Source organism: Microcoleus sp. Pol10D4, from assembly GCF_036701555.1.
GTDB lineage: Bacteria > Cyanobacteriota > Cyanobacteriia > Cyanobacteriales > Microcoleaceae > Microcoleus.
In genome coordinates, this window is the sequence record NZ_JAUBRA010000021.1 from 1 (window position 1) to 57,671 (window position 57,671).

The window sequence follows — 57,671 nt, forward strand, 5'->3', positions numbered from 1 at the left end:
ACTAATGACTAATGACTAATGACTAATGACTAATGACTAATGACTAATGACTAATGACTAATGACTAATGACTAATGGCTAATGACTAATGACTAAAACAAAACTAGATTTACTTGTGCGAGCGATCGGCAAAAAGTGGCTTTGGGTACAAGCTGTACTAGCATTTGCCTTTCTTTACTTGCCAATTCTCATCTTAATTATTTACTCCTTTAACGCCTCCAGATTCAATGCCGTTTGGCGTGGCTTTACCCTCGATTGGTATCGCAGTTTGTTTAGCAATGCAGGCGCGACGATTGCTACGAGTAGCAGCGCCGGAATCTGGACAGCCCTTAACAACAGCTTGCTAATTGCAGCTATTTCGACGGTGTTAGCGACAATTTTTGGTACAATGCTCGCCCTAGCACTGGAACGCTTTCATTTTCCGGGGCGCAAAGCAGTAGAAGCTTTACTGTTTTTGCCGATTATTATGCCCGAAATTACGATCGGCATTTCGCTGCTAGTTTTCTTTACGCTAGTATTTCGGATCGTAGAAAATCTTACGGGAATTCGCCTGAATCTCGGCTTACCTACCGTAATTATCGGTCACATTGTCTTTAATATTTCCTTTGTGACTATTACTATCAGGGCGCGTTTGGCGGAACTAGATCCTCAATTAGAACAAGCAGCTTTTGACTTAGGCGCTAACGAATGGCGGACTTTTTGGCGCATCACTCTACCTCTGATTTGGCCCGCTATTTTCAGCGCGGCACTGCTGGCTTTTACTCTGTCGCTAGACGATTTTGTCGTGACATTTTTTACCACCGGCGTCGGTTCCATGACGCTACCATTATTTGTTTATGGCATGATAAAATTCTCAGTGACGCCAGCGATTAATGCCATTTCAACTTTGATGTTGTTGGCTTCCTTGTTGCTGGTTATATCATCGTTAAAAGTTCAGAAAAGTTAAAATAATTGCTTTCTGTGTCATAATTATTTTTGTCTGCAACTAACACAACCTATGAAACGCCTGCTGACTTTCCTACTTTTGTTCGTGATGAGTGCAACAATGGCTTTCGGGTGTAGCCGCACAGGTAGCAACCAACAGCAACTGCTCAGCATTTACAATTATGCAAGTTATATCGCCCCAGAAACGATCGCCCAATTCGAGAAAGAGAACAATGTTAAAATTCAATACGACACTTTCGAGAACAGCGACGCACTTTATGCCAAACTCAAACAGGGAAACCCCGGTTACGACTTAATATTTCCCGCCGATTACATGGTGAAAATCATGATCGCAGAAAATATAATTGAGCCGCTGAATTTAAACAATATTCCCAACCAAAAGAACCTAGAACCTAAGTTTATCAATCAAGGTTTTGATCCGGGAAACAAATATTCCCTGCCCTACCAGTGGGGAACGATGGGAATTGGCTACAACGTGAAAACAATCCAGGGAGAAATTAACAGTTGGGCGGCGATGTTCGATCCAAAATATACCGGAAAAGTCGCGTGGCAAGACGATGCCCGATACACATTTGCAGGAGTTTTAATGTATTTAGGATTTGATCCAAATACAACCAATCCCGAAGAGATTAACAAAGCCCGCGATTTGCTGATTAAAAGTAAAAATATCATTGCAGCTTTTGTCCCCGACACCGGGCAAAATATGCTAGATCAAGGAGAAGTAAATTTGGCAATGGAATGGAGCGGCGATATTTTCCAAGTGATGACAGAAAATCCTAATATCCGTTACGCTATTCCCAAAGAAGGAACAATCATTTTTTCTGACAACATGGCAATTCCCAAAGGTGCGCCCCAGAAAGAGTTAGCGGAGAAATTTATTAACTTTATTTTGCAGCCAGAAGTCGGCGCCCAAATTTCCAATTTTACCCACTTCGGATCGCCCAACAAAACAGCAATCGATCAAGGTTTAATTGACCCGAAAGATTTTAAAAATCCTCAAATTTACCCGCCGGCTGAGGTGTTTGGCAAAATGAAATTATTGCAGGATGTCGGGAAAGCAACTGCATTGTACGATCGAGCTTGGACGGAAGTTAAAGCAGGGGCTGGAAAGTAAGCTATCCCCCATTTAACTTGCATATTGGGGGCGGGCTAGAAGTCCAACCCCTACTCCCCACAAGAGTTAAATTATTTGATAAGCAATTTAAATCCTGATTAGCTGAGATAGAATTCGTAGGGTGCGTCAGCACAGCGTAATTTTCTAGATAAACTATAGGCTAATCACTGACGCACCCTACCAGGATATATAATAATGCACTCTGTCGAAGTTTTAGAAGTTTCCAAAGTATTTAAAAGTGTCCGCAGTCAAGATTTCTTAGCTGTAGATAACATCAACCTGCAAATTTACGATCGAGAATTCTTTTCTTTACTCGGCCCTTCCGGCTGCGGCAAAACTACAACTTTGCGAATGATCGCTGGTTTTGAAATTCCCACAGCGGGCGAAATTTACATTCACGGCCAACCGATGCAAAATCGCCCGCCATTTCACCGCCCAGTAAATACGGTATTTCAAAATTATGCTTTATTTCCGCACATGACAGTAGCACAAAATGTCGCTTTTGGCTTGGAAATGGAGAATTTGCCTCAGAAAACAATTCGCGATCGCGTTGCTGAAACCTTAGCATTAGTACAGTTAACCGATGTAGGAAAACGCTATCCCCGCCAACTGTCAGGGGGACAGCAGCAGCGAGTAGCACTAGCAAGAGCATTAGTCAAGCAGCCGTCTGTTTTGCTGTTAGATGAACCCCTGGGAGCGCTGGATTTAAAATTGCGTAAAGAGATGCAGTTAGAATTAAAAAAAATGCAGCGAAAATTGGGAATTACGTTTATTTATGTAACTCACGATCAAGAAGAAGCACTAACAATGTCGGACAGAATTGCAGTGATGGATGGAGGAAAACTGCAACAAGTTGGGACGCCTGTTGATATTTATGAATATCCTAAAACGCGGTTTGTTGCTGATTTTATTGGCGACAGTAATTTTTTAAGTGGTCGAGTAGTAGAAAAGCAAAACGGTAAAATAATCGTGTTGGTTGACCAGGAGTTGCCCGTGTTAGTTGCAACAGCCGAAGATATCCCCGCTGGGAAAGTTGTCACCCTGGTGTTGCGGCCAGAAAAAGCTGCTATTTATCCGGCTAATTATGAGGATGGAAATAGCTGGCCGGGAATAGTAGAAGAGGCTATTTATATTGGCACTGACACGCGCTATACGGTGCGGTTGACTGCTAAAAGTTCGATCGCCCTTCGCCGACAAAACTTGCACAGAGATGACTTGCAGCGACACCAAGTCGGCGACAGCGTTCGAGTGGCAGTGCCGCCGGAAAGTATTTGCATTTGTTGACACTCAAGCGGGCTGAAGCCACTGAGATTCTTTGGAAGATTGAGGGGCAGACTGAAAATGCGATTCCTTCCCGGTAGAAGATAATCTACTTTTTCCTTCTGCTTCCTCCTTCTTTCTGGCCGTCTTCGCGGTTCAATAATATAGACAGTATTGGTGCTAAATTCGCGTTTGACTTTGCAAAATTTCCTCCAACAGTCGCTCTTGACTTTTCGCAGGTTCCTTGCAAGTCAAACACTCACAAACTAACCCGATAACACCTTCAGGCAAATCAGCCTCAATCTGACAGACAGCAGTAGGATAATACTGCGAAATCAACCCCGAAATCTGGTCTGGTGACGTGCGAATCAGGGTAGAATGCTGATACCAGTCGATCGCCGAAAGTAGACTCGGACAAGCTTGGGGAGCATCTTGCACAATACTGCTGAAAGCTTGCAAACCTTGCTCCGCGCGATCGAGATATTCCAAATTCGGGCCCAACAGCGCGAGGCGAACCAAAGAGGCGATCGCAATTCCATTCGCCGCCGGAGTTGCATTGTCTATATAGCTGCGTTCCCGCACCAACAAATCCCCGCTAGCATCCTTAGCAGTATTGTAATATCCTCCCAATTCCACGCTCCACAAAAACTCATCAAACTCTTCTTGCACCTGCACAGCTTTCTCCAACCAAAACTGAGAATTAGGCAACTGTTTTGCCTCTTCCCCATTGCCTAAAGTCAAACTCGCTTGATGCAAATCCAACAAAGCTTTCACAAACAAAGCATAATCTTCCGACTGCGCGGTAACAGCAGATTGTCCGTCATAATTCAACCGCTGAAACCGCCCATCCGTCCACTGATTGTCTAAAATAAACTTAGCCGCTTTCACAGCTAATTCCAGATATTCCCAATTCCCAAAAACAGCCGCAGCGCGGGCTAAACCCGAAATCATTAAGCTATTCCAAGCAGCAATCATTTTCGTGTCAGTAACGGCGGGAATTCTACCCGGCCAACTGTCGTTTTTAGCTTCTTGATTGTTGCGCGCTGGCGGAAAGGTTTTTACAGTATCAGGATTGCCACCGTAGCGAACAGCAAAGAGTTTAGCCAAAGCCGTTTCTACTGTGTCGCTCAGTTTTCCTGGATGGCGGCGCTGCAATACATTATTGCCTTCAAAATTGCCGCTGCGACTAACAGTAAACTGTGCTTTAATTTCCGCCAATTCCTCAGCAGTTAATAGTTGTTCCAGTTCGGCATAAGTCCAGACATAAAATGCTCCTTCTTCCGGTTCAACTTCTTCAGAAGTGTTAAAGCTGTCAGCATCCTGTGCAGCATAAAAATAACCTGTCGGCGCGGTCATTTCTCGCTTCAACCATTCTACTGTCCCCGCGATCGCACTTTCAAAAGCCGGTTCTTGTATTCCCGCGCTCCACAAATTTGCTAAATACTCAACAATTTGACCGTTGTCGTAGAGCATTTTTTCAAAGTGTGGCACAGTCCAAGTCGCGTCAACCGTGTAGCGGTGAAATCCGCCTCCTACGTGGTCGTAAATGCCGCCCAATGCTAAGTCTAATCCGCGCTGAGTGCAGACTTGTTTGCTGTCGTATTTTGACTCAAAATTAAATCGCGTTCCCCGCAGTGCTAGCTCAGCATAAGGTATCATCGGAAAACTGGGGCCGGGGTTGCTGCCCGCAATAATTGCGGTGTTGATTTCTAACCCTTTTTGGAAGAGTTCGCGATTTAATTCGGCTGTCACTCCTGACAGCGCTGCCGACTGTTGGAGGTTGCCTAAAATCTCTGCTTTGAAGGATTCTACTTTGCCTTTTTCTGTGTCGTAAAAGCGGCGAATTGCTTGCAAAACTTCTAAAAATCCCGGCCGTCCGTAGCGCGGTTCTACGGGGAAATAAGTGCCTCCGTAGAATGGAACTCGCTCGTCTGGAGTGAGAAAAACGTTGAGCGGCCAACCGCCTTGACCGGTCATCATTTGCAAGGTTTGCATATAAATGCTGTCGATATCCGGGCGTTCTTCGCGATCGACTTTTATCGGTATAAAGTGCGAATTCATGTATTGGGCGATCGCGCCATCGGAAAATGCTTCCCCTTCCATCACCGTACACCAGTGGCAGCTAGAGTAGCCAATTGACAGGAAAATCGGTTTATTTTCGCTTCGGGCCGCTTCCAAAGCTTCGTCGCACCAGGGCCACCAGTCGATCGGATTTTCGGCGTGTTTCCGCAGGTAAAGGCTTTGGGATTGAGCAAGACGGTTGACCATAATCAAATATACTTTTACTTGTGCTGGGTAAGCTTGTCAGTCCTCTAGCAGTTTAGCGCGAGATGTTTTAGTTGAGTTGTTGCTGATAATTATGTTTTAATATTAAGGCTGATTATCTCGATCTAATATGAGCTTATCATCTCGGAGAACCTTCAATCAACAGCTAGGACAATTTTTGCTGAGCGCTGCTGTTCCTCCTGCTGTTATCAAACTGAGCCAAACTGAATCCTCGGATCAAGCTTTATTAGAAACTAATCTTAACAATTTCCTGGCTAAAGCAGACCCAGAAATAGAATTATTAGTTCCGACCTTTTTAGGTAACGACAAGCGTCGGTTTTACGGCAGAGGTGTTCCGAAAAGCTTGAAGTTAATCGACAAATTTCAACTAGGCGGCGGCCGGACTTTCCTGGGAAGGCGGTCTGTAGTTTGGAGCGGTGCCGGTTGGACAGGACAGCCGACCATTACCAGAGACGGGGGAAAAACTTATTTAATTATAGGTGCTTATGACCACAATTTGCGAAAAATAGATATTGCTACTAATAAAGAAGTTTGGCGCTATAAATTTGATGATGTAATCAAAGGTTCATCAACGATTTATATCGATCAAAAAGCTAGCGCCGAAAACAGAATTGTAATTTTGCAGGGAAGCCGCAGTGGCGGTGGTGGCAAAAGTGTCGTGCCGAGTTTTAGGGCAATATCTTTTAGAACTGGCAAAGAACTTTGGAAATTGGACATCAGGAAAACACCCAGCTACAGTCGAGATAATGACAGCAGCGCTTTGGATCTCGGCGGTGGAGTTTTGTTCAATGCGGGGGAAAATGCGATCGGCTATTTTCTTGATAGTTCCACAAGCAGTGCAAAAATCAAACAAGGCATCAAGCAGCCAAATATCTTGTCGGAAGTACAGCTTTATGCAGCAGGAGATATTAGGAAGCACGGCGGAAACTTGGTAGCGGAGTCATCGCCATCACGGTTCAAAGATAGAATATTTATAGCTGCTGGTTCCGGTCATATTTACGGTATTAGCATTGAAAGTAAAAAGATAGTTTGGGATTTTTATACGGGTTCAGATTTAGATGGAAGTGCTGTAATCTCTAAATCAGGGAAACTGTTTTGTGCCATTGAAAAACAATACATTCAGGGCAACGGCGGAGTGCTGAAGCTGAATCCCAACAAGGAACCGAATGCCAGCGTCGAATGGTTTTTGCCTACCGGAAATCGCCGACTTTCTAGCTGGGAAGGCGGGATAATTGGCTCGGTGGCGTTGAATGACGAGTACAATTCAGGGGAGTTTCCGGCGCTGTTTGCCACAAATGCGCTCGACGGCAATTTGTACATCGGTTCCCAAGATATGATTACAGGTAAAAAAAATTATGTGCCTTGGCGAAGCCAGTCTTACGATACTCCGGTAATAGTATTTAAAAAAGCGATTGGTTCTTCAATTTCGACTCCGATTTTTACCGATGGCAATAAACTGATCAGTGCGGGATACAACGGTGTTTATTTGTTCAATTTAAATTGGGAACGAGCAAAGTCGGGGGATCAGAATGCGTTGAAAAATGCTAAAGGGGAGTTTTACCGTTTGAAAGTAATAGAATCGGGGAGATTTAAGCCGGGTTTGTCCTTTGAGGCGACGCCTGTAGTTTGGGACGGAATTGTGAGGATTTGCGCGAGGGATGGCTGGATGTATACTTTGGGTTAGTTATTAGTATTTTTTACCTCTATCGGGAACAGGCATCTTGCCTGTTCCATAATAAGTAGACTCTGTTGTCGAACAGGTATCTTGCCTGTTCTTAAAAGGGTGTTGAAATCCGCGGTGGACTTGGGATTGTCGCTGAATGCTGGGAATGTCGATCGAACTGAAGGGGAAGAGTACGAAAAAGCGTTTGGGCGGTGGCCGTTGAAGAAACAGGTGGGACAGTGAAAAGCGCTTTTTATCGGTATAAAGTGCGAATTCATGTATTGGACGATCGCCCGATCGCAAAATGCTTCCCCTTCCATCACCCTAAACCAGTGGCAGCTAGAGTAGCGAATTGACAGAAAAATCGGTTTCTTTTCCCTCCGAGCCCTTTCTCAGGCTTCGTCGCACCAGGCCCACCAGTCGATCGGATTTTCGCCGTGTTTTCCGCTTTTGCTGGCTTGTCATATTATGTCCGGTCGATTACCCCTAATACGGTAGGGGCCCGTGAGCCAACAATACCTGCCAATAATTGACAATCTCAAAAACCCGCCCCTTGTATCTTAAAAGAGTGAGTTAGTCGATCGCCATATCAATCAGGCGATCGCTGATCATTTAGATGTCAAATGAGTCGATCGTCTCGGAGAACCTTCAATCAACGGCTGGGAAAATTTTTGCTGACTGCGACAGTTCCTCCTGCTGTCCTCAAACAGTGCCAAACTGAATCTGGGAATTGACGGAGTGAGAAAGCCGCTGAAACCTTGATATTTAGAGGGTTTAGGCTCTTGAACCTCGCTCAAGAGAGTAGTAATTATCACAAGTTTATTGACCATTTAAATGGTAGCGAACACGAACGATCGTGATTCTACCCTGTAGAAACTCTAAAAATTAGCGATCGCACGCACACATTTTTTTGATAACAAGCTACTCAAACCTTTACTGCGTCAAGTATTTCTACTTGCTTATCACCCGTTAAATCTTGGAATCGAGCTTTTTTGGAAAAATAATATTAACCCATTTTTAGCGAAAACAGACCCAGAAATAGAATTATTAGTCCCAACATTTTTAGATAACGACCACCGCGCCTTCTACGGTAGACGCAGGGCTGTTTCATTCTCTTGTAGGGCCTGCCCCCTGTCGTTGCCCCAATCCCGTGGTTGCCCCAATCCCACCAAATGCCTAACAAATTCTGGATGGATAGGCATTCTTGGCACGACTCGTACAAAAGGCTGATTTTCCGTAGGGCCAATCCCCCCGTGGTTGCCCCGAAACAGCCCTGACTGTAGAGGTGTTCCGCAAACTATGTCCCAGAAAGTCGAGTCGTCCCTTTACTCAGTCAAAGTTCAGGCGTCACAGATAATAACGAGCACCAAAACCATTGGTCTCTAAACAGAGATGTTGCACCCTGATCAACAAGCCTGTTTTGGGTGGCCTCTCCTGCCCACCCCCTACTCGCCACAAGAAAACTCATTCTTTGTGGAACGGGCCCCAGAGTCCGATCTTGATAATGCTGCAACATATAAGTCTAAATGGCGCTGGTTGCTGAATCCGAAAGCGAGAATCGACGCACCGAATATGAGCCCAGATTGTGTCCTGAGTTATAGCCCACATTCCGCAGCTTCAACTTTCTGGATCGGTTTTTACCTGTTTTTACCCACCAATCAACCTATCACTTAAACTTTTCTACCGTACATTCACGGATAAAAAACTTTTTAAGGGCATACTTTAGAGATTAAAAAGAGTTTTATCAGTAATTATGCTGTGTGACAACCCTGTTGAGGGAGGTGAGTTATAGCTTTTTAAAAGAGAGAAAAGTCAGGACTAAAATCCGGATGGCAGCACCCCTATTTTTTGAGGCACGCCATAGGAAATAGCTAGCTAGAAGCCCTCTATTTAGGCGTTTTTCCTAAATCCAATCAGCTTATTCTCAATCTTCATCGAATCTTTATCAAAACTACTTGCATTAACCTGTGCTTTGCTTTAGATTGAATATGTGAACGAAAAAAACCTGCTTCCACTCAACATAAAAATAAAGGTATCAACCATGAAATTCCAATTAAACTTAGTCAAATCTATTTTAGCTGTTGCCGGTATCGCCACTGTTAGTGCAGTCTCAGCAGCACCTGCCTCTGCCTTCAGCTTTGGTAATATCGCTGGTGGCGATACGGTTGGAGATAACTATCTAAGTAGCTTTTCATTTGACGTAATTGACCAAGGTGCATCAGTTCTTTTTAACATCTCCAACTCGGGAAATGTTTCAGCCCCGAGTATGTTTATCGGTAAAGTTCTTTTTGATGATAATGGCTATCTGTCTAATGCCGTAGCTAACGTTGGTAACGTTGGTACCGTATCCTTTAGTGGTGGTGCTAGTAACGATCAGTTGCCTCAAGGTGGTAATGGTTTCACTACAGACTATGCCTTCACCAGGGATAATGGTGGTGGTAATAAATGGGGTGTCCAAGGTGCCGAAACTTTCGGAGTGAGCTTTACAGGAAATTATGCTAACGTAGTTTCCGCTTTGAATACCGGTGCCTTAAAATTAGGTTTGCACGTTCAAGCCTTACCTAATGGTGCAAGCGATTCTTACATCAGCAGCACTAGCAACACTGAAGCTACTCCTGAACCTTTAACAATGCTTGCTGCTGCTGCTGCTGTTGGGTTTGGTGCTAAGTTCAAAAAGCAACGCGCTCAAGCTCAAAAAGCTGAATAGGCGATCGTTTGAACTCGTTTTCGATTCTGGCTTGATGCCACACTGATTATTTTATGTTCGAGCTAAAAACCTGGTTTCTTGGTGAAACCAGGTTTTTTAGTATCTGATAGCGCGCCACCGTGAACACCCCAGACTTTGAAACCGAACTCAGAGCATCTCATATTTGTAAAAACACTTCTTTTGGCTCCTTTTTTCTTCCTTTTTCCTCCTGGCTGCTGCCTCCAATTTCTAGCTTGTCTGCTTTCATTGAGATGCTCCCGTCAAATCGCCCCTAGACCGCACATTTAAGAACTACCATAAGACCGTTTCTGAAGCATTTCCCATATATAGCAACCCTTGCAGGAGTCGTAAGTTTTTTACCCCACCCCAACCCTCCCCGAACCCGCTTGCTCGGAAGTAAGAAATTTACAAATGATGCGAGGATTGCTATAAAGGCACTGAGATTCTTTAAAAGCAGATAATCACCATGGAGCATTGCTCAATGTCTAACTCGCTGAACCTTATTTACTCAAACCTCAGTGTCACACCCTGCGGTGTGCCAATTGCGTCTACTCTCAAAAAACCCAAGCCTCATTAAGGCTACTTATTTTTAATTATTGTTGATTCACTCCCTTGGTAGTTTTTGCTTACACCGACTGAGTAAGCCAGTGCTAGGCACCCAACCAATCATTTCGAGTAGCCATCTTTTCCATAGGTGTCCTAATGCTGAGCTATGGGTTGCATCTGAGTTTCACTACCCATCAAATTCCTGAATGTCTACTAACCTCATCTCAAAGATTTACAGCCCTTAAAATCCTCCGAGTCCTTTCCGTAGGAGGGGTTCAAGCTAATGAGTTGTTTACATCCCCTACTATTTTTATGATATGATCTAACAAACAATAGTCTGAGCTGTTTTTAGTTCCGAGTCTGAAAACCTGGATTTTTCGTTGGTACTTCGACTGCCGCATCGACTGGAAACCTTTATTCTAGGGTTGACAATCACAAACTGTCCGAAGTATTGCTCTCATCAATCAACTAATAACTAATATCTAAAATGTTCAAGAGAAAACTTTTTTGGCTCATCATTATCGCCACAGCTTTAGTAACTCTGAATATGACACTCCTGTGGAAACTCGACGATGTTGCTCATTTTTGGATGAGTATAGTTTTTTGGTGCGCTGTGGGTTCCCTGCTTTGGGACAATCAGGATATTCTCAAACAGAGTGATATAAAAAGTGACCTATGGTCGATAGTCGCTGGGACAATATTAATAGCTTTTATTTTATTTAAAAGTGCTGTGGTTTCCAGTAAATTCGATCCTTTTTTAAGACTGGCACCTTTTTTGTCTGGTTTAGGTTTGAGCCTAATTGCGGTAGGTTTTCAGAACTTAAAACTATATTGGCGTGAATTGGTAATACTATTTTTTCATGGCACCCCCAGTGTCATTACGTTACCTTTAGTGGATTTTGTTGCCTCGCTTACTGCTAAATTTGCTTATTATTCTTTGTGGTATGTCGGTTTTGATGTAACACGTGACGGTAATTATGTTGCTTTACCGACAGGAAGGGTGTTGGTAAATGGGGGTTGTTCGGGTATAGAGGCAATGAATTACTTATTAGGTTTATCTGTAGTTTGTTTGGTGATGTTTCCTACTAAACAAAATAAGGCTTTGGTAATAGGTGTCGCTGTCATTTGTGGTTTTATTATTAATGTTTTTCGAGTGGCGGGAATGGCATTGTTAGTTGCATCTAATCGCCTAGATTTGTTTAAATATTGGCATGAGGGTGAAGGTTCTTTAGTCGTGGGCATGATTGCGGTGATTTTGTTTGGGATATTTTATCAGTTTATGTTGAAACGAGATAGCAAACTTAGTCACAGTTCGGGAAATTAATTAGTTGTAATTTGGGGAAATATATCGGTTCTTCGATTTTCCCTCCCATAGTCAGGAGTCTCGCTCACTCAAATGTCCGGGTGTTGAAATCCGCCAATGTCACTACCTGTCGTTTAACTGCCTCTATATTTATCATAGAAAGGATGTCAGGAATTATCGGAAACCTCTTATGGCGACAAATGAAAGTCAAATAAATCACATTTACGGTTCAGAGGATGCTCAGGGTATTTTACAGCTTGCGATCGCGCGGCGACAAGATGAAGGAGAATTATCCAGAGTACAGCTTTTCGAGATTGCAGCGGAATTGGGCATTTCCGAACAGGATATTGTAGCGGCGGAACAGCAATGGTTAGCAACTAGAGGAGAAGTTCAAGAAAAGCTGGTTTTTAACTCTTACCGTCGTCGCAAATTGCAGAAAAATGTGACCAAGTACGCAATTATCAATACTTTTCTAGTTTTGTTTAATCTAGCAGCATCGCACGAGCTTTCTTGGTCGCTGTTCATTTTACTAACGTGGGGATTGGGATTGTCACTAAATGCTTGGAATGTTTATCAAACTGAAGGCGAAGATTACGAACAAGCGTTTCAGCGGTGGCGGTTGAAGAAACAAGTCGGAGAGTCTATTGGTACTGCGACGAATAAGTTTATGAAGTGGTTGCAGTCGTGACTTGGTATGGTAAAAAACGCTATCGTCCTTTCTTTTACTTCACCTGGTGAAGTAATTCGGATTTTAACTCGTTATATCAATTCCGGTTATACCGGAATGATTGTTGACTGTTGACTGTAGAAGGAGGAGTCGAAAAACTGAATATGTGAGTGTTAACTGTTGACTCGATTTTATGATTCTGATGCAACCGGAAACGATGTTACTGGAAAGAATAATTGTTAAGATTTTTTCTTGAACCTATCCCAAAGCGCGATCGCCCTTTATTGAGTTACACAATGAAGGACACTGCAATGCCGTGTCCCTCCAAATATCCCTCTTTTAATTCCTCCCGCCAGTCGATCGCATTCTCTGGGCCCGAAAAACCTAACTTTCCTGCGACGAATCTTCCCTCGCAGTATCTTCAACCACAGGATGAATTAAAGCAGATCGCAAGCCTTGCCGAATTTCTGAATTCAAATACCTGCGCTGCAAAACCTGCCATTTTTGCCAAGCTGCATAGCGATTTTCGGCTAACAAACCAGCCAACTTGGGCAACTCTTTTTTCAAATCGCGATCGACAAAATCTGTCAGAAACTCGTCTAAAACTTCACTGTCTTGAATATCGCCCAAACATTCCTGAATAGCTTTCACATCTTCGACATAAACTTCGTAAGTCTCGCTGTAAAAATCTCCAAACAGATTCATCAAATAGCGAACCCGCTTAGCTTGCTTCCGCAAATCGTGCAGAATAGTTCCCTCGGCTGCTAACTTCTCTTCGACAGCCTCAGCATTTAAATCATCAACAACTTTAACTTTGCCATCCTCATATTCTGTGCCCAACAGCCAAGCCGGATGCAGGAAAAACTCACTGACTTGAGGTAACAGTAAATCTGGCAAAACCTCAGTAATTGGCAAATGTTCGATCGCCTGAAACTGCGGTTTTTCCAGCCAATCCTCGATCGACTCCTTCAGCGATTCGTAGGTTTTGTGATCTAAAATTGCCCTCACCCCTTTCAAAGCCCGGTGGCGCTGTTTGAGCAAATTCGACAAAGCCTTATCCAAAACTTTCTGTTCCTCAGTCGGCAAATTCTGGTAATAGCGGTTTTGGAGACTTTCGAGCATCACATCCAAATCCCTGAGCGTTCCCAGAATCCGCCCCACCTTACCAATTTTACGTTCCGAAGCCTCTTTTGGCCAATCTAAAACCGGAGCAAAACCAGTCACAGCCGATCGCAAACGTCTCAATCCCACGCGCATTTGATGAAGTTCTTCCGCGTCTTTGTCTTTGATAACTTCAGCCTCGTGCGCTACACTTTTGCGGAAATATTTCTCAATCGCCCCAGATGCAGCGTCTCCGAGAGTTTTAACTTGAGTTTTAACTTTTGCTGATGTTTTTACGTTCATGGCAGGTGTAGATTCCACTTTGCTGATCGACTTTAATCTCGATTTCAAAGCTTTGCTAATAAGGGGTTATATCCTAGCACACACTTTTAATTAGGAAGCGCAACCCGAATAAATCTTAATATAAAGTGCTTGACAATTTCTACTAAATCAGCATTTACGAATCTAAAATCTAAAATCTAAAATCTAAAATCTAAAATCTAAAATCTAAAATAAAATTACCCTCCCTCACCCTTGAACTCATAAAAATTGGATTTCTGGCGCGCTTTCCCAAATAGGTTAAGATCGCTGCAAACTGATATTTATTCGCCAAAGGGTGAGAGAGGGTGCGATCGGGAGGACAAGCTTTAAATTTAATCAAACCCGTCCAGGCTGCCCGACTTCAAAGAGGCAGTTTAGCCTTTCCAGTCTTTCTCAGATTGCGAGAGCACGTAGGTTGCTACATCCTCGATTTGTTCGGGCTTCAAGCGGCCGGCGAAAGCAGGCATAGCATTTTTGCCCTTAGTTACCTGAGTGGTAATAGCTTCCAGAGAATTCATGCCGTACTTCTCAAGAGCGTCCTTTTTCAAGGTTTTCATGGCCATAACCACGTTGCCGCCACCGATGTGACAAGCAGCACAGTTGGAGCTAAAGATTTTAGCTCCGTTAGCAGCATCACCTGCCAAAGCAGGGCGGCCAAAGCCGACGGTAAAAATTGCGATCGCTAACAGGGCGATCGATAAGAGTCTTTTCAACACAGTTCTCCTCTAATGGACACGCAAAGGGTGATTCTTTAGATATTTTACCTGTTAAAACAGGCGCGATCGCACACTCGTATCGCCTTCTTCCGAGTAATTTACCACTTTTTGGCAGTGGCAGTTCAACTCTCAAAATTCTCCACGCCCCAGCCCGGAGCTTTCTGAGCAGCCCGGATCACAAAAGCCGCTAAATTTTCAATCTCAGCCTGTGGCATCCAGCTTTCCGGCACTTGGCGGCACCAAAAAGTCTCCTCAGTACCGTCATAAGTCATCGGTTCTCTCAGATACGCCACCAGACTATTGATGTTGTTGCGGGGAGGCGTTGCCCCCTTGAGGTCAGCCAAAGACAGAGATATCGTCGGATCGGGCAAATTAGCACCTCCGACGTGACAATTCAGGCAACTTTGCTCGAACAACACCTTGCCCGCAGACAAATCCTGAGCCGAAAACAAGCGAGTATGTCCCTCAGAGTCCAACTCCAGAGCCACAGGTTCGCTGGCTTGTAAATACCTATTGACGTAAGAATCGGCAGCAGCCAAAACAGGTTGAGGAGCCAACAGCACGGGCAAAATAATTAACATCCCCAACAGAAAGCAGACAAAAGCACCACGACGCAGCATGAGGGACTACAACCTTTTGCGAGAATCAATGAGCCGGAGGTAAATTTTAGATTTCAGATTTTAGAGCGAAAAACGACCAGCCAGCAATTATTGCCGAACTTCAGCGCTCTCCCAATCCAAAATCCAAAATCTAAAATCTAAAATCTAAAATCGATTAGCGAGCGCCTTTGCCACCAGCCCACTGCTTGGAGACAATTTTTGGCTGCAACAGAATGTGACCGGCAATCGCGTACAAATCGTCATCCGAGAGATTTCTCATCTCAGCGAAAATATCCGCACTCTTCATGCTCGGATGCAGTTCCGAAATTTCCTCAAACCCGTCATAAGTGGTGGGATTTTTCATAAAGTCCACCAGCGACTCAATATTATTCCGGGGCGGGTTGGCCAAAGCCAGAGTTTCCGGGCTCAAATTCACGTTCGGGTCAGTTTTGGTCATGCCCGCAGCGTGACATTGAGCGCAAGCCGAATTGAACAGGCGTTTGCCTTGCTCAACTTGTTTGAGGCTCAGCACCACTGGAGTACCCTTGTCATTCAAAGGCAGAGTGCGAAGTTCAGGACTCAGTTCGATAGCCATCGCACTGCTGACAAATAACTGAAATGTCAAGAATACAGTGGTCAGAGCAATGAAATATCTTTTAAGCATGGTTCTCCTTAAAAAAATCCGGCAAATTATTGAACGCTAAGAGATCATACCTGGCAAACAGATTTGTGTTCAAAATTCCCTCTTTCTGCAACAACTAGCCAAAGTTTGTGCAGCCATACCTTTAAAGGTAGAGGAATTTTGCGATCTAATCTGCAAGAAGTTTTGAGTCGCGCCTTTTTTCGAGAGTGGACATAATTGCCTTAACATCCTCCAAAGCCAAACGGGTTTGAGGGTGCTTGTAGGCAATTTCCAACTCATCGCACAAGCGGATAACTTCTTCAACAGGGACGTTGAAGTCCTCTGCTATTTCTGCGATGGACAGGTCTGCAAAACCCATAATTTTTAGGTCGCTGACAGGTCAAAATTGAGTTGACGGCTATTAACTGAAAGCCGGACAATTTTAGAAAGCGCTGTTAGCTTGTTCTGTTAGTTTGTTCTGAGATTTTGTTTGATCTATCGCAAGCTAACTAACCGCTAACTGCGACTAGGCATTTTTGCCCAGCCTAACTTCAGGGCCAATCAACTTCTGATCAATATCATCCCACTGCTGCGTCGTTATTACCAATAGCACTTGCGCGGGCGGGGTTCAAAACCCGGTGTCTGCGTGAACGTCTCGTTACCAAACTCAATATTTTGGGTAGAAGCCGGGTTTTTCGTAATTCCTCAGAAATTTCCCTCTGTGCCCCAGACTCACCAATAGACAATCATCCGGCGGTGCTGCTTAGGGAGACAGCTTGAAAGCGTGAGTCTGCGGGGGCAGAGCGTGGCCCTCGCTGCCATCAAGGGCGGAGAATTCCGAGCCAGCCAAGAACGGCTGGGGCTGGTGCAGACTGATGAGCTGACCGAGAGTTTTCTTTAATTGAGTCCGAGGTACGATCAAGTCTACAAAACCGTGGGCGAAGGAGTATTCGGAAGTTTGATAATTTTCCGGCAGCTTTTCCCGCAGAGTTTGCTCGATTACCCGGCCGCCCGTAAAGGCCACAGTAGCTTTTGGCTCTGCAATTATAATGTCTCCCAGCATGGCAAAACTGGCGGTGACGCCGCCGGTGGTCGGGTGGGTCAAAATTGGGATGTAAAGCAGTCTCGCTTCCCGGTGGCGTTCCAGAGCGCCGGAAATTTTAGCCATTTGCATCAAGCTGAGCATTCCTTCTTGCATTCTCGCACCGCCAGAAGCGCAGACAATGATCACGGACAAGCGTTCCCGCGTGGCGTGTTCGATGAGGCGAGTTAGCTTTTCTCCGACAACTGAGCCCATGCTGCCGCCGATGAACTGAAATTCCATGACTCCGAGGGCGACGGGCAAATTTTCGAGTTTGCCGATGCCTGTTTCTACGGCGTCTAGGTGGCCTGTTTTTTCTTGAAATTCTCGGAGTCGATCGCTATATTTTTTTCGATCGCGAAATTTCAGGGGATCGGTGGCGTGCAGTCCTTCGTTAATGGGTACCCAGGTATTGGGATCGATCAACTGTTCGATGCGATCGTCACTGTAAACTCTGATATGATGCCCGCATTCCAAGCAAACCATTTGATTTGCTCGCAGGTCTTTGGTATAACTCAGGGCATCGCAAGCTTCGCATTTATTCCAAAGCCCGTCCGCAATTTCTCGTTCCGGCCGTTCTTGGGAGTTCGGTACTGATTTTCGTCGATTTGCAAACCAATCAAATAGAGACATTAAAACTTGGTAATTGTTAACTGTTGACTGTTGACTGTTGACTGTTGGCTGTTGACTGTTGGCTGTTGGCTGTTGGCTGTTTTTATTTGTGAGTTGTTAGCTGCTACCAATAACTAATAACTAATAACCAATAACCCATAACAACAGACAATAAACAACAGACTTGACTACTGACTATTGTCCTCTTCAACTGGACTGATGAGGAGCCATGCTGTTCGCTGGTGTTGTGGAAGAACTTGCAGGGCTGTAGCACTTCCAGCCCCGAAATAAGATGCTATGCCCAAGTCTACAATCCGGGCCGGGATTTCATGAGCAGCTAGGAGCTGCTGCATTAATTCCGCTTCCCAACGAAAGCTAGTAGTTGTAAGTGTAATCCAAGACACGGAACAATTTTACCAATTTTTGAGACAATATTATGTTCGATCGCGCCTGACTACCTGCCGATCAGAAACTAAAATTCGGGAAAAACAACTGGAAGTAACTAGATAAGATCGCTTCGCCCCACAGAGCAGTAATTGCTGCACCGAGAGCCAGAAACGGCCCGAAAGGCATGGGTTGACGCCGATCGAGTAACCCGATAGCGATCGCCCCGCCACCTGCAAAAGCTCCGGCTACACAGGCAATAAATCCCGCTAGCAGCAAGTATTTCCAGCCCAGCCAAGCTCCCATCAAGGCCGCCAATTTGGTATCTCCGGCCCCCATAGCATTCTGCCCCAGTCCGATCGTCCCGGCGAGTCCGATCGCATCAAACAGCCACAACCCGACAACTGCTCCGGCGATCCCATCGAGTACCAGATAGTTTACCGAGTCGATCAAACTAAATGTCGGCCACCAACCTTTCGCCACCTGGAAAACCAATCCGAGCACCAAACCCGATCGAGTTAAAGAATTAGGCAAAGTCATTGTATCGCAATCAATCAAAGACAAAGCTAACAGCCAGCTAAACAAAGCCCAAAAACCAAGAGTTTGCACTGTTACGCCAAACCGCCAGAAGATCAGCAAAAATAGCAAACCCGTAGCTGCTTCCACCAGCGGATAGCGGGCAGAAATGCGACTGTGGCAGTGATTGCAGCGTCCCCGCAGCCACAGCCAACCGAAAACGGGTATATTTTCGTAATTTCTGAGTTGATTTAAACATTTGGGACAGCGAGAAGGAGGGTGGATCACCGACAAACCGGCAGGCAACCGATAGACTACCACATTTAGAAAGCTGCCAATAGCCGCTCCGAAAATAAAGACGATCGCCGTGACAAGGGAATTAAAGATTATTTCCATTAAGTTGTCTTTTGACTGTTGACTGTTGACTGTTGACTGTTGACTGTTGACTGTTGTCTGTTGACTGTTGTCTGCTGACTGTTGTCTGTTGACTGTGGTTATTTATTAATTGTTAGATTGTTCTCCGTCAATTACCAATAAGGTTTGTAGTAGGGACTTTAGTCAAAAGTCAAATTCTGAGGACTAAAGTTCTCACCACAAACCTATTTTTTGACACTCGTTCGAGCAAACATAAATATTAGTTGTCAATGCCCAATGCCCAATGCCCAATGCCCAATGCCCAATGCCCAATGCCCAATGCCCAATTACCAATTAATACATTTGAGATTCAATTTCGTCAAAAGTAACAAAACGTTCACCGGGCAATAAAATTGGCTGCGAAGCAAAAATTACCTGGCCTCGATCGCTTCCTTGACTGACAACTACACCGGCCGGACGCTGCATCTGCTCGGAATGCACTTTCAGATACATACCATAGGCCGATCGAGCAGCTCGGATCAAATCGGGAGCTAGCAAGCTGTGACGAACGGAAGTTTCTCTCGTGGGTTCTGGGTTTGGTTGGTATGGGTTCACTGGAAACTTATCATAATGGTATTAAGTCGAGCTATTGGTGTTGCCTCTAGAGCGATCGAACTTACCTTATTTTTTAAGAATAAACTTAGGTGGAAATTATTAATAGATTAACCTACAATCCTCCCTTGGCTGCGATCGAACTGCGACTGCGATCGCTCCTTTCCGCCCAACTGTACGCTGCTGCGTGGGTAGATCCGTCCCCCGCAACGCTAATGGGGGTTTTCGATCACCTGCGAACTCTGCGCTACATCCTCCACGACTACGTACCCAGGACAGTGTCCGAATCTCCGCCCAGCCCCGGCGAGGTGCGCTACCAGTGGCAAACAGGCACCTTGCTGTTCACCGATTTGGAAGGGTTTACCTCGCTGTTGGAAGCGAACGCGGCCCAGGGGCGCAAGGGAGCTGAAACGCTGCTGGGCGTGATTAACGACTATTTTGCCTCGATGATTGAAATTGTTAGCAAATCGGGCGGGGATTTGCTGGAGTTTACCGGAGATGCGATGCTGGTGCAGTTTCTGTCAGGAATTTACCAAGAGGATACAGCGAGGGCGGTGCGGGCGGGTTTGCGGATGCAGCGGGCGATGGCTCAATTTGCCAATATTGAAACGGCGCGGGGTGTTTTGTCTTTGAGGATGCGGGTGGGTATCCACTGCGGCCGCTATATTAGTGCTGACATCGGTACGCCGCTGCGGATGGCTCACGTACTGCTGGGGCATTCAGTCCAGCAAGCCAAGCAAGCTGAGGGTTCTGGGACTGTGGGGCGGGTGTGTGTGACTGAAACTGCTAGAGAGTCTTTGGGACAACAATTTCGTTTTGAAGTTGGGAAACCGGGTTATTTTTTGGTGGCGGATGATTTCACGGACGATCGACTCGGAGAGTATGATATCACTTTGACTGGGCGGCGGATGCCGAGTTCGGTATTGCTCGATCGCAGCGTTGCGGGCTTGGTAAAAGAAATCGGGGAAGCTGTGAAGCGGCTTGAACCCCTTGCTAGTTATATTCCCAAAACTATCCTGAGACTGCTGGTGGAAAATGCAGACAGGCGGAAAATACCACCGGATTTTCCTGAACCGACGGTGATGTTTGTCAACTTGATTGGTTTACCGGAGTCTGTGGAGAAAGCTTCGCCGGAGGAAGAAGTCAATCTGGTAGTGGGTTTTTCTCGGGTGTTTGCGTCGATCGATGCTGTAGTCTCAGCTAAAGGGGGCGTGTTGCAGAAAGTAACGGCGCACTTAGACGGTTCGGATATGCTGATTTATTTTGGCGTGCCCGACGCTCACACTGATGACGCCAGCCGCGCAGCTAGTGCGGCGATTGCGATCCGAGATATGATTGCAGGTTTGCCTCTGGTAATTATCGCGGGTGAAGAAGTAAAAGTAAGTTGTCAAATTGGGCTATCCCTGGGGCCGGTGTTTGCTGCTGAGGTTGGGGAACCGCGAGGGCGCAGGGAGTTTAATATCCTCGGCGATACGGTGAATACGGCGGCTCGGTTGATGAGCAAGGCGGGGGAAAACCAAATTTTGATTGGTGAAAGGGTGTTTGAGTCGATCGAGCTAAACTTCATTTGCGAGGCTTTGGGAGCTGTTTCTCTGAAGGGGAAATCTGCTCAAACTCCGATTTTTGCTTTGCAAGGTGCAAAAGGGGAGAAGGGAAAAGCGGGCGTTTAAATAACTTTGCTGGACAATAGTTGTACAGTTTTTATGCTTCACAAAGGCAAGTACAGCACAACCGCTTTCCACTGTGACTACTAAATGTTATTTTTATAATTCTTTACGATACATCACAATAAAAACCGCCACTTCGTCAGATCAGTTCCGGTTGCATCGGAATGATTGAACCGCAGAGAACGCAGAGAATGCAGAGGGAGATCAGAGAGAGATGAATAATTCCGATGAAGGGCGGAATTAATATTACTCGCATAGACTAAACTCCGATCGATACTTCACCGTTCCGCTGCAATCCTGCAAGGCTCCACTTTCTAACTCCAACACCATAAACGCTTCATCGGGCACATCATATTCACATTTTAAACTCTTTCTACTAGCAGGAATAAACCCAAAACGCGGATAAAAATCTGGATGACCAAGCACAACTACTGCCTGAACTCCCGATCGCCCGCACTCTTTTAAACCTTCCTGAATCAGCAGCGTTCCTATACCTTGCCGCTGATATTCGGGAAGAACTGCGACTGGGGCCAACCCCTGAATCGACAAATTCCTAGAACATTTTCCTTCGACGACAACCGGACTGAAGAAAATGTGTCCGACAATGCGATCGGATTGTACCGCAACGAAGGAAAATGTAGATGCAATTCCCCGCAATCGATCGACTAGATTTGCCTCATTTTGCCGCCCGAATGCCGCAATATTAATGTTGCGAACAGCTTCTAAATCTTCTAGTTTTTCGATACGGATATCCATAGCTTAGATTAAGTGTTGTGCAGCCGCTCTGGCAGACGAATTACTACAGAAACTGTTTCTATCTTGCAAGCGCCATATTAATCAAATTATAGCGCCCCTGAAGCCTTTTTCGTCTTTTTGAGTTATATATTTTTGGCAAGTAATTATACAACGACTTGCAGATGAATGCAAAATCGTCGCCAAAGTCGATCGCTTCCAATCTTCACGCCCGATGCGGAACCGCTTAACTCTCCTTATTGCGGTACAAGCTGACTTGAAGACAATCGCTTAATGCCCTCCATCGCTGTAGTTTCTCCGGCTTTGTCACCGCCCTCACGGGCAATTTTTAAAGCTCCCTCGTAGGATTCGAGAGCTTCAGCATATTGACCTAGACTTTCATGAATTGCGCCCATATTGTTGAGCAAGCGTCCGATACTTGTCTTGTCGCCGATTGCTTCTAACATCGGTATTGCTTGCTGAAAATAGATCAGCGCTTGAGTATCTTTGCCGAGTTTGCGGGAGGTAAGTGCCATGTTATTGAGGAGGCGGCCGACGCCAGCCCTGTCTCCGATTTCCCGGCGAATTGCTAAAGCTTGGTGGTAAAATTCCATCGCTCTATTAAAGTCGCCGATGTTGTAGTAGACGCCGCCCATGTTATTGAGGGTACGACCTAAATCGCGCTGATCGCCGACAGCCGTGCGAATCGTCCGCGCTTGCTGATAAAATTCGATCGCCTTGGCGTAATCTGCCTGTTCTGCGTACACGGCCGCGATGTTGTGGAGGGATTCTCCAATTTCAATTTGGTCGTCGGTAGTTTTGGCAAGTTCCAAAGCTTCTTGGTGCAGTTTCATCGCTTCGGAAAAATTGTCCCCAGTCCGGTTGACGAAACCTATGAGATTGAGAGTGCGCGCGATACGACGCCCTCCGCTGATTTCTCGGTGAATGACTAAAGCTTGCCGCAAAACTTCCAAAGCTTCGGGTCTCAAACCCATTTCGCCATAAACTTCCCCCATATTATTGAGGGTTTCTCCGATTCCCGCTTGGTCGCCTAGTTGCTTGCGAATTGCCAGAACTTGCTCAAAAGTTTCGATTGCTTCTCGAAACAAACCCTCGCGGTGCTGTTTTACTCCTGTTTCAAAGAGTTCGTCTGCTTGCGTTTTGGGGTCAGTTGCCTGAGCGTGGTCGCTCGTTTGGACGCCCCTCGCATTTATAATTGGGGCATAAGCCCGGGCGTCTGAAATTGCTAGCAAGGTGAGTGCGGGCGATAAGAGAATACTTATAGCTGCGAGATAGCGGAAGTGGTAAGAGCGGCTGTACACCGATCGAGTCCTCCAATAGCCAAGTTATACCTATTAAGATAGAGCTTTTTGGGGTGTTCCTGCCAAATTTTTTCTCAATCTCTAGGTTCTGACTGGGTTTTTGTCTTGCCAGACTGCCATAATCAGCGGCATATTGTTGAGAGCGGATATGAGAGCAAAGTTTTTGCTGGGTGGAAGCGATGCTTGTTCAGAGCTTTGTAAGATGATGTCCTGTTGGTCAAGCGTGATCCAAGCAATTCCTGACAAAACTTGAATTTCTCGATGAGTTTGAGGCAATCTGTATACCTCGTTTTCCATCAGAATAATGCGGTCCTCTTCGAGAGCTCCGCTAACAGGCGCTGCACATTCGCAAGATATTTGAAGCATAGCATCTCCTACTTTGTAATTGGTAATTGCTAATTGGTAATTGCTAATTGAGGACTGTATTTCACTTTTTTTCCACGCAACCCAAACACTACTATTGGCAATAACGCCGATCGAGCCAAGCGCGCATTTCATCATCCGTCGCCACGCAGGTAGAACGACCAGTCGCCCGATCGCAACCGTGCCACCAAGTGTTACCATAGCGATCGCACGTCTGCCAAATTCTCAGTTCGTCCTGACCAGAAATGAGGTAGAGCAAAAACTGCCCAATTTGATTTATAGCTGAAAAGAGAGATTGCCCTTTCTGTTTTTCGGATGGTTTAGCTCGATCGGCTATCCAAAAAAACCTCATTATTCGGGGATTTATCCGACTTTTGTAAGTAGACATAGCCAACACCTTAAAGTGATAACTCCTACACAAACTGCACTAATAAAATTACAAAAAATAGCTTTTAACTGCAATAATTTCATCGCAATTACAGCACAATATGGTTGTCGTGCAATTTCTGTAAAAGTCTATCTGTTACCTGATAAATTAACCTTAACTCTCAGGCAATTGACAATCAAAGCATTACTTGCATAGGTTGTATGAATAAAATCGATATATCGAAGCCCTTGTGACAATTTGGGTACTACTGGCACAAACGCTATGAACGAAATCAATACGCGGCGGATGAAACTCTCTCAGATTCAAGCTTTGATAGCTGTAGCAGACTGTGAAAACTTTAGCGAGGCGGCTTTGCAATTGGAACTGTCCCAATCCGCCATCAGCCACGCCATCGCCTCTTTAGAAACAGAATTGGGAGTGCAATTGTTCCACCGAGGGCGACACGGTGCTCAACTGACGCCGGTGGGGGAAAGGGTAGTGAGTCACGGGCGTCAAATAGCCTGCGCCTTAGAAATGATGGTCAAAGAAGCGGATTTAGAAAAAGGTTTGCAGGGAGGCCAGGTACGGATAGTTACTTTTCGGAGTGTTGCAACTCATATCCTACCGGGTATTATTGCTAAATTTCGCAGTTGCTTTCCCAAAATTACGGTTAGCATTACCGAAGTTTATTATACCCAAGCTGTGGAAGAGGCTTTGCGATCGGGCAAAGCAGACATTGGTTTTGTTTCCCTTCCCATCTCCGATGAATTTGAAACTAGAGAAATTTTGCGGGATAAATATGTTGTATTGCTGCCGCCAACTGCCAAATTGTCAAGTGATAAGATTACCTGGAAAGAATTAGCGGCTTATCCGTTGATTTTGCAGCCGGTCGAAAATTCTTGTTCTGTACCGCTGCGAAAATATTTGACAACTTCGGGGTTTCCCTTAAATATTGCTTACGAACTCAGCGAAGATTCAACTATTGTCAGTATGGTGATGCAAGGTTTGGGTACAGCAATTCTGCCGCGTTTGGCTGCGGAACCGATACCTACTTCGGTGAAAGTTTGCAGTTTACCGGCGGATTTTGAAAGGGTAATTGGGGTGGCTGTTTTGAGGGATGGGTTGTTGATTCCGGCCGTGTTTGCGTTTTTGGATTTAGTTAAAAGTGCGATAGAGGTTGATAGTGAGGGCGAGTTTCCGATTAATCCTTCATGAGAAACCTCAGTCAGTTGTTATTGGTTATTGGTTAGAGTTGGATTTTGTTACCGTAGATGAACACAGATGAACGCGGATGGGATTTTATCTGCGTATATCTGCGTTCACCTGCAGTTAAAAAATCTCGCATAAAATAGTACGATTGCTGATTGCCTATTTCATGCGTTTTGCAACAAGACTAGAACTGTCGCCTTGGTGCAATTTGATTCGACCATCTACCGAGTTTTTATCCTTTAATTTGAGCCAACCGCTACCAGATGCAGGATCGTTCTCATCATTACCGTCCCATGTAAACTCAAATCGCTGATCCTTTCCATCTTTTACGACTTCGCCGTCAATTTCACCTGATACTAAACCGAATTGAAATTCTCCTGAACCTGTTTCATCAATCTCGATATAGGCTTCAACTTCCATGTCCAAATAATCACTATCCCACATTGCCATCTCTGTGATCCGCCATGTACCGCTATATTCCATTGCTTTTATCCTCCACTTGTATTAATATTCGTCATCTCTCTCACCCAGTTGCGGAAATTCACCTCCGCTTCTACTTCATCTACCTGCGCTGCGGCTAAAAATTCGTAGAGCTTGGACTTGGGAAGTATCGCAAAAGTGGGGCTGACCGATACTTCCAAATACTCATCATTCTCTAGCTTATAAATTCGCCATTCTCTACCATTGTAACGCCAAAATTCCGGTACTCCCATACTGGCATAGAGAGCTGGCTTGTTAATATCGGTATGGGTGATATCTATTTCTACGACTAAATCGGGTGGCGGATCTGTTGCTAAATCTACTGTACGACCGGCTACGAGGGGCTGATTTTGGATGTAATAGGCATTATCTGGTTCTGCACCGCGCTCTAAGTCCGATCGATCGAGGGTTGTCGAACCCATTGTTTTGATTTTTAAACCTAACTCTACAGCCAAAATAATAATCAGTCGTTCGATTAAGCGTGCCGAAAATTCGTGTTCTTCTAAAGGCATGGTAATTTCTAAAATCCCTCGGTCGAATATCAATGTAGCCGCTCGTTTATCGCCCAAAATCTGTAGCAGTTGTTGATAACCCTGCCAAGTAATATTTCTAAACACCACTCGCTGTTCGCCTATGGGTAACGGTGGTGCGATCGGCGCAACAGAAATCATATTTTTTACTTCCCGCTATGAGATTTCTAAGATAACATAAGGAACAGGCAAGATGCCTGTTCCACAAATAACAAATTATTGATTGTGGAAGGAACGGGCATCTTGCTCGTTCTTAAAAATAGTCAACAAATTCTATTTACTCTGCTCTGTTCTCTGCCGCAAAATAAATTCCGCTAGTGCTAAATCAACGGGCGTTGTGACTTTCAAATTCGTCTCTTCTCCCTCCACAATTTGCACTGGTAAACCGCATTTTTCAAACAAAGCTGCATCGTCGGTAACTTCCCAACCTTTTTGTCGCCCTTCTTCGTGACACTGCTTTAACAATTTCACTTCAAATCCTTGGGGAGTCTGGGCTGCCCACAAATTGCTTCTGTCTGGGGTGTCTCGCACGATCCGACGCTCATCTACCACCTTAATCGTATCCTTGACCGGGACGGCGACAATCAAGCCCGGACAGCCCAACAGAGCCTCTGCAGATCGATCGAACAATTCAGGAGTTGCCAAACACCTCGCGCCGTCGTGAATCAACACTCGATCGCCCGACGGAGGCAAAGCCTGCAAACCGTTGTAAACTGACTCTTGCCTGGTGGCGCCTCCTTTAATCAGTTCCACGGGCTTGACCAAAGATAAATCGCTCAGAATTGCTTTAAAATCAGGAAAATCGTCTGGCTGGCCCATGATGCCAATCCAGCTAATGTGCTGCGAAGCTTCAGCAGCAGCCAAAGTCCAACTCAGCAAAGGTTTTCCCAGCAAAGTCAGCAGCAGTTTGTTCCGCTGACTCCCCATCCGTCGCCCCGAACCCGCTGCAGGAATTAATAAGTGCATTTACTAACCGTTTTTAACCCAACTAGATATATATAATAAGAGCGTCCTGTACTTTTGAGTCAGTTGTTTAGCTGTCAGCCAGTAGCTTTTAAGGTCTAGAAATACTATAAGCTGATAGTTGAGAGCCGATCTCTGAGAGCTACCTCGATCAATAATAGCCCGATCGTTTATGATGCGAATACTAGCACTTGTCCCTGGCGGGATTGGCGACCAAATTTTATTTTTCCCCACTCTTGATGACCTCAAGCAGTCTTATCCCGACGCGCAAATTGATGTCATCGTGGAACCGAGGGCGAAGGGTGCTTACCGAGTCTGCAAATCCGTCAAAGAAGTCTTGACGTACAATTTCAAAGACCGCAACGCTATGGCAGATTTGGGCAATTTACTGGGCGTAATTCGCGATCGCGAATACGAAGCAGTGATTTCCCTAGGCCAGCGGTGGACTGTAGGGCTGCTGCTGTGGCTGACCGGCATTCCGCAGAGAGTTGGCTATTCGGGAACCAACGGTGCTCGATTTCTCACCGCTGCAGTACCGCTGAAAACTGAACAGTATGCCGCTTCAATGTACCATGATTTGCTGCAAGGATTTAACATTACAAATCCTTGTCCGGCGATCGCAATTAATGTACCAAAACAGGACATTCAGTGGGCGGAAGCCGAACAGCAGCGGTTGGGCGTAAAAGAAAGCGGTTACATTCTAATTCACGGCGGTTCCAGTCAATTAGCTGTGTCTAAAGGTATTGACAAAATTTACCCTACAGACAAGTGGAAGCAAATCATCGAAGACTGTCAGCAGCGGCAGCCGAATTTGCCTGTTGTTGTTGTGAAAGGCCCCGAAGATGCAGACTTCGTGACAAAGTTAGTCGAGTTATGTCCGAATGTAAAAGTTATCTCGCCGGATGATGTCGGCAAGTTGGCTGCCACCATTGCTGCTGCTAATTTGATGATATGTACTGACAGTGCGCCGATGCACTTAGCTGTGGCGGTTCAAACTTATACAATAGCTTTGTTCGGCCCGACTGAACCGGCGAAATTGCTGCCAAAGAGCGATCGATTTTTGGGCATTAAATCTCCTACTGGCAAAATGGCAGACATCTCTCCTCAAGAGGTTTTAAAGAAGGTTTGGGGCGGCTAAAAACTAGGATATCTAAGTCAGGACACGGCAGTGCCGTGTCCCTACAATTTAGGTGGTTCCCAGGCAGAGCCTGGGAACCCATATCTAGAGGCTCTGCCTCGCTTATCGGGGCTTCACAGGAGGCGCAGCCTGGGGACGAGGAATCATTTTCCGTAATTCCTCTTTCGCTCTTCGTTTTTCAACAAGCTCCATCATCTGCTGTAATTCCTTCTTTTTTTGGTTGGCAAACCGAGTGGCGGCAACAGTTGTCACTCCTCCCGCGGCAGTAGTGACAGCACCTTCCTGAACTTTATTAGCATAAACAAGTCCCACACCTGCAAAAGCAAGAATTGCCGATGTACCGATGACGGTAAGGGCGACATTGTAGCTTTGGCGAACTTGTCGCAGCCATTCTTCCAGTATTTCTGCTGTGATGTCGCTATAATCTTCATCAGGTTGCGAGTTGCCGAATAAGTTAAAATTCATTTGACTGACCTCTCTTGTTTATCAATAATTGCTTTTGTGTTCTGATCAAATCATTGCATGACTGTAATTGAGTGAAGTTGACCAGAGGTATAAACTTAGGTCTATTAGAGGTCGGTCTAATCAAAGTATAGTCAAGGTATAATTAAACTATGGATTGGCAAGAATTTCTTAAAGGCGAATCTGGGATACATGAGTTATCTCCCGAACAAACAGAAACATTATTATCAGCACTCTTATCTCCTGAAAAAGCACCGCTAAATCAGGCAAAGCTTCAAGTGAAGTTAAGCACATCAGATGATAATGTAAAAAAACGATTGGGAGAGATTTACAAGAAATTTTCAAATAGTTTTCCTGAACTTGCTAGCCAACAAGGTGCAGGTAAGTTGAGGACTCTGCATACTAAATTAAAACAAAAGTATTATCAACCATCACAACCAGTAGTTGCTACCCAAGCTTCTAACTCCTCTCCCTACCCAGAAGAATTTAGATCGTTAATAGAAGAAAAGATTAAAACCTTTTGCGGTCGCCGATTTGTTTTTGAAACTTTTCAGCAATTTATCACCGAAAATCCTTGCGGTTATTTTACAATCATCGGGGATGCGGGAATGGGCAAAAGTTCGATCGTTGCCAAATACGTCTCTGAACATAAATCTCCCTGCTATTTCAATATTCTCGTCGAACGTCGCAACAGACCAGAATTGTTTTTGAAGAGCATTCGCCGGCAATTAATTGACCGCTATCAATTGCCAAATTCAGAAGATGCCGATTTACCAACTTTACTGACAAAGGTGGCGGGAAAACTCACTTTGGGCGAACGTTTGGTAATTGCAGTTGATGCACTGGATGAAGTCGAACAAGAAGCGGGAGAAAATCTTTTACATTTACCGACCACTCTGCCAGATCGGGTTTATTTCTTGCTGACGAGGCGACCCTATAACCTCTGCAAAAAGCGGCTTTCCGTATCTCCGGGAGTTCTGGTAAAAGAGTTAGATTTAAGAGACAACAAGTATGTTACTTTTAATCAAGATGATATTAAAGAATATATTCGCTTTGCTCTCAATGCCGATTCTGATTATAAATATGGACTGAAAGACTGGATTCAAAACCGCAGCATTTCTGAGATAAATTTTGTCAAGCAAGTGGCAAATAAGAGCGAAAACAATTTTATGTATTTGCGGTATGTTTTGCCAGCAATTGCTAACGGCGATTACAATGACTTGAGTTTAAAACAACTGCCAGACGGGCTGCAAGAGTATTATCGAAACCATTGGGTGCGGATGGGGATGGAAGCTAAGCCAGGGCAATTGATGGAGATGGTCTTGTATATTTTACTAGAGATTGGCACGCCGATTCCCTGCGAGATGATTGCTGGAATTGCTGAAGTGGATGAATGCGAGGTGGCACAGGTTTTAGAAGATGAGTGGGTTGAGTATTTGAAAAAGCAGAATGTAGACGGAGAAATCTGCTACACCATCTATCATGCTAGTTTCCTTGACTTTCTGAAAGCAAAACGGGAGATGGATTCAAAGCGGAAGCTCTTTCGGGAAGTAAATCAACGGATTACTGAGTATTTAGAAAAGAGGATGGCGTGAGATGGGAGAATTTGCTGACAAGTTAGCAGCCGAAAAACTTTACTATCAACGTGCTTATCTGGGCAGCTTACTGCCAAATTATGTCAAGTCTGGAAATTTAGGAAAATATTATGAAAAGCTGACGGATTTTAACTTCCTAATTGCAAAGATTCAGCATCCTGAGTTTGGGGTGCAGGCACTGATTGATGATTTTAATTTAGTTGACGATTACGAAGCATTAAATCACTCAAAGTACAATCCAGAAAAAGTCAAAGTTCTGAACTTGATTCAATCGGTATTTTGGATGTCAGCCGATATTTTGGAGCGAGATAAGACGCAACTCGCAGAGCAATTGTGGGGGCGGTTGGTACACTTGAAGATACCAGAAATTCAAGCCATGCTGGAGGGAGCTAAGCATCAGAAAACAGTCCCTTGGTTGCGTCCTTTGACACCCTGTTTCACTCCCCCCGGCAGCGGAGTTCTGCGCACGCTTAAAGGTCACAGCGAATCGGTAAATGCAGTTGCCATCACTTCTGATGACAAGCGGGCAATTTCGGGTTCATCTGACAAAACCCTTAAAGTCTGGGATTTAACAACTGGAGAGGAACTATTTACTCTTAAAGGTCACCGCGACTCGGTAAATGCAGTAGCCGTCACTGCTGAGGGCAAGCGGGCGATTTCTCGTTCAAGAGACAACACCATTAAAGTTTGGGATTTAACCAATGAAAAGGAACTTTATACCTTCAACAGTTACAGCGACTCGGTAAATGCAGTAACCGTCACTAATGATGGCAAGCGGGCGATTTGTGCTTCAGAAGAAAACACCATTAAAGTTTGGGATTTAACAACTGGAAAGGAACTGTTTACTCTCAGAGGTCACACCAAATTGATAAAATCAGTAGCTGTCACTGCTGATGGCAAGCGGGCAATTTCTGGTTCATCTGACAAAACCATCAAAGTTTGGGATTTAACAACTGGAAATGAACTGTTTACTCTCACAGGTCACAAAAAACTGGTAACTGTAGTAGGCATAAGTGCTGATGGCAAGCGGGCAATTTCTGGTTCATCTGACAAAACCATCAAAGTTTGGGATTTAACAACCGGAAATGAACTGTTTACTCTCAAAGGTCACAAAAAATCGGTAACTGTAGTAGGCATAAGTGCTGATAGTAATCTGGGAATTTCTGGTTCATTGGATAGCACCCTCAAAGTCTGGAATTTAACAACTGGAAATGAACTGTTTACTCTCAAGGGTAACGAAAAATCGGTCAAAGTAATAACCATCACTGCTGATTGCAAGCGGGCAATTTCTGGTTCAGATGACAACACTTTCAAAGTCTGGGATTTAACAACTGGAAATGAACTTTTTACTATCACAAGCCACAGCGAATTGGTAAATGCAATAGCCGTCACTCCTGATGGCAAGCGGGCAATTTCTGGTTCAGATGACAACACTATCAAAGTCTGGAATTTAACAACTGGAAATGAACTGTTTACTCTCACAGGTCACAGCGAATCGGTAAACGCAGTAGCCGTGACTGCTGATGGCAAGCGGGCAATTTCTGGTTCAGATGACAACACTCTCAAAGTCTGGAATTTAACAACTGGAAATGAACTGTTTACTCTCACCAATCACAGCAATTATGTAACTGCTGTTGCGATTACTACTAATGGCGAAAAGGCGGTTTCTTGTTCCTCTGACAAAACCCTCAAAGTTTGGGATTTAACCACTGGAGAGGAACAATTTACTTTCAAAAGCAATTTGATAAAAGCGGTAGCCGTGACTGCTGATGGCAAACAGGTAATTTCTGGTTCGTGGGACAACAACCTCAAAGTCTGGGATTTAACAAATGGAAATGAACTGTTTACTCTCACAGGTCACAGCAACACGGTAAACGCAGTAGCCGTAACTGCTGATGGAAAACGGATAATTTCTGGTTCGTGGGACAAAACCATTAAAGTCTGGGATTTAACTACTGGAGAGCAACTGTTTACTCTCACAGGTCACAGCGGCTCGGTAAATGCAATTGCCGTCACTGCCGATAGTAAGCGGGTGATTTCTGGTTCGTGGGACAACACCCTTAAAGTCTGGGATTTAACAAATGGAAATGAACTGTTTACTCTCACAGGTCATAACAAATCAGTAAATGTAGTCACGGTCAGTGCTGATAGCAAGAGGGCAATTTCTGCTTCATATGATGATACCATCAAAGCTTGGGATTTAACCACTGGAGAGGAAGAGTTTAGTCTCAAAGGTTACAGCAACTCGGTAAATGCAGTCGCAGTCACTGCTGATGGCAAGAGGGTAATTTATGGTTCACATGACAATACCCTCAACGTCTGGGATTTGTTAAATGGAAATGTCATTGCCAGTTTCACAGGTGAAAGCCAGATAATTTGTTGCGCTATTGCACCCGATGGGCTGACAATTGTCGCAGGCGACGCATCCGGCCACGCCTATTTCCTGCGGCTAGAAGGGATGGAGGAACTAACATGAATTCCTCACCTCTGCCAACTCCGATCTCTACCGCTGCTTACCCAAAAGAATTTCAGCAACTCCTGCGAGAAAAAACCGAGAATTTTGCAGGCCGCAAGTTTGTTTTTTCTGCTATTTCCGACTTTCTGAACTCCCACAGCCGCGGTTATTTCACAATAGTCGGCACTCCCGGCTGCGGCAAAAGTTCCATCCTCGCCCAATATGTCAGGGCCCATCCTCGCAGTATCTATTACAACGCTGCAGTTGAGGGCAAAAATCGAGCTGAAGATTTTCTCCCTTCTGTCTGCACTCAACTGATTGACAAATACCTTGCCGCCAATGGGGAAACATCCGAAATCCTCAAGCTAAGATCTCAACTTCAAAATCTCGAATCCGATGATGGGAGTTGGTTTCTGTCTTTGTTGCTTCAGCAAATTAGCGATAAATTAGACGATCGCCAAAAGTTGATAATAGTCATTGATTCTGTAGACGCGATCGCCCGCACCAGTCAGCCTCCGAGCACAAATCTGTTTTATCTGCCGAGATATTTGGGCGATCGTACTTATTTTATCCTTGCCCGCCGCCCGTTTTTGAGAGAGAAATCCGGTTTGTTAATTGAAACCCCCTCTCAAACTCTCGATTTAAGAGATTATCCCGCCCAAAATCGGGAAGATGTCCTTAACTACATTCAGCAATACCTATCAACCGCACCGGATTTAACTCAACCCGAATTCTGCCAACAACTCGCCACTGTCAGCGAAAACAATTTCATGTATCTGAGTCAGATGTTACCTGCCATTAACAAGAATTCACACCTCGATGCTAATCTGGGAGAGTCCTCACTTGTCCCTGAACTTCCTCCCGGTTTAGCAGCGTATTATCAAAACCACTGGCTGCGGATGAGAGGTGAGGGTTTATCGGCGATCGAGTTGTCTGTGCTGAATGTTTTGGTACGAGCGACAGCAGGTTTGTCTGTAAGTGCGATATCCAATATAATTGATGAGGATGAATACGATGTTGAAAAAGTGTTAGACAATTGGATCGAGTTCTTAAATAAACAAGAAAATGGAGGAGAAATTTGCTATAGTTTGTATCATGATAGTTTCCGCGAATGGTTAGGCAAACAATCTATTTTAGAATGACGAGCGTACATAGATTTTCGCTGTGCCAGCCTATAGTCTTCCTTGTCCAGTCTTCCCGATCCCCCCTAACCCCCCTTAATAAGGGGGGGACAAGAGTAGTCAAAGTCCTAAGCGGAAAAAGAGGAGGACTGGAACACTCAAAGTCAACCCCTACTCCCCTTCTTAAGGGGGATTTAGGGGGATCTAGACTCGACTCTAAACGATAGATACAAAGGTTTTTAGGCTTAAGTTAACACCAACTAACACTGCCGCATCCTCACCCTAAACCCTATTTTTAAGCAACAATACAACAATGAAACGAGCAGTATTTCTTGACAGAGATGGCGTTCTCAATATCGAAGCAGGTTACATTCACAAAGTAGAAGATTTGCATTTAATCCCCGGAGTAGCCCAAGCTGTACGCCGTTTAAATGACAAAGAAATATTTTGCTGTTTGGTTTCCAATCAATCGGGTCCAGCGAGGGGTTATTATCCGGTTAGCCACGTTGAAGCTTTGCACAAACGCCTTTGTCAGTTATTAGAAAATGAAGCAGGAGCCAAGTTAGATGCTCTTTATTACTGTCCTTATTTAAGCGCAGCCGAAGGCGGAACCAATCCAGAATTTACGCGGTATACAACGTGGCGAAAACCAAATACAGGGATGTTGGTAGCGGCCGCTTGGGAACAGGATTTAGATTTGCGAAATAGTTTTATGGTGGGGGATAAAGCGACTGATGTTGATATGGCTCACAATGCCGGCTGTACTGGCATTTTGGTGCAGACTGGTTACGGGGAAAGCGTGTTGAGTGGGGAGTATCAGCATCATACTAAACCGGATTTTATTGCAGCAAATTTAGCGGTGGCGGTAGAGTGGATTTTGCAACACTTTGATTAGTGTTTGTAGTGGCATTTAATTTGGGCGTTGCTGAGTTAGAGTATGAATAGGAGGAATAATTTATGCAATGCCCAGAATGTAAATCAACCCATATCCGTAAAAACGGCAAGAAAAAAGGAAAACAGAATCACATTTGTGTCCAATGTGGTCGTCAATTCATCAATGAGTATGAGCCCCAGCGAGGTTATAGCGAGGCCATCAAACGTGATTGCCTAAAAATGTATGTCAATGGTATGGGTTTACGGGCGATAGAACGAGTTAAGGGTGTTCATCATACCACAGTAATAAATTGGGTAAAACAAGTCGGAAAACAGTTGCCAGATGTTTATGATCCTGAAGTCATCCCAGAAGTTGGTGAGCTCGATGAATTACAAACTTATGTAAAAAAAAAACAGACAGGATATGGCTGTGGACAGCGGTTGACCACTTTAAACCAGGAATTTTAGGATGGGTATTAGGGGATCATAGCGCTAAGACATTTGAACCATTATGGGACCAAGTAAGTGCATGGAAATGCTATTTTTATGTAACTGATGGATGGTCTGTATATCCCATGTTTATTCCTGATGGGGATCAGATTATTAGCAAGACTTATATGACCCGAGTAGAAGGGGAAAATACCAGACTAAGACATTATTTGGCCCGGCTACATCGTAAGACTCTTTGTTATTCTAAATGTGAGGAAATGCTCAAGCATTCTATTAAGTTATTAATACATTACTTGAAGTTTGACGATATTCCCATTCCTGGGGTATTCATACCTTGATTCAGCAACGCCTTAATTTGTTTCTCGTTGAGTCTTACAGGAAAGGGCAACGTAAGGAAGCGCGACTGTGAAGGTTGTACCCATGCCCATTTTGCTTTCGCAGGCGATCGCCCCTCCTTGCAATTCCACAGCTTTTTTAACAATTGTTAATCCTAAACCATTACCTTTAATCTTTCCCGTATTCTTGCAGCGGTAAAACATTTCAAATATTTTCCCTACTTCAGTTTCTGGGATGCCGATACCTTCGTCTCGAATACGCAGAATTAGTGAGGGAGAGTTAATATTTGTAAATTGGGAATTGCCAAACAAACACTGAGGAGATAAGCAGAAAATAGCTTCTTTGTCTCCCTCGCCTGGTTGACGGTATTCCAATTCCAAGGTGACTTGCCCGCCGTTAGGGGAATATTTGATGGCGTTGACGATTAAGTTAGAAATAATGCCGTGCAGCAATTGTTGATCTAATATTGCACTGGTAACATCTGAGGAGATTAATGTTAGTTTGTGCTTGGCTTCATTTCCTAACTGCAATTGAGCGAGCAAGTCGTGACAAAATTCGACTAAATTTATCGGTAATGGATTGCATTTGAGTTGGCCTGCTTCTGCCCTGCCCATGAACAGCATATCGTCGATTAGCTGGTTCATCTTTTGGGTAGCTGAGTGCACCAGCCGCAGGGTTCTAACTTGGGATTCGTCACGGCTGCGAGTTCGATCGAGATCCAGAAGTTCCGCAGAAATTAAAATCGCGTTGAGCGGGTTCCGCAATTCGTGAGCGGCCATTGAAATATACTGGTTTTGGCGGTGCGATTTTTCTTCCACCGACTCTCTGACTGCTTCCGCGGCTTTGAGAGATTCTCGCATCTTGGTTTCGATTTCGTGTCTGTGCAGGGCAATCTCGATCGCCACCCGCAAATCATTTTGTTGAAATGGTTTGATAATATAACCGAATGGGTCTGTAAGTTTCGCTCTTTGCAGCGTTTGATCGTCGGCATAAGCTGTTAAAAATACTGTGGGCACATTCCTATTAGTTCGGATTTTTTCGGCCGCTGTTACCCCGTCTATTTCACCTTTAAGCACGATGTCCATCAACACTAAATCGGGCGGGTTTTCTAGAGCTTTTTGAATTGCTTCTTCTCCTGAAGAAACTGTAGCTGTTACTGCATATCCCAGTTTTTTTAATCGGCCTGCTATGTCTTGCGCTACAATAACTTCGTCTTCGACAACCAAAATTTTTATAGGGTTCATTTTTCCTTAAATGCGCTGCCGATAATTTAACTCTTTAAAAATTAGAGTATAGCAGGTTCCACACTGACTGTCAATGGCAATACTCGCCTCTAATTGGCAAGACAACATTCTCACTAATCGCAATCCTAATGTTTCAGCATTTTCTACGTCGAAACCCGCCGGGAATCCGCTACCATTATCTTGAATAATTAATTGGAGTTCCTGAGAACTTAATTCATTAAATTCTATGTTAATTTCACCTGCCAAACTTTGGCTAAAAGCATATTTTAAGGAATTAGAAACTACTTCGTTAATAATTAAACCGCAAGGAATTGCTGTTTCTATGTTTAAATAAATTGGGTCAAGGTTGAGATTGAATTGGATGGCAGTGTTGCCGCAACCAAAAGATTGATACAAATTAGCAACCAAGTTTTCGACGTAGGGGGGAAGGTCGATGTGATCGAGATGTTCGGATTGATACAGTTGCTCGTGAATCAGAGCCATTGAATGGATACGGGTCTGGCTTTCTTCAAATAAAGCTAGCGTCGGTTCGTCTTCAATATATTGAGCTTGAAGTTGCAGCAAGCTGGAAATTACCTGCATATTATTTTTGACTCGGTGGTGAATCTCTTTGATCAATACTTCTTTTTCGCGGAGTGCTGCTTGGATGCGGGCTTCGGTAAATTTGCGATCGCTGATATCTTCGCCAATACCCGCGATGCGGTAAATTTTGCCCGATTCGTCGTAAATGGGAAAAGCTCGATCGCACACCCAGCGAATTGTGCCGTCTGGCAGAAAAATCCGATATTCGGTATTGGTGGACTCGCCCTGCAACACTCGCCCCATTGCCTCTGCCAACAGGAGTTTATCTTCTGGATGCACCCACTCCATCATTTTTAATGGCTCAGCATACAGTTCTTCCCGACAGCGCCCCCAGACTTGTTCGTAAGCTGGACTCAGATACAATAAATCGGTGAATTCCGCAGACATTAGCCAGACGGAATCTTGGATATTTTCTGCTAACTGGCGGAAGCGTTCTTCACTTTCGCGGATGGTTTTTTCGGCCTGTTTGCGTGCGGTAATATCTACTGCAATGCCCACGATGCGGTAAACTTTACCAGATTGATTTCTAATCGGAAAAGCCCGATCGCGAATCCAGCGAATTTTGCCGTCCGGCCTGACAATTCGATATTCTATTTCGTCTTCCAACTCAATTTGTCTAGTTAAATTAGCAATAACGCGCTCGCGATCTTCTGGATGGAGGGAATCTGCAAAAAAGCGCCCGTAAGCATACAAATCAGCGCAGCTTCTGCCCCAAATCTTTTCGTAAGCCGGACTGATATAAATAATTTCCTGGGGTTGAACGTTTACCATCCAAAACACGCTTTCAATGTTTTCTGCTAGCTGTCGGAACCTTTCTTCGCTTTCTTTCAGCGCTGCTTCTGTTTTTTTGCGATGGCTAATATCTTCTGTCACTACTACATTGTAAATTGCCCTGCTCAGCGGTTCTTGGATGAGCGATACTGTAATATTTACCCAAACTACAGTGCCGTCTTTGTGCAGCAAGCGTTTTTCCATTTTAAAACTGTCAATTTCCCCGGCAAATAATTTTTTGTTTTGTTTTAAATCTGCATCTATATCTTCTGGGTAAGTAACATCCATCCAAGTTCGCGACAGCAGTTCGCTCGCAGTATATCCCACTATCTCGCAGAATTTTTGATTAACTCGCAAATAGCGGCCTGTTTCGTCAGGGTGGGTAATGCCGACTGCCGCTTGTTCGACGGTGGCCCGAAAGCGTTCTTCGCTATCTCTGAGGGTTGCTTCTGCTTTTTTGCGATCGCTAATATCGCGCTGCGCGCCAAAATACCCGACGATTCTGCCGTGGAAATCGTAAATGCAAATATAGTCGCCTTCTACCCAAAATGGAACCCCGTCAAACTTGCGATTTTCATTTTCGAGGTGAATTCTGCCAGCCTCAAAAAATTGCCTTATTATCTTTCTGCCGCCAGTCAAGTTGTGCGATAAAAAAGAGTAAAGCGTCCGACCAATAAACTCTTCCCTCGTACCCCCGTATTGACCTATCAAAGCATCATTTGCCTTCGTTACCCGCCCGTTAGCAAATATGTAATCCAAGACTTTTTCTTTGTCAACGCTATCGTCCCATTGCACTGGTTCGTCCAGCATCATAAAGAAAAAGCCATCTAAAGATTGAGAGAAAAACAATTCTAGCTGTTCCTGGCTTTCCCGCAGAGCTTTTTCTGCGCGCCAGCGAGAGAGAATTTCTTCCTGCAATTGCTCGTTGGCTGTTCTCAAGTCTTCAGTGCGCTTTTGATATTTAATTTCGAGCTGATTTGTGATTTCTTCCAGCGCTATTTCTGCCTGTTTTTTTTCAGTAATATCTTGAGTAACGACTATGCCTGCAAAAATTTCTTCCTGGTCGTTTTTGACGGGAGCGATTGTTGTGGAATAAACGCGATTGCCGTATTTATATTCAAAAGTATTCTCTTTTCCTGCCAAAGCAGCGCGATATGTAGTCTCAAAAAGTGGCAAATCTTCAGGTGGGGATACTTCCCACAATGTTTTGCCTTCCAACAGTTCTTTGGACAAACCAACTACTGCCAAACCTTGGCCGTCAACCAGAGTATAGCGCAAATCGCGATCAAACAAAAACACCGAGCCATTCGGATAATGTTTGATGAGAGTTCGGTACATTTCTTGGCTTTTTTCCAGAGAGGCGATTAACGGAATGCGATCGTCCTCGGTGATATCAAATTTAGTTACGGAACCCGAAAAGCCAGCATTCTCGACTGCTTTGAGTTGTGCTTCTAATTTCTGGCACAATTCTCTCTGCTGCTGCAAATCCCCTTCAAGTTGCCGAATTTTTGCTTTTTGCTCTGCTACTAATGCTTCGCAGGTTTCAAGAGGTCGATCGATCTTGGTAGGATCAATACACATAATTGCTCTAGGTTTAGCAGTTGCGGACTTGAGCTTTTTCAAGTTAATACTAACAAAGCTCAAGCCTTTACTGCTAACTTAATTAATCAATCTTTCTTGACTTCTCCCCAAAGCCTTCTACTTTTCCTTTATTTAGGAACTCCCGCCGTCAAGACTTCATGACTTTCCAACGTCACCAAAACATCATCTTCAATTCTGACACCAATACCGCGCCATTTTTCAGGAACCTCCGGCTGTCCTTCAACGGGTTTAATATAAGGAGAAATATAAATCCCCGGTTCCACCGTCAGCACTTGTCCTGCCTGCAAAACTTGCGAATTTTCGCCGTACTGATAAACGCCGACATCGTGCACGTCCAATCCCAGCCAATGACCAGTGCGGTGCATATAAAATGGCTTGTATTTCTCTTCTTTAATTATCTCTTCAATGTCCCCCACTAAAAGTTTTAAATCCATTAAACCTTCCACCAAAACGCGCACTGCCGTTTCATGAATTTTGCTGTAAGGATTTCCCGGATATACTTGACTAATTGCCTGCAATTGTGCTTGCAAAACTAAGTCATAAATTATCTGTTGTTCGGCTGTAAATTTGCCGCTAACAGGAAAGGTGCGAGTAATATCGGCGTTGTAGTAGTCGCAAGCACAACCGGCATCTATTAGCAACAAATCGTTTTCCTGCATTTGGCGGTTGTTTTCGATGTAGTGGAGGACGCAGGAATTGTAACCGGATGCAACAATTGAAGGGTAAGCGGGAGTGCAGCCATTTAAGCCAAAAGTATGTTCTATTTCAGCTTGAATTTCATATTCATATCTGCCCGGTTTGGCGAATTCTTGGGCGCGGTTGTGCGCTGCAACTGAGATATTAGCAGCTTTTCGCATTAATGCTAATTCAGTTTCGCTTTTCACCAGCCGCATCGGGTGTAAAATGATGTTGGAATCTTCGATTGCTGTGGGGCCTGTGCCGCGTTTGGGGTAGGTTGCCATCAAGCGCTGCCAGTGATTGAGGACTGTTTGGTCGAAACTACGATCGCGCCCGAAGTGATAGTATATGCGATCGGCCTTTTCTAAATATTTCGGCAATTTTTCGGCAAGTTCGGCGATGGGGAAAGCTTCATCCGCGCCGTACAATTCCTTAGCGCCTTCTACTCCGGCGCGATAACCGTGCCAAGTTTCTTTTTCCAAGTCTTTTGGCTGCACAAACAACACAAATTTGTGTTCTTCGTGGTGCGGCGCGAGCACTGCTACCGCCGCAGCTTCATTGAAACCGGTTAAGTAGAAAAAATCGCTATCTTGTCGGTAAGCATATTCTACATCGTTGTGCATGACGGCTGCGGGCGCGCTGCGAAATATCGCCGTCCCGCTGCCAATTTTTGCCATTAATTGTTCGCGTCTTTGCCGGTATTCGGTGGGGTTGGTCATCCGATTTTAGATTTTAGATTTTAGATTTTAGATTGAGTGTAATATTAACACTCGGCGGTTTCAAGGGCTGCTGGTCAGACTTGCACCCGCAAGCCCAGGGTTGAAGATATAGGTGATCTGTTTTTTTTCTGGGTCTACTTATTTATTCTCTTGTTCTGCGATCGCCAATTGACAAGTATAGTCAACCAGCCGAGACAAAGATGAGTTGCGATCGACTAAAGTCCATCTCGGATCGAAATTCGACCAATTTTCGCCATCTTCGCTAACTATGACGGTTCTAAACTGTCGCTGCTGGCAGTTAACTTCCATTTGCGCCAACAATTTCTGGTTACTAAACTGTTGAGTTCCTAAAATAGTTCTGACTGGATAAGAAGGAGCACCCGGAATATCGGATTTACTTAATTCAACGCTGCTGGGGTCGATGCAAATATCTACAAAACATCTTAATTTTTCGGCGCGGGCGCTCAAAGTATTGACACAAACAAAAATAAAAGCTGCTATAAAAAAAAATGACAAATTCTTAGTATGTAGGGCAAATGTAGTATTCATCTGCGTTAATTGGTGTTTAGGGGCGGTTTAATATTATTGACAGTTTAATAAAAAAGTAGGGACGTGGCAATAGTGTTGCGTCCCTACTTTTTAAAGACACGGCAATGCCGTGTCCCTACTTTTTAAACAAGTCTTAAAGCTGAGGAACGTATTGTTCTTTTTCAGGAACAAAAGTGTATTCAGAAACGATTAGGCGCAACTCTTCGCCGTCGATGGTTTCTTTTTCGATCAACAAATCGACTAAGCGATCGATCACGGTGCGATTTTCGCGAATAATTCGGCGGGCATCGTCGTAGCAGTGATCGACAATTGATCGAACTTGTCCGTCAATCCGAGAGGCTATTTCTTCGGAATATTCCGATCGCGCTGTGTAGTCGCGGCCAAGGAAAATTTCGCTTTGCTGGGCTTCCAGGGCGATCGGGCCCAAGGTAGACATCCCATAGCGAGTCACCATTTGGCGCGCCATACCGCTGACTTGCTGCAAGTCGTTGCCGGCACCGGTGGTTACTTCGGCATCGCCGAAAACTACTTCTTCGGCTGCGCGGCCACCCAAAGCACCGCTAATCCGGGCTAAAATTTGCGATCGAGAAATCAAACCTTGGTCTTCGCTGGGCATGAACCAAGTCAAGCCGCGGGCCTGTCCGCGAGGTACTAAGGTAACTTTTTGAACTGGATCGTGGGCTTGAATGATTGTACCGACGATCGCGTGGCCGATTTCGTGGTAAGCAATCAAACGCTTGCTCTTGCTGTCCACCAAAGGAGTGCCTTCCATACCTGCTACCACGCGATCGACTGCATCGTCAATTTCGAGCATCGTAATCGCTTCTTTGCGGCGACGGGCGGTTAAAATAGCAGCCTCATTGAGCAAGTTAGCCAAATCAGCACCGGTAAAACCAGGAGTGCGGCGGGCGATGGCGTCCAGAGAAATCTCTGTAGACAGCTTCTTGTTGCGCGCGTGAACTTCCAAAATTTCCAAGCGGCCTTTGATATCCGGCGTATCTACGCTAACTTGGCGGTCAAAACGTCCCGGACGCAGCAGCGCTGAGTCGAGCACGTCGGGGCGGTTCGTGGCAGCAATGATGATAATGCCAGTATTGCCCTCAAAACCGTCCATTTCGGTCAGCAACTGGTTCAGGGTTTGTTCCCGTTCGTCGTTACCGCCACCGATACCGGCGCCGCGCTGGCGGCCCACTGCATCGATTTCATCGATAAAGATGATGCAAGGAGCATTTTCTTTAGCTTTCTTGAACAAGTCGCGGACGCGGGAAGCGCCGACACCGACGAACATTTCCACAAATTCTGAACCGGAGATGCTGAAGAAAGGCACGCCGGCTTCCCCTGCGATCGCTTTTGCCAGCAAGGTTTTACCGGTTCCGGGAGGGCCCACTAGCAGCACGCCTTTGGGAATCTTCGCCCCGACTGCGGTGAAGCGTTCGGGTTTTTTGAGGAATGTCACCACTTCTTGAAGTTCTTCTTTGGCTTCCTCAACGCCTGCTACGTCGTCGAACAGTACGCCTGTTTTAGCTTCCATTTGAAAGCGAGCTTTGGATTTGCCAAAGTTCATGGCTTGGCCCGGGCCGCCGGGAACGTTGCCACCGCGGCGGAAGAGGAAAAACAGGCCTCCTACTAACAAGAGGGGAAATACTAGATTGCCTAAAAGTCCCCAGACAGCACCGTCGTTGCGTAGTGGGTGGGTGTCGAAGCTGATTTTGGAGTCTCTGAGCCTAGAAACCAGTTCCGGGGCATTTGAGGGCAAGTCTACCCGCCACCGCTGCTCGTGATTGTCCAGTTCGGGATCGACTGCTAGGACAATAGCCGTCCGACCTCCGTCGTAAAGGTCAACGCTGGTCACTCGACCGGCGTTTAAGTAATCTAAGAATCGACCGTAGCTCAGACGGGTGCTGGCGGTGTTCTTGCTCATTTCTGCGGGGGATGGGGCAAAGGCCCCCTGCCACAAGAAAAAGCCGATGACTAAGGCGGGTAAAGTCCAAAGTAGTATAGTTCGCCAAGAAATTTTCATAAATGCGGATGCCTTGAATTGGGGACAGATCGGGTAAGATCGCGGTGTCGGAGAAGTGCGACAAAAGTTTACACTCAGAATCTTAACTAAATTTAACTTAACAATGCACTCTCAGGCAACAGAGCTTCGAGGACGATGGCTCCAGAAAAAGTTAGGTTAGTTACGGTAAGGGCGATCGTCCCGAATATAATGTTTGGTGCTGATTTCGATACCGATCTAGGTAGAGTTAGAAGAATCGCCGCAAAACCCACTGTCTTTAAGCGTGGCAGTGTCAAGGGATAAGGCATGATAATGGTGAGGCTCAGTGAGGTAACACATTTCAATGACAACTAGACAGCTTGTTCCTAATTCGGCTATGCTGACCCAGCAGACTAAAGTCGCTTCTAACAAATCGATTATTAGTGCTGATTTGGGTCGGACGGCAACTAAAGCTTGCGTGAGTCGCAACCCTAGTAGCGTTGTTTTCATCCCTGCCAACGTGGCTACTATGCCCGTGGAAAAGGTGCGGGGTGGCAGCTTTGAGTCCAAAGCAACAGACCCTCTGTTGGATATGTGGCTGGAGTACCAGGGCAAGGGCTACGCGATCGGTCAATTGGCGGCAGATTTTGGCGCTAATCTCGGTGGCGCTGACCAGTCGAAAGTAGTAGATGCTTTGGTTAAGGTCTTTTCCTGTGCTGGATATTTCCAGATGAAAGGCGACATAGCAGTTGTGCTGGGTTTGCCGTTTTATTCGCAGGATCAGTTTGAGAAGGAAAAGGAAGAGATTATCAGCCAACTGCGCTCTCCCCACGTTGTGGTGTACCGGGGCGAGCGTGTTGATATTAATATCAGTCACGTTTGGGTGATGCCGGAAGGGTTCGGCAGCCTGATTTGGTGCGAGGCTCAAGATAACAAGGAGTTTACGCCGGAGTTGCCCGAACTGTCGGTGGCTGTTGTTGATATCGGACACCAAACTACCGATTTGTTAATGGTCGATCGTTTCCGGTTCGCCCGGGCCGCTTCTAAGAGCGATTCCTTCGCAATGAACAAGTTCTACGAACAAGTTGCCTCAAAAATTCCGGGTGCAGACCCTCAATCTCTGTCTTTACTGGAAGCGGTGAATAAACCCGAGGGCCAGCGTTTTTACCGCCCCAGAGGAGCGACTAAGCCGACTAATTTAGATCCGATTATTAAGGATTTGCGGGAGGCTTTCGCTAACGAACTGTCCGAACGTTTGGTCCAGTGGCTGCCGGAACGGGTGACGGATGTGGTTCTGACTGGCGGTGGCGGCGAGTTTTTCTGGGAGGTTTTGCAACCTTTGCTTAAAGACGCCAATCTTAAGGCTCACTTGGCTCAGCCTTCCCGGAAAGCTAATGCTTTGGGACAGTTTATTTATGCTGAGGCTCAGCTAGCCACGATAAAGTAACGCATTAAGGCTTGAACCCTATGGCACTGTGGGCAAAAAATAAGGCGAATTTCTCGGTGGCGTTTACGGAAGATGCTGCGGATCAAACTTTGCTGGCCGCTATTGAAAAAGAGTTGGCTTTCACGAAGTATCAGACTTTCAGCAATCTCTGCAAGCAAGCTTTGTGGCAGTTTTTGTCTGTATCTGAGTCTGCTAGCTCTACACAGAGCTTTCAGCGGTTGGAACAGCGTATTGCTGAACTTGTGGAAAAATTTGCTGAGTTTGAGCACAATGTTTCGGCAGAGGAATTAAGCCGTTTGGAGGGACTGGAACATCACCTGAGTCAACTGGGCGCCCAGTTGGATCAGTTGCAGGGGAGTGTTAACAGTAAGTTTGCTCAAGTTTCTTTTGCCCAAGTTTCAAAAGTAGTAGAGCCTGACCCGATTGAGTCTGAGTCTGTAGCGGATGATAATGTAGTGTCTGATGCTGAAGTTGCTCCTCCTCGGAATTCCGATCCTTTGTTGGAGCGTTTAAGTTCTTTGTTACCCCAAGATTTCTAAAATGAGGTAGACCCAGGCTAAAAAGCCTTGAGATGTGATGTTAGTGGCCCGCTGTTGGCAGCCGGTACTGAATACAGAAACAAAGCGATCGCTCTTTTGAAAAAACAGGGCGATCGCTTTGTCAGTTGACTGTTGACTGTTGACTGTTGACTGTTGACTGTTTTTTGTGGTTACAAATTATATCAAATCCGTTACCATCGGAATAGTAAATTCGAGTTAACTGTTGACTGTTGACAGTGAACAGTGAACAGTGAACAGTGAACAGTCAACCGTCAACAGTCAACATCATTCCGGTGTAACCGGAAATGATATTACCATTATTCGATTAATCCTAATTTTTGTAATCGCGAACGAATCGCACTAGGCTGTCGCTGAAATCTCTGAGCTAATTCGTCAATTTGTTGACCGCTAGCATATTCTTTCTTCAAATTTTCGTCTTCATCCTGACTCCACTTGACATAAGCTCTGGGATATTTCTGGCGAATTTTCTCATTCTGGGTTTTAGGTCGATAACCATTCTTTTGATCGGCATTCAAACCAGAACTCAACTGTGGGTTAATTGCCCCACCGCGACTAGCTAGCGCCTCTTGCACGCGGTTGGGAATTACAGCAATTTCTTCTGAGAGCTCAGCCAAAGCATTGTCTACTTTTTGCTGAAGTTCTGTTAGCTGCCGCTGCTGCAAACTGCCCCACTGTGGCAGTTCGTTGATAAACTGCTGCAAGTCCAGAATTATTGTTGTCAAAGTTTCGACTTGTTGCAACTCCGGTCGCTGTTTGAATTGGCGGCTGGTGAGTTCGATCTCGCTTTGAATCATTTTAATAGTTTTTTCTAAAATTATTAGTCGCTGGCGCAGGTTCTCAATTGCTGAAATTAGAGAGTGTACGTTTTCTCCAGGCCCAACATTGAGATTTTCGCGAGATGTTTGAGCAACAGCTTCGTCTAAAGCATTAACAGCAAGTTGCAATTGCTCGATCGCGCGATCGGTAGTAGCTGCTTGTTGATTTACCCGATCGAACGTAGCCGCCGTACTTGCTTTAACTTGCCTGTGCAGCTTCTGCCGATTCACAAAATTCAACACCAACGCAATCACTACAGGCACTTGAGCATAAACGCTCTGCCCCCAAACTAAACTAGCAGCTAATCCCACAGCAGAGGCAGCAAGAAAAACCAATTCAGCAGTTTCTAACAAATTGCTGGACGTGGGACTTTGGATTTTCGTTGGTGAATTGGATGATGACATAGGCTAATACCATTTTAGATTTTAGATTTTAGGTTTTAGATGTGGAATGACTGATGAAGCTCGGAGTTGGGAGCGCGGGCCTATAATTGCATTATTTTTTTCAACTGGTACAAGTATGCGGATAAGAATAAAGTACGCGAGCGCAGCTATCCGGTAGGGAATTGCACGCAGGCGCCGAATTTAGTAATGGTGAAAAACCCATTAAGTTTGTTATTGACAGCCATGTAATTAAATATATTAAAGCTGCAAAATTTGTCTAGCTAAAGTGAAATAAATCAACACCCCGAGGACATCAACTGCGGTGGTAATAAAGGGAGCAGACATTAAAGCGGGGTCTAAACCCAAAGAACGAAATAGAAACGGCAGAGCTGAACCGGCAATAGAAGCTAAAATTGCGATCGCAAACAAACTCACTCCCACCGCGAGTGCAACTTCTAAACTCCCTTGCAGAGTGTAAGCCCAGCCCGTCGCTACAGTCCCCAATATAGCTCCTAGCAGCGCTCCCGCCATCCCCTCCCGAATAATTACTTGAAACGGGCCCATTGCGGTAATTTCGTCAGTGTTCAAACCGCGAATTACAACAGTTGAGGACTGAGCTCCGACATTGCCTCCAGTGCCAGTCAGCAGGGGAATAAAGGCTGCTAGGGCGACTACTTGGTTCAAAATATCTTCTTGAGCTCTAATAATTGCGCCGGTGACAGTATTAGTTAAAAGCAGAACAAACAGCCACACGACCCTTTTGCGGGCAACGGTGATTAAATCGGTCTGAAAATAATTGTCGCCGCCGGACTGGACGCCGCCCAAGGTATAAATATCTTTGGCTGCTTCTTGTTCTAAGATGTCGATCGCATCGTCAACTGTAATGATGCCGACCAGACGCTGTTCGCGGTCTACAACGGGCACAGCTAAAAAATCGTAACGCTGGATCAGCCTAGCTACTTCTTCTTGATCCGTTCCTGTTTGAACAGAAACTACGTCGCGGGTCATAATTTCGCCGACAGTTTTGTCGAGGGGCGAAGTGACTAAATCCCGCAGGGATAAAATACCGGTCAAGCTGCGTCCGGCGTCAGTGACGTAAAGAGAATAAATTGTTTCGGTAGTTTTAGCCAAAGAGCGAATTCTGTCTAAAGCTTGGGCGACGGTAAAGCTTTCTTTGAGAGAAATATATTCCGGGGTCATGATCCGACCGGCGGTACTGGCTTCGTAACCCAAAAGTTGAGCCGTAGCTTCGCGTTCCGTCGGGCTTAATTCACCCAACAGACGACGGACTAATATTGCCGGCAGTTCGTCAAAGAGTTTAGCTCGATCGTCCGGGGACATTTTGTCTACAATGTCAATGACTTCTTGGCGTTTGAATTTTTCGCAGAGGGACTGCTGAACGCTGGAGTCGAGATACTCGTAAACTGCGATGGCTTCGTCTTTGGAAAGCAAGCGGAAAGCTATTACTTGCATGGTTTCTGGCAGGCCTTCGATAGCTTCAGCTATGTCTGCTTCCTGCACCGGGTGCAAAATCGCTTTTGCTCCTTTAAAGTCTCCTTCTTCCAACAGGGCCCTTAACTGCGATCGAACTAATTCCCGCAGTTCCTTTCGCGCGTAGGTGGGTAGAGAAGACGATTGATAACTTTTTTCTGTCACTGATGACCCTCCTAAACCTGGGCTGCGCGCCTTCCTGAATCCAGTTTAGAGCCTATTGACGCCACTGGTTGCAGTGGTCATCACACTTGCCCTGACAATATCCGCAGCTTATATGAAATCCGGCTTAAATACCCCTTTGTTTCTTAGTCGCTCTCAACGAGGACGAAAGTTTGACTCTTGAGCGATTTCAATCGTCAAGTCGCAGCAAGGGGTTTTTAACGCAGATTTAGTATTACCCCTATCCATCGGGTGCGCGCCAAGCACCTTAGCCGATTGGGGATTAAATACATTTATCTTGCTCGGCGACACTCATTGGTAGGAAAGGAGAATTGCGCCCGATCACTTTTTTCAACAGGTTCGTCGAACTTTGATTGCGAATAAAATTATTGACTGTTTCTTTTCATTCAGTGTCGCTTACTGGCAAGATCATGCCGTAGGAAATGCAGGTTAAAGGCTGCTGCTGTATAAGAGAATATTGACTTTGAGTTACACCCTGTCTCAGTGCTTCTGGGACTAACAGCATCCCCTCGGTGGCGAAGGAATCGATTGTTCCGGATACCGCATTTTTTACACCCGACTGTCGGCCCGTGATACCTTCATAAATTGCCTCTGAATAGTGTAGAATTCTCAAAAAACAGATGTGACCTTACAAGGTGTGTAACAATGTGCGTATTGTGGGATAAACATTCTTGGCGCTATTAATATTATTACAAAATGTTTAAAGTTGTGTCTTTTCCTTAAGCAGTTGTATTCTTTAGTGCATCTTGATTTTTTTCCCTAGGGTCATGTTATTGCTGCTTCAAGCGAGCTTACAGCACTTTGCAACAAGAGTGAAATACTCTTTAGTTAAAAAAAAGGTCTTTATTACACACTGCTCCTGCTGCTCGAATCAAATGCTGCGTCACGTTCGTGAGCATCAAATCTACTGGTTTTGTCGGCAATGTTGGCAAACAATACCTATTTACAATTTGAACAGATGTGGCTCATCGCCCTCTCTAAATCTAGTTAAAGGGCTATGGGTTCAGGAACAACATTTTTTGCCTATGGAATTTGACAGCTCAAGTTAGGGGGTATAAACTTTATAAAGTTCCTTATCGCTAACGGGTTTTCAGGCTAAAAACTGGGTTTTATTGCAAGATTAAACTACCCTAGTATAGCCAAAAAAAATGAAGACATATCTATTCATATATCGCTTAATTTATGGTAAGCCCTCAACGCAAAGTAATTATAAGTTTAGACCAAGCACCACTTAAACGATTGCTACCTCTTTTGCTTGGTTTGGTGGCTTCTCTTGCTGTTTTATTTACGTGGCAACAGCTAACCATCAACGGACAAATTCACATCGAGCAGTTAATTCAGCAGGAAGCCAATGCGATTCAGTCACAACTGACCGAAGGATTATCCATTCGGGTGCTGACACTTCGGCAAATGGCGAATCGCTGGGAAGCCAATGGCGGTACACCAAAGGCTCTTTGGGAAGCCGATGCTGAGGCTTATGTAAAGGATTTCTACGGTTATCAGGCGATCGAATTAGTCGATCGATCATTTAAAGTGCGATCGGTTGTACCCTTGGCTGGGAATGAGGCAGCGCAAAACCTAGATTTTAATCGGGAACTGCGTCGCAAAATCACTTTGCAAGTAGCTCGTGATTTGCGTCAACCTGTCTTAACTCGCAATATTTCACTCCTTCAAGGGGGTCAAGGATTTCTAGCAAGTCTTCCTTTATTTGTAGGGGAGCGATTTGACGGGTTTATTGTCGGAGTTTTTCAGTCTCAAACTCTATTTGACAGTATTTTAAAAGTGCCACAGGGGTACAATGTGGCTATCTATGATGGCACAAATTTGATCTACGGGCAAGAGTTTTTGTCTCAATATTCTGTTTGGAAAACAGTTGTAGTTAAAGCCTATGGTGTAGACTGGAGAATAGATGTTTATCCAACTTTAGATTTAGTAGAAAGTGTCAAGTTTTATTGGCCTAAAGTTGTATTAATTGGTGGTTTAGTTTTAGTTTTGCTGCTGATGTGGATCGTGTATCTCGCACAAGTTAGTTATTGCAAAGTCGATAAATTCAAAAAAGCCAATCGCCAGTTGCAATGGGAAATTCACCAGCGACAACAGGCAGAAATTGCGATCGCCCGACTAGCTGCGATCGTTGAATCTTCGGAAGATGCCATTCTTAGTAAAGATTTAGAGGGTGTAGTTACAAGTTGGAATGTAGGAGCCGAAACAATTTTTGGCTATACAGCGGCCGAAATAGTAGGGCAATCAGGGAGAAGACTGATTCCCGCAGACTATCGAGATGAGGAAAAGGAAATTCTCACCAAAATCCAGCGAGGAGAACGCATCGAACACTACGATACAAAGAGGCTGAGGAAAGATGGAACATTAATCGATGTCTCGATGAGTGTCTCCCCCATTAAAGACGAAACAGGGAATATAATTGGAGCCTCAAAGATTGCCCGGAATATTGCTGACCGCAAACAAGCAGAAGCAGCACTACGTGAAAGTGAAGAACGCTGGGAACTGTCTGTACGCGGGAATAATGACGGCATTTGGGATTGGAATGTTCAAACCAATGAGGTCTTCTTTTCTAGTCGCTGGAAGGAAATGCTGGGCTATGAAGACCATGAAATTCAAAACATTCGAGACGAATGGGCTAATCTGATACATCCCGATGATTTGGGATGGGTGATGCAAGCCGTTCAAGACCATTTTGCCAAGAAAACTTCTTTTTATATCACAGAACATCGCCTTCGCTGCAAAGATGGTTCTTACAAATGGATTTTGGATCGCGGTCAGGCACTTTGGGAGGATGCAGGTAACGTAATTCGGATGGCTGGCTCTCACACCGACATTACGGAGCGCAAGCAAGCTGAATTTGCTTTACAGGTCAGCGAAGCCAGATATCGGCAATTGATCGATAACTTAAATGCAGGTTTTGTGATTCATGCGACAGATACCAGCATTCAATTATGTAATGAAAGAGCTGGTGAATTACTAGGGCTTTCAATGGATCAAATGCTGGGAAAAACTGCGATATCTCCGGCCTGGCATTTTGTGCGGGAAGATGGCAGCGTGATGCCCCTAGAGGAATATCCCGTGAATCAGGTTTTATCCAGTGGAAGTTCCCTCAAAAATTATGTTTTAGGAATCAAAAAAGAAATTGATAGTTGTGCTTGGGTATTAGTTAATGCCTACCCAGAGTTCGATCAACACGGTAAAATCATACAAGCTGTAGTTACGTTTATTGATATTAGTAAGCGCAAAAAAGTAGAGCTGGAAATCCAAAAGACTCGCAATTTCTTACAAGCACTGCTGGATAATTTACCGGTGGCGGTTTTTGTTAAGGACGCAGATCCTAAACGATTTGGCGTATTTCAGTTTTGGAATAAAACCAGCGAACGATTATTTGGCATATCAGCCGAACAAGCGATCGGCAAAAGTGGCTATGATTTTTTCCCAACAGAACAGGCTATATTTTTTGACCAAAAGGATAGAGAAGCCTTTGAAAAAGGTAAGACTGAGAATATTATCGAAGAAGTCATTGATAGTCATTGTCTGGGAAAACGTTGGCTGCATACAATGAAGATTCCCATTTACGACGAGCAGCATCAGCCCCAGTACCTACTTTGTTTTTCTGAAGATATCACCGATCGCAAACAAGCAGAAGCAGAGCTTAGAGAAATGAGTGAGGTGATGAAAAATGCGCTGTCCGGCATTTCCAAAATAGACACTCAAGGACGTTACATCTATGTCAATAAAGCATATTCTGACGTGGCAGGCTATCAGCCAGAAGAAATGAGCGGGATGTCCTGGGAAAAAACCGTAGATCCCGATGAGTTGGAAAAACTGGTTGCAGCCTATGGGCTGATGGTGCAAGAGGGCAGAGTTGAAGTTGAAACGAAAGGACTTTGTAAAGACGGTTCGGTTTTTTATAAGCAAGTGGTGATGATTTCAACTTACGACGAACAGCACCAATTTATGGGGCATTACTGCTTCATGAAAGATATTAGCGATCGCAAAAAAGCCGAACTTGCACTAGAACAGGAACTCCTGCGGAGTAAAACCTTCTTCAACACTTCACTGGACGGTGTTGTGGTCATGGATTCGGTCGGAAATGTTGTCGAAGCTAGTCCCAGTTTTGCTCAAATGCTGGGCTACACCCTAGAAGAAACCCTGAATCTGAGTGTGTTTGATTGGGATGCTGAATGGAGGAGGGAAGAACTACAACTTATGCTCCAGAGAGAGGAGGTTATTCCGCTGTTTGAAACGCAACATCGCCGCAAGGATGGTTCTGTATATGACGTGGAAATTAGCTGGAACCGGGTGGAATTAGAAGATGAGATGATGAACTTCTGTATCTGCCGGGATATTAGCGATCGCAAACGCAACGAAGCGGAACGCCAACAAGCAGAACAGGCACTCCGAGAGAGTGAAACTCGCTTCCAAGCCTTCATGAATCACAGCCCTGCCCCTGCCTGGATTACCGATGAAAATGGTGTAATGCTCTATGCCAGCCAGACTTATCTCAATACCTTCGATCTACCCACTGACAATGTGATTGGAAAATCCATTTTTGAACTTTACCCCGCCGCCTTCGCCCAACAATTTCTAGACAATATCCAAACGGTTGCTCACACCAACGAGCTAATTGAAACGATTGAGATTGCCTCCCGTCGAGATGGAACCCTGGCTGAGTTTCTGGTTTACAAATTTCTCATCCCCGACTTATCTGGGCAAATGCTATTAGGTGGTGTGGCGATCGATGTGACACGACAACATCAAGCGGAAACCGCTTTACAACTGAGTGAAGAACGCTTAATGCTGGCACTAGAAGCTTCTGGAGATGGACTATGGGATTGGAAAATTGAAACTGGACAAGTTTACATTAATTCCTACTACCAGGAGATGCTGGGCTACAAGCCCGGTGAGTTGGTGATGGATGTGAACATCTGGGAACAGATGATTCACCCTGATGATCAATTATGGGTTTTTGAGGCTCTCAATAGTAACTTGCAAGATAGCTCTCTCAAATATGCCTTTGACTATCGTGTGCGTTGCCAGTCAGGTGAGTGGAAGTGGATCGCTAACTACGGGAAAGTCGTTGCCTACGATGAAGATGGTAAGCCTTTACGGATGATTGGAACGCACAAAGACATCAGCGATCGCAAACAAAAAGAACTGGCACTGCAGCACGCAATGGAAGCCGCAGAAGCAGCGAACTTGGCAAAAAGTACCTTCCTAGCCAATATGAGCCACGAATTACGCACTCCCCTCAACGTGATTCTAGGATTTGCTCAGGTGATGACCCATGACTCCTCCCTAACTCCCAACCAAAAAGAAGACTTGCAAACAATTCGTCGCAGTGGCGATCACCTCTTGAGTTTGATTAACGATGTGCTGGATCTCTCGAAAATTGAATCGGGACACTACACAGTTGAACAAAGCGGATTGGACTTAATTGCGCTGCTGCATTCCCTCCGAAATATGTTGGCGGAACGAGCAAGTTCTAAAGGACTTGACCTTTGTTTCGAGATTGCGCCAGAAGTTCCCCAATTTATGCTGGTCGATGCTCAAAAACTGCGCCAGGTTTTGCTCAATCTGGTGAGTAATGCCATCAAATTTACCGATCGGGGAAGCATTACTTTGCAAGTCAGCATTCAGGCTTCTGGTACAGGGGCATTAACCACAACTCGGCCGATTCTCCAGTTTGTAGTCGCTGACACAGGTGTAGGGATTGCATCGGTCGAACTCAATACCATCTTCGATGCGTTTGTGCAAGCTCAAGCTGGGAAGCGATTGACCGGCGGTACGGGGCTAGGTCTAACCATTAGTCGCAAATTGTTGGAACTCATGGGCGGAAAAATTTCTGTTAGCAGCACTCTGGGACAGGGGAGTACCTTCACATTTACCCTTCCCGTCAGCCCCATCAGTGGAGTTAATGTTACACCCGAAGAGAATAATCGCCTCGTGATTGGGCTGGCTCCCTGTCAAGGGGATCATCGCATTTTGGTGGTTGATGATCAAGCAGAAAATCGCTTGCTAATGGTCAGATTACTGACACAATTAGGATTAGAGGTAAAAGAAGCTACCAACGGACAGCAAGCGGTGCAGATTTGGCAACAATGGCAACCCGACCTAACCTGGATGGACATTCGGATGCCCGTGTTAGATGGATACGAGGCTACGAAGCAAATTCGGGCAATGGAAGACGGACAGAACAGTATCATTATTGCACTTACGGCCCAGGCTTCCCAGAGCGATCGCGCCCTCGCCTTAGCTGCTGGCTGCAACGACTACATCAGCAAGCCCTTCCGGGAACAGACCCTATTTCTTAAGATGGCGGAATACCTAGGTTTAGAGTATGTATATCAGGAAGAGGAAACAGAAAAAGGGGAACGGGGAACAGATTGTTTTCCTTCTTATTTCTGTTCTGTTGCCTCTTCCGTTTCAGATTCCCTCGATCCAATGCTTCTGGCGACATTACCAAAAGTATGGGTGGTTGAGTTGGAAGATGCTGCTTTATGTGGGGATGATGTTGCGATCGTTGAACTGGTAGCTCAACTTTCCTCAGAACTCACTCAATTCGGTACTCATCTGACGGAACTCGCCAACCAGTATCAATTTGAGAAAATCATTAATCTAATTCGAGGTAATTTCCCAAGTGGAATTCCTCCATTGGATTTATAAGCTGTTGTGCAGTTAAACGTTTGATTAGGACTAAGCTGTGGAGCATTTAACCAGTAACGAGGCTAGTAGGGTGCGTCATTCGCGAACCCTTACGCTGAAACGGAAAACCTTAGATGCTGACGCACCTTACGCAAGTCCTTTAAATGCCGAACAGCTTAGGAAATTAGGCACAGCCAACAATAATTCAATTTTATTGTTGGTAAAGTTTTCCAAAAAACATCCTTGATTTTTATTGATAACTACTGCTCTAAAATGCCTCATAAAGTACCAAAGATTTCGGAAATTACTCCTTTAGATTTAACAAATTTAGAGGAATGCAGTGAAGAATCAGTATATGCTCCCGGTCATATTCAGCCCCACGGAATACTTTTATTGTTGCAAGAAAAAACGCTCAATATTTTACAAGTAAGTGACAATGTAGAAGTGTTTTTTGGCATTGCTGTCGCAGAATTGCTAGGTCAGCCATTGCCATGGCTATTTGGTCACGAGCAAGTACAAGAAATGGTCAGGTATCTCAATCAAGAAAAGCTCAAGATTCATAATAGTTTTAATCTGAAAATACCTCTAAAAGACGGAAAAATTCAAAGTTTTAGAAGCACAGTGCATCAGCGACCCGATGAGTTGATTCTGGAACTAGAGCCCCAATTGACTATTGAAAATAATCATGCAATGGATTTTTATCAGCGTCTGCAAACAGTTATCCTCAACTTTCGCACTGCGCTCGGTCTTTCTGATTTAGCTCAAACCATTGCTAGAGAAGTAAAAGCCATGACAGGGTTCGATCGCGTTATGATTTATCGGTTTGAAGCCGATGAGCATGGGGTGGTGATTGCTGAAGAGAAAGAAAGCTATCTAGAAAGCTACTTGGGATTGCATTACCCGGCGATCGATATTCCCGTACCCGCCCGCAAATTGTTTTACAGCAATTGGGTGCGCCAAATTCCCAATATCAATTACACCCCGGCCCGCCTAATTCCCACCAACCATCCCCTAACCAATACACCCCAGGATCTCAGTGCTTGTGTGTTAAGGGGAGTATCTCCCTACCACATTGAATATTTGCAGAATATGGGAGTGGCTGGGACACTGACGATTTCGTTAATTGACGATCGGCGTCTCTGGGGATTAATTGCCTGTCACCATTACAGCCCGCGATTGGTAGATTACGAAACTCGCAAAAGCTGTGAATTTTTAGGACAATTTGCCTCGATCGAACTGGTGCATCAGCAAGAGCGAGAATTGAACGTTTACCGATCGCAGGCGAAAACTATTCAGGATAAACTTCAGCAGGCATTCCGGCGGGATTCTAATTTTATCGAACAGGTATTGACCGAAAATGCTTCTCAATTGCTAGATTTAGTTCATGCTCAGGGAGCTGCAATTCTGCTCGATGGTCGTCTGACATTGGTGGGTGAAACACCATCTGAAGCTGAGGTAGACGAACTCGTGCAGTGGTTGCTGCAACAGAACAAAGAACGAGTGTTTGCAACAGCTTCTTTGTCTCAGTTGTATCCCCAAGCCAAGCAATTCAAAGAGCGAGCTAGCGGTGTTTTAGCAATCTCAATCTTCCTATGCTATGCCAAACAAAAGTCATACCATATCCTTTGGTTCCGACCCGAACAAATTCAAACCATAAACTGGGCAGGTAATCCACAGGATGCTGTGTCGATCGACGAAATTGGAAAAATGCACCTGTGTCCCCGCCAATCCTTTGAACTGTGGCAAGAGACAGTGCGGGAGATGTCTTATCCGTGGCAGATTGCAGAGTTAGAAGCTGCTGCCGAAATGAGACATATCCTCATGCTGGCGGTGTTAGAATTTTCGCAAGCTGCCCTAGAACACGCTGCAGAAAGGGCAGCAATAGCCAACCGTGCCAAAAGCCAGTTCCTTGCCAACATGAGCCACGAGCTCAGAACGCCACTCAACGCCATTCTGGGATTTACCCAGCTTATGAACCGCAGTCCCTATATCCCAGAAGAATTTCAAGAGCATTTAGGGATCATTACCCGTAGTGGAGAACACCTGCTGACCTTGATCGACGATGTTTTGCAAATGTCTAGGATTGAAGCAGGGCAATTGGTACTGAGTAAAAGCTGTTTTAATCTGCATCGACTGCTAGGTTCTATTAACGAGATGTTTACCATCAAAGCGCCTGAGAAAGGGTTACATCTGAGCAGCGAGTGGGATGCTACTGTCCCCCGTTATGTGTGTGGCGATCAAGCAAAACTTCGCCAAATCTTGATTAATCTGCTGGGGAACGCGCTCAAATTTACAACAACAGGAAGCATAGCCCTACGTGGACGAGCTTTTTCATTAGATGATATGCCATCCGGTACAAATTGCGATCGCGCCACTAATCCACCCGATATTAAACCAACTATTACCTTGTGTCTCGAAGTTGAGGATACCGGGCCTGGCATTTCTCCCTCAGATTTAGAATCAATTTTTGAGGCTTTCATGCAAACCAATCGCGGTTGCCACGATCGAGGAACAGGTTTAGGACTGTCTATCAGTCGTGAGTTTG

46 protein-coding genes and 1 pseudogene (1 of these 47 running past the window's edge) are annotated in these 57,671 nt (G+C 45.1%); 20 read left to right on the forward strand and 27 right to left on the reverse strand.

The window, feature by feature from the left end; all coding sequences use genetic code 11:
• Positions 1-88 precede the first annotated feature (88 nt).
• The 3 genes from QUA36_RS12965 (at position 89) to QUA36_RS12975 (ending at position 3,343) form a co-directional block, all read left to right on the forward strand.
• Positions 89-946 carry an ABC transporter permease gene (locus QUA36_RS12965; RefSeq protein ID WP_333162204.1) on the forward strand — a complete coding sequence of 286 codons (858 nt, stop codon included), beginning with the start codon at positions 89-91 and terminating at the stop codon, positions 944-946.
• A gap of 51 nt (positions 947-997) precedes the next feature.
• Entirely contained in the window at positions 998-2,059 is a 1,062-nt protein-coding gene (locus QUA36_RS12970) for a spermidine/putrescine ABC transporter substrate-binding protein (RefSeq protein WP_333453384.1), read from the forward strand.
• A gap of 195 nt (positions 2,060-2,254) precedes the next feature.
• Positions 2,255-3,343, forward strand: coding sequence for an ABC transporter ATP-binding protein (locus tag QUA36_RS12975; RefSeq protein WP_333457853.1), 1,089 nt, complete (start codon positions 2,255-2,257; stop codon positions 3,341-3,343).
• A 156-nt stretch (positions 3,344-3,499) separates the two neighbouring features.
• Here the strand turns inward: QUA36_RS12975 and QUA36_RS12980 are convergent, their stop codons facing one another.
• Complete coding sequence (locus QUA36_RS12980; protein WP_333162198.1) at positions 3,500-5,587, reverse strand: thioredoxin domain-containing protein; 2,088 nt, start codon at positions 5,585-5,587, stop codon at positions 3,500-3,502.
• Between the two features lie 127 nt (positions 5,588-5,714).
• Here QUA36_RS12980 and QUA36_RS12985 point away from each other — a divergent pair, with 127 nt between their 5' ends.
• Positions 5,715-7,289, forward strand: coding sequence for an outer membrane protein assembly factor BamB family protein (locus QUA36_RS12985; RefSeq protein ID WP_333457855.1), 1,575 nt, complete (start codon positions 5,715-5,717; stop codon positions 7,287-7,289).
• Positions 7,290-7,519: 230 nt separating this feature from the next.
• Here QUA36_RS12985 and QUA36_RS31350 read toward each other — a convergent pair.
• A pseudogene (locus tag QUA36_RS31350) lies at positions 7,520-7,693 on the reverse strand (DUF255 domain-containing protein); the annotation flags it as partial.
• Positions 7,694-9,258: 1,565 nt separating this feature from the next.
• On the opposite strand from QUA36_RS31350, the gene QUA36_RS12990 reads away from it, so the two are divergent.
• The 3 genes from QUA36_RS12990 to QUA36_RS13000 all read left to right on the forward strand — a co-directional run bounded on the left by QUA36_RS12990 (position 9,259) and on the right by QUA36_RS13000 (position 12,512).
• Positions 9,259-9,975, forward strand: a complete 717-nt coding sequence (locus QUA36_RS12990; RefSeq protein WP_333457857.1) for a PEP-CTERM sorting domain-containing protein — start codon at positions 9,259-9,261, stop codon at positions 9,973-9,975.
• Positions 9,976-11,008: 1,033 nt separating this feature from the next.
• On the forward strand, positions 11,009-11,845 hold the full coding sequence (crtA, locus tag QUA36_RS12995; RefSeq protein WP_333453372.1) for a cyanoexosortase A: 837 nt from the start codon (positions 11,009-11,011) through the stop codon (positions 11,843-11,845).
• Positions 11,846-12,014: 169 nt separating this feature from the next.
• The gene (locus QUA36_RS13000) at positions 12,015-12,512 is read left to right on the forward strand and encodes a 2TM domain-containing protein (protein WP_333162193.1); all 498 of its coding nucleotides are present in this window, start codon (positions 12,015-12,017) and stop codon (positions 12,510-12,512) included.
• 363 nt (positions 12,513-12,875) lie between these two features.
• On the opposite strand, the gene QUA36_RS13005 is transcribed toward QUA36_RS13000, so the two are convergent.
• The 9 genes from QUA36_RS13005 to QUA36_RS13045 all read right to left on the reverse strand — a co-directional run bounded on the left by QUA36_RS13005 (position 12,876) and on the right by QUA36_RS13045 (position 19,412).
• Complete coding sequence (locus tag QUA36_RS13005; protein WP_333457859.1) at positions 12,876-13,895, reverse strand: CHAD domain-containing protein; 1,020 nt, start codon at positions 13,893-13,895, stop codon at positions 12,876-12,878.
• Positions 13,896-14,287: 392 nt separating this feature from the next.
• A complete protein-coding gene (petJ, locus tag QUA36_RS13010) occupies positions 14,288-14,626 on the reverse strand; it encodes a cytochrome c6 PetJ (RefSeq protein WP_333162190.1) in 339 nt (112 codons plus the stop codon).
• A gap of 125 nt (positions 14,627-14,751) precedes the next feature.
• Positions 14,752-15,249 (reverse strand): photosystem II cytochrome PsbV2, encoded by a 498-nt coding sequence (gene psbV2, locus QUA36_RS13015; protein ID WP_333232896.1) that lies wholly within the window; start codon positions 15,247-15,249, stop codon positions 14,752-14,754.
• A gap of 154 nt (positions 15,250-15,403) precedes the next feature.
• On the reverse strand, positions 15,404-15,892 hold the full coding sequence (psbV, locus tag QUA36_RS13020; protein ID WP_333162186.1) for a photosystem II cytochrome c-550: 489 nt from the start codon (positions 15,890-15,892) through the stop codon (positions 15,404-15,406).
• Positions 15,893-16,037: 145 nt separating this feature from the next.
• Positions 16,038-16,229: a translation initiation factor IF-2 gene (locus QUA36_RS13025; RefSeq protein WP_333058460.1), complete on the reverse strand. Its 192-nt coding sequence runs from the start codon at positions 16,227-16,229 to the stop codon at positions 16,038-16,040.
• A gap of 384 nt (positions 16,230-16,613) precedes the next feature.
• A complete protein-coding gene (gene accD, locus QUA36_RS13030; protein ID WP_333457862.1) occupies positions 16,614-17,564 on the reverse strand; it encodes an acetyl-CoA carboxylase, carboxyltransferase subunit beta in 951 nt (316 codons plus the stop codon).
• Positions 17,565-17,731: 167 nt separating this feature from the next.
• Positions 17,732-17,947, reverse strand: coding sequence for a hypothetical protein (locus tag QUA36_RS13035; RefSeq protein ID WP_333102041.1), 216 nt, complete (start codon positions 17,945-17,947; stop codon positions 17,732-17,734).
• 61 nt (positions 17,948-18,008) lie between these two features.
• Positions 18,009-18,839 (reverse strand): prepilin peptidase, encoded by an 831-nt coding sequence (locus QUA36_RS13040; RefSeq protein WP_333457864.1) that lies wholly within the window; start codon positions 18,837-18,839, stop codon positions 18,009-18,011.
• A gap of 312 nt (positions 18,840-19,151) precedes the next feature.
• Positions 19,152-19,412, reverse strand: coding sequence for a hypothetical protein (locus tag QUA36_RS13045; RefSeq protein WP_333162182.1), 261 nt, complete (start codon positions 19,410-19,412; stop codon positions 19,152-19,154).
• Positions 19,413-19,501: 89 nt separating this feature from the next.
• Between QUA36_RS13045 and QUA36_RS13050 the strand changes: the two genes are divergently transcribed.
• Positions 19,502-21,079, forward strand: a complete 1,578-nt coding sequence (locus tag QUA36_RS13050) for an adenylate/guanylate cyclase domain-containing protein (RefSeq protein WP_333457866.1) — start codon at positions 19,502-19,504, stop codon at positions 21,077-21,079.
• Between the two features lie 243 nt (positions 21,080-21,322).
• On the opposite strand, the gene QUA36_RS13055 is transcribed toward QUA36_RS13050, so the two are convergent.
• The 4 genes from QUA36_RS13055 to QUA36_RS13070 form a co-directional block, all read right to left on the reverse strand.
• Entirely contained in the window at positions 21,323-21,832 is a 510-nt protein-coding gene (locus QUA36_RS13055) for an N-acetyltransferase (RefSeq protein ID WP_333457868.1), read from the reverse strand.
• Positions 21,833-22,065: 233 nt separating this feature from the next.
• Positions 22,066-23,130 (reverse strand): tetratricopeptide repeat protein, encoded by a 1,065-nt coding sequence (locus QUA36_RS13060; RefSeq protein WP_333454376.1) that lies wholly within the window; start codon positions 23,128-23,130, stop codon positions 22,066-22,068.
• Positions 23,131-23,211: 81 nt separating this feature from the next.
• The gene (locus QUA36_RS13065) at positions 23,212-23,496 is read right to left on the reverse strand and encodes a hypothetical protein (protein ID WP_333457870.1); all 285 of its coding nucleotides are present in this window, start codon (positions 23,494-23,496) and stop codon (positions 23,212-23,214) included.
• A 91-nt stretch (positions 23,497-23,587) separates the two neighbouring features.
• Entirely contained in the window at positions 23,588-23,881 is a 294-nt protein-coding gene (locus tag QUA36_RS13070; protein WP_333457871.1) for a hypothetical protein, read from the reverse strand.
• A gap of 261 nt (positions 23,882-24,142) precedes the next feature.
• Between QUA36_RS13070 and QUA36_RS13075 the strand changes: the two genes are divergently transcribed.
• Entirely contained in the window at positions 24,143-25,075 is a 933-nt protein-coding gene (locus QUA36_RS13075; protein WP_333457873.1) for a LysR family transcriptional regulator, read from the forward strand.
• A 153-nt stretch (positions 25,076-25,228) separates the two neighbouring features.
• On the opposite strand, the gene QUA36_RS13080 is transcribed toward QUA36_RS13075, so the two are convergent.
• From QUA36_RS13080 to ispD, 3 genes are all read right to left on the reverse strand, one after another.
• The gene (locus QUA36_RS13080; RefSeq protein WP_333457875.1) at positions 25,229-25,552 is read right to left on the reverse strand and encodes a hypothetical protein; all 324 of its coding nucleotides are present in this window, start codon (positions 25,550-25,552) and stop codon (positions 25,229-25,231) included.
• Between the two features lie 5 nt (positions 25,553-25,557).
• Positions 25,558-26,220, reverse strand: a complete 663-nt coding sequence (locus QUA36_RS13085; protein WP_333457877.1) for a Uma2 family endonuclease — start codon at positions 26,218-26,220, stop codon at positions 25,558-25,560.
• A gap of 132 nt (positions 26,221-26,352) precedes the next feature.
• Positions 26,353-27,045 (reverse strand): 2-C-methyl-D-erythritol 4-phosphate cytidylyltransferase, encoded by a 693-nt coding sequence (gene ispD / locus QUA36_RS13090; protein ID WP_333457879.1) that lies wholly within the window; start codon positions 27,043-27,045, stop codon positions 26,353-26,355.
• Positions 27,046-27,217: 172 nt separating this feature from the next.
• On the opposite strand from ispD, the gene QUA36_RS13095 reads away from it, so the two are divergent.
• Entirely contained in the window at positions 27,218-28,180 is a 963-nt protein-coding gene (locus QUA36_RS13095) for a glycosyltransferase family 9 protein (protein WP_333457947.1), read from the forward strand.
• A gap of 102 nt (positions 28,181-28,282) precedes the next feature.
• On the opposite strand, the gene QUA36_RS13100 is transcribed toward QUA36_RS13095, so the two are convergent.
• Entirely contained in the window at positions 28,283-28,645 is a 363-nt protein-coding gene (locus QUA36_RS13100; RefSeq protein WP_333457880.1) for a TRADD-N-associated membrane domain-containing protein, read from the reverse strand.
• A gap of 149 nt (positions 28,646-28,794) precedes the next feature.
• On the opposite strand from QUA36_RS13100, the gene QUA36_RS13105 reads away from it, so the two are divergent.
• The 5 genes from QUA36_RS13105 to QUA36_RS13125 all read left to right on the forward strand — a co-directional run bounded on the left by QUA36_RS13105 (position 28,795) and on the right by QUA36_RS13125 (position 35,474).
• Entirely contained in the window at positions 28,795-30,237 is a 1,443-nt protein-coding gene (locus tag QUA36_RS13105; protein ID WP_333457882.1) for a transcriptional regulator, read from the forward strand.
• A 1-nt stretch (position 30,238) separates the two neighbouring features.
• Positions 30,239-32,713 carry a WD40 repeat domain-containing protein gene (locus tag QUA36_RS13110; protein ID WP_333457884.1) on the forward strand — a complete coding sequence of 825 codons (2,475 nt, stop codon included), beginning with the start codon at positions 30,239-30,241 and terminating at the stop codon, positions 32,711-32,713.
• Positions 32,710-33,834, forward strand: a complete 1,125-nt coding sequence (locus QUA36_RS13115; protein WP_333457886.1) for an ATP-binding protein — start codon at positions 32,710-32,712, stop codon at positions 33,832-33,834. The genes QUA36_RS13110 and QUA36_RS13115 overlap by 4 nt, the downstream gene beginning before the upstream one ends.
• Positions 33,835-34,126: 292 nt before the next feature.
• Positions 34,127-34,708, forward strand: coding sequence for an HAD family hydrolase (locus QUA36_RS13120; protein ID WP_333457888.1), 582 nt, complete (start codon positions 34,127-34,129; stop codon positions 34,706-34,708).
• A gap of 62 nt (positions 34,709-34,770) precedes the next feature.
• A protein-coding gene (locus QUA36_RS13125) for an IS1 family transposase (RefSeq protein WP_333181338.1) occupies positions 34,771-35,474 on the forward strand; the annotation gives its coding sequence in 2 pieces (ribosomal slippage) (positions 34,771-35,092 and positions 35,092-35,474; 705 coding nt in all).
• Positions 35,475-35,486: 12 nt separating this feature from the next.
• Here the strand turns inward: QUA36_RS13125 and QUA36_RS13130 are convergent.
• The 5 genes from QUA36_RS13130 to ftsH2 form a co-directional block, all read right to left on the reverse strand.
• Positions 35,487-36,716: an ATP-binding protein gene (locus QUA36_RS13130; protein WP_333457890.1), complete on the reverse strand. Its 1,230-nt coding sequence runs from the start codon at positions 36,714-36,716 to the stop codon at positions 35,487-35,489.
• Between the two features lie 6 nt (positions 36,717-36,722).
• Positions 36,723-39,650, reverse strand: a complete 2,928-nt coding sequence (locus QUA36_RS13135; RefSeq protein WP_333457892.1) for a PAS domain S-box protein — start codon at positions 39,648-39,650, stop codon at positions 36,723-36,725.
• A 128-nt stretch (positions 39,651-39,778) separates the two neighbouring features.
• Positions 39,779-41,068 carry an aminopeptidase P N-terminal domain-containing protein gene (locus QUA36_RS13140; RefSeq protein WP_333457894.1) on the reverse strand — a complete coding sequence of 430 codons (1,290 nt, stop codon included), beginning with the start codon at positions 41,066-41,068 and terminating at the stop codon, positions 39,779-39,781.
• A gap of 138 nt (positions 41,069-41,206) precedes the next feature.
• Positions 41,207-41,617, reverse strand: coding sequence for a hypothetical protein (locus QUA36_RS13145; protein ID WP_333457896.1), 411 nt, complete (start codon positions 41,615-41,617; stop codon positions 41,207-41,209).
• 133 nt (positions 41,618-41,750) lie between these two features.
• Positions 41,751-43,637: an ATP-dependent zinc metalloprotease FtsH2 gene (ftsH2, locus tag QUA36_RS13150; RefSeq protein ID WP_333311582.1), complete on the reverse strand. Its 1,887-nt coding sequence runs from the start codon at positions 43,635-43,637 to the stop codon at positions 41,751-41,753.
• A gap of 135 nt (positions 43,638-43,772) precedes the next feature.
• On the opposite strand from ftsH2, the gene QUA36_RS13155 reads away from it, so the two are divergent.
• Genes QUA36_RS13155 through QUA36_RS13165 form a run of 3 tightly spaced genes read left to right on the forward strand, consistent with a single transcriptional unit; the run spans position 43,773 to position 45,581 of the window.
• Positions 43,773-43,919 carry a hypothetical protein gene (locus QUA36_RS13155; protein ID WP_333457898.1) on the forward strand — a complete coding sequence of 49 codons (147 nt, stop codon included), beginning with the start codon at positions 43,773-43,775 and terminating at the stop codon, positions 43,917-43,919.
• A gap of 40 nt (positions 43,920-43,959) precedes the next feature.
• Positions 43,960-45,042 (forward strand): ParM/StbA family protein, encoded by a 1,083-nt coding sequence (locus tag QUA36_RS13160; RefSeq protein WP_333048413.1) that lies wholly within the window; start codon positions 43,960-43,962, stop codon positions 45,040-45,042.
• Positions 45,043-45,062: 20 nt separating this feature from the next.
• Positions 45,063-45,581 carry a hypothetical protein gene (locus QUA36_RS13165; protein ID WP_333457900.1) on the forward strand — a complete coding sequence of 173 codons (519 nt, stop codon included), beginning with the start codon at positions 45,063-45,065 and terminating at the stop codon, positions 45,579-45,581.
• Positions 45,582-45,898: 317 nt separating this feature from the next.
• Here the strand turns inward: QUA36_RS13165 and QUA36_RS13170 are convergent, their stop codons facing one another.
• The 3 genes from QUA36_RS13170 to QUA36_RS13180 form a co-directional block, all read right to left on the reverse strand.
• Complete coding sequence (locus tag QUA36_RS13170; RefSeq protein ID WP_333457902.1) at positions 45,899-46,822, reverse strand: hypothetical protein; 924 nt, start codon at positions 46,820-46,822, stop codon at positions 45,899-45,901.
• 237 nt (positions 46,823-47,059) lie between these two features.
• Positions 47,060-48,457 (reverse strand): magnesium transporter, encoded by a 1,398-nt coding sequence (gene mgtE / locus QUA36_RS13175; RefSeq protein ID WP_333453836.1) that lies wholly within the window; start codon positions 48,455-48,457, stop codon positions 47,060-47,062.
• 400 nt (positions 48,458-48,857) lie between these two features.
• A complete protein-coding gene (locus QUA36_RS13180) occupies positions 48,858-49,088 on the reverse strand; it encodes a hypothetical protein (protein WP_333457904.1) in 231 nt (76 codons plus the stop codon).
• Between the two features lie 569 nt (positions 49,089-49,657).
• Here QUA36_RS13180 and QUA36_RS13185 point away from each other — a divergent pair.
• Both QUA36_RS13185 and QUA36_RS13190 read left to right on the forward strand, forming a co-directional pair.
• Complete coding sequence (locus QUA36_RS13185; RefSeq protein WP_333457905.1) at positions 49,658-55,147, forward strand: PAS domain S-box protein; 5,490 nt, start codon at positions 49,658-49,660, stop codon at positions 55,145-55,147.
• A 252-nt stretch (positions 55,148-55,399) separates the two neighbouring features.
• Positions 55,400-57,671, forward strand: the 5' portion of a protein-coding gene (locus QUA36_RS13190) for a response regulator (protein ID WP_333457907.1). Its footprint extends 824 nt past the window's final position; the window shows 2,272 of its 3,096 coding nt (coding positions 1-2,272); the start codon lies at positions 55,400-55,402; the stop codon falls past the right edge of the window.

Coding starts and splice junctions, on each gene's coding strand:
- QUA36_RS13000 (WP_333162193.1), top strand. CDS start 12,015: ATGGCGACAAATGAAAGTCAAATAAATCACATTTACGGTTCAGAGGAT.
- psbV (WP_333162186.1), bottom strand. CDS start 15,892: ATGCTTAAAAGATATTTCATTGCTCTGACCACTGTATTCTTGACATTT.
- QUA36_RS13135 (WP_333457892.1), bottom strand. CDS start 39,650: ATGTGTATTGATCCTACCAAGATCGATCGACCTCTTGAAACCTGCGAA.
- QUA36_RS13155 (WP_333457898.1), top strand. CDS start 43,773: ATGGCTCCAGAAAAAGTTAGGTTAGTTACGGTAAGGGCGATCGTCCCG.
- QUA36_RS13025 (WP_333058460.1), bottom strand. CDS start 16,229: ATGGGTTTTGCAGACCTGTCCATCGCAGAAATAGCAGAGGACTTCAAC.
- QUA36_RS12970 (WP_333453384.1), top strand. CDS start 998: ATGAAACGCCTGCTGACTTTCCTACTTTTGTTCGTGATGAGTGCAACA.
- QUA36_RS13075 (WP_333457873.1), top strand. CDS start 24,143: ATGAACGAAATCAATACGCGGCGGATGAAACTCTCTCAGATTCAAGCT.
- QUA36_RS12980 (WP_333162198.1), bottom strand. CDS start 5,587: ATGGTCAACCGTCTTGCTCAATCCCAAAGCCTTTACCTGCGGAAACAC.
- QUA36_RS13055 (WP_333457868.1), bottom strand. CDS start 21,832: ATGGATATCCGTATCGAAAAACTAGAAGATTTAGAAGCTGTTCGCAAC.
- QUA36_RS13100 (WP_333457880.1), bottom strand. CDS start 28,645: ATGAATTTTAACTTATTCGGCAACTCGCAACCTGATGAAGATTATAGC.
- ispD (WP_333457879.1), bottom strand. CDS start 27,045: ATGCACTTATTAATTCCTGCAGCGGGTTCGGGGCGACGGATGGGGAGT.
- accD (WP_333457862.1), bottom strand. CDS start 17,564: ATGTCTCTATTTGATTGGTTTGCAAATCGACGAAAATCAGTACCGAAC.
- psbV2 (WP_333232896.1), bottom strand. CDS start 15,249: ATGCTGCGTCGTGGTGCTTTTGTCTGCTTTCTGTTGGGGATGTTAATT.
- crtA (WP_333453372.1), top strand. CDS start 11,009: ATGTTCAAGAGAAAACTTTTTTGGCTCATCATTATCGCCACAGCTTTA.
- QUA36_RS13145 (WP_333457896.1), bottom strand. CDS start 41,617: ATGAATACTACATTTGCCCTACATACTAAGAATTTGTCATTTTTTTTT.
- ftsH2 (WP_333311582.1), bottom strand. CDS start 43,637: ATGAAAATTTCTTGGCGAACTATACTACTTTGGACTTTACCCGCCTTA.
- QUA36_RS12985 (WP_333457855.1), top strand. CDS start 5,715: ATGAGCTTATCATCTCGGAGAACCTTCAATCAACAGCTAGGACAATTT.
- QUA36_RS12965 (WP_333162204.1), top strand. CDS start 89: ATGACTAAAACAAAACTAGATTTACTTGTGCGAGCGATCGGCAAAAAG.
- QUA36_RS13165 (WP_333457900.1), top strand. CDS start 45,063: ATGGCACTGTGGGCAAAAAATAAGGCGAATTTCTCGGTGGCGTTTACG.
- QUA36_RS13040 (WP_333457864.1), bottom strand. CDS start 18,839: ATGGAAATAATCTTTAATTCCCTTGTCACGGCGATCGTCTTTATTTTC.
- QUA36_RS13095 (WP_333457947.1), top strand. CDS start 27,218: ATGCGAATACTAGCACTTGTCCCTGGCGGGATTGGCGACCAAATTTTA.
- QUA36_RS13115 (WP_333457886.1), top strand. CDS start 32,710: ATGAATTCCTCACCTCTGCCAACTCCGATCTCTACCGCTGCTTACCCA.
- QUA36_RS13070 (WP_333457871.1), bottom strand. CDS start 23,881: ATGTCTACTTACAAAAGTCGGATAAATCCCCGAATAATGAGGTTTTTT.
- QUA36_RS13120 (WP_333457888.1), top strand. CDS start 34,127: ATGAAACGAGCAGTATTTCTTGACAGAGATGGCGTTCTCAATATCGAA.
- QUA36_RS13140 (WP_333457894.1), bottom strand. CDS start 41,068: ATGACCAACCCCACCGAATACCGGCAAAGACGCGAACAATTAATGGCA.
- QUA36_RS13110 (WP_333457884.1), top strand. CDS start 30,239: ATGGGAGAATTTGCTGACAAGTTAGCAGCCGAAAAACTTTACTATCAA.
- QUA36_RS13160 (WP_333048413.1), top strand. CDS start 43,960: ATGACAACTAGACAGCTTGTTCCTAATTCGGCTATGCTGACCCAGCAG.
- QUA36_RS13105 (WP_333457882.1), top strand. CDS start 28,795: ATGGATTGGCAAGAATTTCTTAAAGGCGAATCTGGGATACATGAGTTA.
- QUA36_RS13170 (WP_333457902.1), bottom strand. CDS start 46,822: ATGTCATCATCCAATTCACCAACGAAAATCCAAAGTCCCACGTCCAGC.
- QUA36_RS13130 (WP_333457890.1), bottom strand. CDS start 36,716: ATGAACCCTATAAAAATTTTGGTTGTCGAAGACGAAGTTATTGTAGCG.
- QUA36_RS13005 (WP_333457859.1), bottom strand. CDS start 13,895: ATGAACGTAAAAACATCAGCAAAAGTTAAAACTCAAGTTAAAACTCTC.
- QUA36_RS13080 (WP_333457875.1), bottom strand. CDS start 25,552: ATGGAATATAGCGGTACATGGCGGATCACAGAGATGGCAATGTGGGAT.
- QUA36_RS12975 (WP_333457853.1), top strand. CDS start 2,255: ATGCACTCTGTCGAAGTTTTAGAAGTTTCCAAAGTATTTAAAAGTGTC.
- QUA36_RS13065 (WP_333457870.1), bottom strand. CDS start 23,496: ATGCTTCAAATATCTTGCGAATGTGCAGCGCCTGTTAGCGGAGCTCTC.
- QUA36_RS13085 (WP_333457877.1), bottom strand. CDS start 26,220: ATGATTTCTGTTGCGCCGATCGCACCACCGTTACCCATAGGCGAACAG.
- QUA36_RS13185 (WP_333457905.1), top strand. CDS start 49,658: ATGGTAAGCCCTCAACGCAAAGTAATTATAAGTTTAGACCAAGCACCA.